The sequence below is a fragment of the Pseudomonas sp. D8002 genome, from assembly GCF_013385695.1.
Taxonomy (GTDB): Bacteria; Pseudomonadota; Gammaproteobacteria; order Pseudomonadales; family Pseudomonadaceae; genus Aquipseudomonas.
Genome location: NZ_JACAPM010000016.1, coordinates 10,269 through 51,276 on the forward strand (window position 1 = coordinate 10,269; position 41,008 = coordinate 51,276).

At 63.1% G+C, this 41,008-nt stretch carries 41 protein-coding genes and 1 pseudogene; 22 read left to right on the forward strand and 20 right to left on the reverse strand.

Translation table 11 applies throughout. From position 1 onward, the window contains the following. Positions 1-245: 245 nt before the first annotated feature. Positions 246-1,010 carry a tetratricopeptide repeat protein gene (locus HX807_RS09805; protein ID WP_134326973.1) on the reverse strand — a complete coding sequence of 255 codons (765 nt, stop codon included), beginning with the start codon at positions 1,008-1,010 and terminating at the stop codon, positions 246-248. Positions 1,011-1,058: 48 nt separating this feature from the next. Here HX807_RS09805 and HX807_RS09810 point away from each other — a divergent pair, with 48 nt between their 5' ends. From HX807_RS09810 to HX807_RS09870, 13 genes are all read left to right on the forward strand, one after another. Continuing rightward, on the forward strand, positions 1,059-1,625 hold the full coding sequence (locus tag HX807_RS09810) for a type III secretion protein (RefSeq protein WP_177049808.1): 567 nt from the start codon (positions 1,059-1,061) through the stop codon (positions 1,623-1,625). 31 nt (positions 1,626-1,656) lie between these two features. Continuing rightward, the gene (locus HX807_RS09815) at positions 1,657-1,887 is read left to right on the forward strand and encodes a hypothetical protein (RefSeq protein WP_003208330.1); all 231 of its coding nucleotides are present in this window, start codon (positions 1,657-1,659) and stop codon (positions 1,885-1,887) included. A 9-nt stretch (positions 1,888-1,896) separates the two neighbouring features. Continuing rightward, positions 1,897-2,334 (forward strand): hypothetical protein, encoded by a 438-nt coding sequence (locus HX807_RS09820; RefSeq protein ID WP_003208328.1) that lies wholly within the window; start codon positions 1,897-1,899, stop codon positions 2,332-2,334. Between the two features lie 4 nt (positions 2,335-2,338). Continuing rightward, positions 2,339-3,121, forward strand: coding sequence for a type III secretion system inner membrane ring lipoprotein SctJ (gene sctJ / locus HX807_RS09825; RefSeq protein ID WP_003208326.1), 783 nt, complete (start codon positions 2,339-2,341; stop codon positions 3,119-3,121). Further along, the gene (locus HX807_RS09830; RefSeq protein WP_003208324.1) at positions 3,118-3,735 is read left to right on the forward strand and encodes a hypothetical protein; all 618 of its coding nucleotides are present in this window, start codon (positions 3,118-3,120) and stop codon (positions 3,733-3,735) included. The genes sctJ and HX807_RS09830 overlap by 4 nt, the downstream gene beginning before the upstream one ends. After that, the gene (locus HX807_RS09835; RefSeq protein WP_008433162.1) at positions 3,728-4,306 is read left to right on the forward strand and encodes a FliH/SctL family protein; all 579 of its coding nucleotides are present in this window, start codon (positions 3,728-3,730) and stop codon (positions 4,304-4,306) included. The genes HX807_RS09830 and HX807_RS09835 overlap by 8 nt, the downstream gene beginning before the upstream one ends. Continuing rightward, positions 4,303-5,625, forward strand: a complete 1,323-nt coding sequence (locus HX807_RS09840) for a FliI/YscN family ATPase (RefSeq protein WP_003208321.1) — start codon at positions 4,303-4,305, stop codon at positions 5,623-5,625. The genes HX807_RS09835 and HX807_RS09840 overlap by 4 nt, the downstream gene beginning before the upstream one ends. Positions 5,626-5,817: 192 nt before the next feature. Continuing rightward, the gene (locus HX807_RS09845; protein ID WP_102606212.1) at positions 5,818-6,267 is read left to right on the forward strand and encodes a hypothetical protein; all 450 of its coding nucleotides are present in this window, start codon (positions 5,818-5,820) and stop codon (positions 6,265-6,267) included. Then, positions 6,264-7,265: a type III secretion system cytoplasmic ring protein SctQ gene (gene sctQ, locus HX807_RS09850; RefSeq protein WP_008433160.1), complete on the forward strand. Its 1,002-nt coding sequence runs from the start codon at positions 6,264-6,266 to the stop codon at positions 7,263-7,265. The genes HX807_RS09845 and sctQ overlap by 4 nt, the downstream gene beginning before the upstream one ends. Continuing rightward, positions 7,262-7,915, forward strand: a complete 654-nt coding sequence (gene sctR, locus HX807_RS09855) for a type III secretion system export apparatus subunit SctR (RefSeq protein WP_003208316.1) — start codon at positions 7,262-7,264, stop codon at positions 7,913-7,915. Before sctQ ends, sctR begins: the two co-directional genes overlap by 4 nt. Positions 7,916-7,925: 10 nt before the next feature. Next, positions 7,926-8,195, forward strand: a complete 270-nt coding sequence (gene sctS, locus HX807_RS09860; RefSeq protein WP_003208314.1) for a type III secretion system export apparatus subunit SctS — start codon at positions 7,926-7,928, stop codon at positions 8,193-8,195. Positions 8,196-8,201: 6 nt separating this feature from the next. Then, positions 8,202-9,014, forward strand: coding sequence for a type III secretion system export apparatus subunit SctT (gene sctT, locus HX807_RS09865; RefSeq protein WP_003208312.1), 813 nt, complete (start codon positions 8,202-8,204; stop codon positions 9,012-9,014). Positions 9,015-9,017: 3 nt separating this feature from the next. Next, positions 9,018-10,064: an EscU/YscU/HrcU family type III secretion system export apparatus switch protein gene (locus HX807_RS09870; RefSeq protein ID WP_003208311.1), complete on the forward strand. Its 1,047-nt coding sequence runs from the start codon at positions 9,018-9,020 to the stop codon at positions 10,062-10,064. 146 nt (positions 10,065-10,210) lie between these two features. Here HX807_RS09870 and HX807_RS09875 read toward each other — a convergent pair whose 3' ends face one another. The 17 genes from HX807_RS09875 to HX807_RS09955 all read right to left on the reverse strand — a co-directional run bounded on the left by HX807_RS09875 (position 10,211) and on the right by HX807_RS09955 (position 30,713). Next, a complete protein-coding gene (locus tag HX807_RS09875; protein ID WP_177049809.1) occupies positions 10,211-13,681 on the reverse strand; it encodes a hypothetical protein in 3,471 nt (1,156 codons plus the stop codon). A 106-nt stretch (positions 13,682-13,787) separates the two neighbouring features. After that, positions 13,788-14,519: a GntR family transcriptional regulator gene (locus HX807_RS09880; protein ID WP_102605946.1), complete on the reverse strand. Its 732-nt coding sequence runs from the start codon at positions 14,517-14,519 to the stop codon at positions 13,788-13,790. A gap of 82 nt (positions 14,520-14,601) precedes the next feature. After that, positions 14,602-15,975, reverse strand: a complete 1,374-nt coding sequence (locus HX807_RS09885; protein ID WP_177049810.1) for an LLM class flavin-dependent oxidoreductase — start codon at positions 15,973-15,975, stop codon at positions 14,602-14,604. Positions 15,976-16,000: 25 nt separating this feature from the next. Further along, positions 16,001-16,831: an amino acid ABC transporter permease gene (locus tag HX807_RS09890; protein WP_008433156.1), complete on the reverse strand. Its 831-nt coding sequence runs from the start codon at positions 16,829-16,831 to the stop codon at positions 16,001-16,003. Continuing rightward, entirely contained in the window at positions 16,828-17,646 is an 819-nt protein-coding gene (locus HX807_RS09895; RefSeq protein ID WP_008433155.1) for an ABC transporter substrate-binding protein, read from the reverse strand. Before HX807_RS09895 ends, HX807_RS09890 begins: the two co-directional genes overlap by 4 nt. 139 nt (positions 17,647-17,785) lie before the next feature. Continuing rightward, positions 17,786-18,367 carry a nicotinamide riboside transporter PnuC gene (gene pnuC / locus HX807_RS09900; RefSeq protein ID WP_008433153.1) on the reverse strand — a complete coding sequence of 194 codons (582 nt, stop codon included), beginning with the start codon at positions 18,365-18,367 and terminating at the stop codon, positions 17,786-17,788. A 15-nt stretch (positions 18,368-18,382) separates the two neighbouring features. After that, positions 18,383-19,219 carry a 5'-nucleotidase, lipoprotein e(P4) family gene (locus HX807_RS09905; RefSeq protein ID WP_003208300.1) on the reverse strand — a complete coding sequence of 279 codons (837 nt, stop codon included), beginning with the start codon at positions 19,217-19,219 and terminating at the stop codon, positions 18,383-18,385. Between the two features lie 12 nt (positions 19,220-19,231). Next, positions 19,232-21,379: a TonB-dependent siderophore receptor gene (locus HX807_RS09910; protein WP_177049811.1), complete on the reverse strand. Its 2,148-nt coding sequence runs from the start codon at positions 21,377-21,379 to the stop codon at positions 19,232-19,234. 126 nt (positions 21,380-21,505) lie between these two features. Then, a complete protein-coding gene (locus tag HX807_RS09915) occupies positions 21,506-22,378 on the reverse strand; it encodes a sulfurtransferase (RefSeq protein ID WP_102369483.1) in 873 nt (290 codons plus the stop codon). Next, complete coding sequence (locus HX807_RS09920) at positions 22,375-23,493, reverse strand: phosphotransferase (RefSeq protein ID WP_177049812.1); 1,119 nt, start codon at positions 23,491-23,493, stop codon at positions 22,375-22,377. The genes HX807_RS09915 and HX807_RS09920 overlap by 4 nt, the downstream gene beginning before the upstream one ends. Continuing rightward, entirely contained in the window at positions 23,490-24,410 is a 921-nt protein-coding gene (locus HX807_RS09925; RefSeq protein WP_102369481.1) for an ABC transporter substrate-binding protein, read from the reverse strand. The genes HX807_RS09920 and HX807_RS09925 overlap by 4 nt, the downstream gene beginning before the upstream one ends. Positions 24,411-24,557: 147 nt before the next feature. Further along, on the reverse strand, positions 24,558-24,950 hold the full coding sequence (locus tag HX807_RS09930) for a Rid family hydrolase (protein ID WP_003208292.1): 393 nt from the start codon (positions 24,948-24,950) through the stop codon (positions 24,558-24,560). Between the two features lie 8 nt (positions 24,951-24,958). Further along, entirely contained in the window at positions 24,959-26,308 is a 1,350-nt protein-coding gene (locus HX807_RS09935; protein WP_008433139.1) for an MFS transporter, read from the reverse strand. Between the two features lie 91 nt (positions 26,309-26,399). Further along, positions 26,400-27,113 carry an SDR family NAD(P)-dependent oxidoreductase gene (locus HX807_RS09940; protein WP_003208289.1) on the reverse strand — a complete coding sequence of 238 codons (714 nt, stop codon included), beginning with the start codon at positions 27,111-27,113 and terminating at the stop codon, positions 26,400-26,402. Positions 27,114-27,126: 13 nt separating this feature from the next. Continuing rightward, positions 27,127-28,410 (reverse strand): NAD(P)/FAD-dependent oxidoreductase, encoded by a 1,284-nt coding sequence (locus HX807_RS09945; RefSeq protein WP_177020999.1) that lies wholly within the window; start codon positions 28,408-28,410, stop codon positions 27,127-27,129. A 111-nt stretch (positions 28,411-28,521) separates the two neighbouring features. Beyond that, entirely contained in the window at positions 28,522-29,448 is a 927-nt protein-coding gene (locus HX807_RS09950) for a LysR family transcriptional regulator (RefSeq protein WP_003208286.1), read from the reverse strand. 59 nt (positions 29,449-29,507) lie between these two features. Next, complete coding sequence (locus HX807_RS09955; protein WP_177049813.1) at positions 29,508-30,713, reverse strand: DUF1835 domain-containing protein; 1,206 nt, start codon at positions 30,711-30,713, stop codon at positions 29,508-29,510. Positions 30,714-30,906: 193 nt separating this feature from the next. Between HX807_RS09955 and HX807_RS09960 the strand changes: the two genes are divergently transcribed. From HX807_RS09960 to fetB, 3 genes are all read left to right on the forward strand, one after another. Further along, positions 30,907-31,371 carry a metallophosphoesterase family protein gene (locus HX807_RS09960; protein ID WP_003208282.1) on the forward strand — a complete coding sequence of 155 codons (465 nt, stop codon included), beginning with the start codon at positions 30,907-30,909 and terminating at the stop codon, positions 31,369-31,371. Between the two features lie 248 nt (positions 31,372-31,619). Then, positions 31,620-32,297 (forward strand): ATP-binding cassette domain-containing protein, encoded by a 678-nt coding sequence (locus HX807_RS09965; protein ID WP_003208280.1) that lies wholly within the window; start codon positions 31,620-31,622, stop codon positions 32,295-32,297. After that, positions 32,294-33,088, forward strand: a complete 795-nt coding sequence (fetB, locus tag HX807_RS09970; protein ID WP_134326962.1) for an iron export ABC transporter permease subunit FetB — start codon at positions 32,294-32,296, stop codon at positions 33,086-33,088. The genes HX807_RS09965 and fetB overlap by 4 nt, the downstream gene beginning before the upstream one ends. Before the next feature lie 61 nt (positions 33,089-33,149). On the opposite strand, the gene HX807_RS09975 is transcribed toward fetB, so the two are convergent. Further along, the gene (locus tag HX807_RS09975; protein ID WP_177049815.1) at positions 33,150-34,196 is read right to left on the reverse strand and encodes an L-idonate 5-dehydrogenase; all 1,047 of its coding nucleotides are present in this window, start codon (positions 34,194-34,196) and stop codon (positions 33,150-33,152) included. 13 nt (positions 34,197-34,209) lie between these two features. Next, positions 34,210-34,983, reverse strand: a complete 774-nt coding sequence (locus HX807_RS09980; protein ID WP_008433127.1) for a glucose 1-dehydrogenase — start codon at positions 34,981-34,983, stop codon at positions 34,210-34,212. A 191-nt stretch (positions 34,984-35,174) separates the two neighbouring features. On the opposite strand from HX807_RS09980, the gene HX807_RS09985 reads away from it, so the two are divergent. The 6 genes and pseudogenes from HX807_RS09985 to HX807_RS10010 all read left to right on the forward strand — a co-directional run bounded on the left by HX807_RS09985 (position 35,175) and on the right by HX807_RS10010 (position 40,963). Then, entirely contained in the window at positions 35,175-36,047 is an 873-nt protein-coding gene (locus tag HX807_RS09985) for a LysR family transcriptional regulator (RefSeq protein WP_177049817.1), read from the forward strand. Positions 36,048-36,172: 125 nt separating this feature from the next. Further along, the gene (locus HX807_RS09990; protein ID WP_003208271.1) at positions 36,173-36,793 is read left to right on the forward strand and encodes a glutathione S-transferase family protein; all 621 of its coding nucleotides are present in this window, start codon (positions 36,173-36,175) and stop codon (positions 36,791-36,793) included. 167 nt (positions 36,794-36,960) lie between these two features. Further along, positions 36,961-37,622 (forward strand): annotated as a pseudogene (locus HX807_RS09995) (LysR family transcriptional regulator). Next, on the forward strand, positions 37,622-38,521 hold the full coding sequence (locus HX807_RS10000) for a LysR family transcriptional regulator (protein WP_177049819.1): 900 nt from the start codon (positions 37,622-37,624) through the stop codon (positions 38,519-38,521). The pseudogene HX807_RS09995 and the gene HX807_RS10000 overlap by 1 nt, the downstream one beginning before the upstream one ends. A gap of 2 nt (positions 38,522-38,523) precedes the next feature. Continuing rightward, positions 38,524-39,489 carry a pyridoxamine 5'-phosphate oxidase family protein gene (locus HX807_RS10005; RefSeq protein WP_177049820.1) on the forward strand — a complete coding sequence of 322 codons (966 nt, stop codon included), beginning with the start codon at positions 38,524-38,526 and terminating at the stop codon, positions 39,487-39,489. Between the two features lie 133 nt (positions 39,490-39,622). Beyond that, entirely contained in the window at positions 39,623-40,963 is a 1,341-nt protein-coding gene (locus HX807_RS10010; protein WP_177049822.1) for a sorbosone dehydrogenase family protein, read from the forward strand. The last annotated feature ends 45 nt before the right edge of the window (positions 40,964-41,008 follow it).

The following is a 41,008-nucleotide window of genomic DNA, read 5'->3' on the forward strand; positions in this document are numbered from 1 at the left end:
CAAAAGTAAGCAAAAGGTCTTTGCCCCACCACTCGGCACCTCGCTTAGGCTCGGTGTGCCCTCACTCCGGCTTTGGACCGTGGGCCGCCGCGATGGGCCATCCTTGGCCCAGCGCGGCTAACCCGGCGTCCTGCCGGGTTACCCACGCTCCAAAGCCTGCGTTCGGCCAGCGTGGTTTAACGGGGCCTGATAGATCAAAAGCAACGTCAAAAGCAGGGCAACAGCAAGATCAAAAGCAGTTGGATTTAGTGCGTATCCACCAGCCCCAATTCCCGCGCTTGCGCAATCGGATCGCTGATGGCTTTGATGCGGTTGGCCTCCGTGATCAGGCGTGCGCGCTCAGCCGCCGGTATATCGTCCAGCGGCAAGCTGGCCACTCGTTGTTCGTATCCCGCCAATACCAGCACCAGCAGCTCATTACGCTGATGCCGTGGCAACGCGCGGGGCGATTGGGTGACGGGGGCGATGGTGTCCAAGGCCTGCTGCGCCTGGCCGCCAAGGGCGTAGGCCAGGGCCAGGTTGCAGCGGCTGTCGAGGTCGTCGGGTTGCAGGCTCAGGCTTTTGGCGAACGCGGTTTGTGCCGCGACGGCCTGGCCGTTCAACACCTGGGCAATGCCCAGTCGGGTGTAGGCGACCGGCGACTGGCTGGCCTCGGCGGCCTGGCCCAGGGCGGTCACGGCGCGTTGGCTTTTGCCAAGGCGCAGTTGCGCGGTGCCCAGTCCCAGCAGGGCGTCGGCGTTGTGGGCTTGAAGGCCGAGGGCCTGTTGGAAGGCGCGCTCGGCACCGACCGCGTCGTTGCCGTCGAGCCGTGCCTGGCCGAGTTTGAGCCACAAGTCGATGCTTGCGCCCGGTTGCTGGGCCGCACGTTCGTACAGCGCCGCCGCGCTGGCGTAGTCGCCGCGTTTGTTCAGGTCGTCGGCCAGCTTCAGCGAGCGGTCGGAATCGCTCGGCGCAGTATTGGAACAGGCAGCCAGCAACAGGCTGCCGGCAAGCAAAAAGTGTTTGGTCATCGTCACAACTCGTTGGGCGAAGGCGGACGTCATGTAAGCATATTTTCCATGGCGCTCCTATGTCTGTCGGTGCTGTTGGGTGCCTCGATCGCCCACGCCGACGAAGAGCCCGAATGGTTCGCCAAACCCTACGCCTATGTGCTGGTGGACCAGGACGTGCGCGCCGCCCTCGAAGAGTTCGGCCACAACCTCGATATCCCGCTGGTGCTCTCCGACAAGGTCCGCGGCAAGGCCCGCAGCACCGTGCGTGCAGCCACCGCCGGGGAGTTTTTGCAGACGCTGTGCAGCACCAATGGCCTGACCTGGTATTTCGACGGCAACCTGCTGTACCTCAATGCCAGCGATGAAATCACCACCAGGCTGTTCAAGGCCAACGCCCTGAACCTGGATCAGTTGCAGGCCTATCTGAACAACCTCGATGTGTTCGGCCAGCAGTTGTCGATGCGTAACGGCCCCGAGGGCGATGAAGTCTTCGTCTCCGGGCCGCCGCCGTACCTGGCGCTGGTCCAGCAGCATGTGGATCACCTGCAGCCCAAGGCCGCCGCGCCTATTGTGGCGCGCGAGCACGGCGTGCGGGTGTTTCGCGGCGCCCAGGTGAGCACTGAAACCCCTTGATTCACCCCAACCCCAGTAAAGGAGCATGACCATGTCCGTAACCGCCGTAGACAGCAACCTCGCCCCCGGTGGCGCCAGCCCTGAAGCCAAGTTCAACGCCGCGGTGGACAACGCCAAGAGCGCCGATAAACCGGAGATGACCGACGCCGAATTCACCGATGCCCTGATCACTCAGGCAGTCACCATCGGCGGCCAATTCATCATCATGCCCAAGGCGCAGGAAATGCTGAATGACGCCATGTCCGATGACGACGAAGAGTAGGGCGTACCCATGACCATCAGTCTCGCTGCCAGCGCCACGGCCTTGCCGCCGTCCGCCGGCGCGGGGCCCGCCGGGGCCTCGCAGAATCTGTTCGAGCACATGGCCAATACGGCCAAGGGCATGCCCGAGGGCGCCAGCCCCCATCAGATCGGCTCGGGGCTGATGGAGCGCCTGAACAGTTTTATCGACCGCTCCCGGACCTTTTCCGAGCGGGCCGATTTGCTCACCAATAACCCCTCGGCGCCGCCGCAAGTGGCCGCTGCGGATATCCGCACCTCGGGTGCCTCGCCCACCGCAGAACCGGGCAAGAAAGTCGCCGAGCAGCAGGTCGACCAGATCGTCCATTCACTGGGCAAGATGTTCGACTACTCCATCGAAACCCAGATGGTGGTGCGCGGTGCGACGCAGATTTCCGGTTCCGCCAACACGCTGCTCAAGGGTCAATAACGCCATGCCAAGCCCGAATCGTGCCCTGCGCCTGCTGCTGATCGGCGTGCTCGCCAGCCTCTTGCAGGCCTGCGACATGGACCTCTACACCAACCTCAGCGAGCGCGACGCCAACGCCATGGTCGCGGTGCTGCTGCGCGACGGCATCCCGGCGACGCGCAAGGTGCAGGACAACGGCCAGTTGAAAGTGGTGGTCGACGAACAGCGCTTCGCCGAGGCCATGACCCTGCTGGACAACGCCGGCCTGCCGCAGCAGAGCTTTTCCAACATGGGCGAGGTGTTCAAGGGCAATGGCCTGGTGTCGTCGCCGGTGCAGGAGCGGGCGCAGATGATCTATGCCTTGAGCGAAGAACTGTCCCACTCGGTGTCGCAGATCGACGGCATCGTCTCGGCGCGGGTGCACGTGGTGCTGCCGGACAATGACCTGCTCAAGCGGGTGATTTCGCCGTCGTCGGCCTCGGTGCTGGTGCGCTACGACCCGGGCACCGACATCAACACGCTGATTCCGCAGATCAAGACCCTGGTGGCCAACGGCATTTCCGGCCTGAGCTATGACGGTGTGTCGGTGACCGCGATCAAGGCCGCGGTGTCCATCAGCCAGAACCCGGCGCAACCGCGACTCGCGCGTTTCATGGGCCTGTGGCTGTTGGAAGACAACCTCAACCAGGCGCGGTTGCTGTTCGGTGGCTTGCTGCTGCTCGCCCTCGGCGCGGGTGGTGTGTTGGCCCGCCAGCAATGGGCGCGGCGCCAGGCCCAGGCGTTGTATGTGCTCAAGGAGGGTGAATGAGCCTGGTTGAGCGTTGGCAGGGGCTGATCGCCCAGCCGTTGCAGTTTGTGCGCGAGCAAAGCCTTGGCGAGTGTTTTGGCGAAGGCCTGCCGGTCGAGGTGCTGCAAGCCCTGCATGGGCAGCCGCGTTTTCGCTCGCGGCTGGAGCAACTGCTGGCCAGCCATTATCAGCTGGCGCCGCTGGCGCATCTGGTCACGCCGCCCGCCGCTGATTTGCCGGTGCTGCTGCTGAGCCCGGCGCAATTTGCGCGTCTGCCCAGGCTGTGTGGTGCGATCTGGCATGGCTCGACCCTGAGCCGGGAGATCCGCCGCGAAGTGGTCAATGAATTGCGCGAGGGCCTTGGCCAGGAAGCCTTTGCCCTTGCCCTCGCGCACCGGCAGTTGGGCGGCGCGGCCGACCTGCTGCGCGAGCCCGCCGAGTTGATCGACGCCATCGACCGCGATGGCCTCACCTGTGTCGCTGCCTGGCTGCAAGCCCAGCCTGCCGAGTTGCAAGGCTGGCTGCCCCTGCGGTTTGTCGCACCCAAGGGCTACAGCGGGCGCTTGCCCCGCGACCTGGAGATCGTCCAGACCGTCGCCGCCCGGTTACTCGCCGAGGAGCTTGCCCATGAGTGAATTACCCAGCCGCCCAGCCGCGCGGATTTTGCGCGCCGATGAAGCGGCGTTATGGACCGATGGCTTTGCCTTTGTGCAAGCCGCCAGGGCGCACGCCGAGCAGATCAAGGCCGACAGCGACCAATGGCTGCACACCGCCCGCGCCGAGGGTTTTGAAAGTGCGCGCCGCGAAGGTGCCGAACAGGTTGCACAGTTGCTGCTGGAAACCCAGGCCCAAGTCCAGCATTACCTGGCCGGGCTTGAGGCGTCGCTGGCGGACCTGGCCCTGGGCATCGTGCGTGAAGTACTCGGCGAACTGGATGACACCGACCGCGTGGTGCGTTGTACACGCCAGGCCCTGAGCGCGTTTCGCCAGGGCCAGGCCTTGACGTTGTGGGTGCCGCCCGCCGAAGTGAATGCCCTGCGCCCACAGTTGCTCAAGGACGGCATCGCCGTGGAGGCCGATGCGCAACTGGGCGCCGGCCAGGCCCGCCTGAGCAGCCCGGCGGGTTCGGTTGAGCTGGGGCTGGAGGCGCAACTGCAAAGCCTGCGCCGCAGCCTGTTGCCCTTTGCCGAAGAGGGCGTGGCATGAACCTCGATCAACTGCTGCCGCGCCTGACCGAGCGGCTGTCCCAGGCCCGCTTGCGTCCGATGCAGGGCACGGTGCTGAGCATTCGCGGGGTGTTGCTGCGGGCCAGCGTGGCGGGCGCGAGCATCGGTGAGCTGTGCCACCTGCGCGACCCGGTCAGTGGTCGCAGCCTCAGCGCCGAAGTGATCGGTTTTGATGGCGACGAAGCGATCCTGTCGCCCATCGGTTCCATGGAAGGCCTGTCGACCCGCACGCAAATCACTGCCACCGGCGAAAGCCTGGGTGTGGCCGTGGGCGATGCGCAATTGGGGCGAGTGATCAGCCCCATGGGCGAGTTTCTCGACGGTGACGGTGTACCGCCAACCCTGAACCTGCAGACCTACCCCTTGCATGCCGAGCCACCGGCCCCGTTCTCCCGGCAATTGATCGTGCGCTCCATGGCGTTGGGCATCCGCTCCATCGACGGCTTGCTGACCCTCGCCCAGGGCCAGCGCATGGGCATCTTCGGCGAGCCCGGTGTGGGCAAATCCTCCTTGTTGGCGAGCATCATCCGCAACAGCGAGGCCGATGTGATTGTCATCGGTTTGATCGGCGAGCGGGGCAGGGAAGTGCGCGAACTGCTGGACGTGCAACTGGACGCCACGGCCCGCGCACGCACCGTTGCTGTCGTCGCCACCTCCGACCGCCCGGCCGCCGAGCGGGTGCGCGCGGCATTTGTCGCCACCACCCTGGCCGAGTACCACCGCGACCAGGGCCGCAATGTACTGCTGTTGATGGACAGCCTCACGCGGTTCGCCCGCGCCCAGCGCGAAATCGGCCTGGCCGTGGGTGAACCGCCGACCCGCCGCGGTTATCCGCCGTCGTTTTTTGCCACCTTGCCCAAGTTGCTCGAGCGCGCCGGCCCGGGCCCTGCCGGCAGCATCACCGCGCTGTACACCGTGCTCACCGAAGGCGACGCCGCCAGCGATCCGGTGGCGGAGGAAGCGCGTTCGATCCTCGACGGGCATATCGCCCTCAGCGCCGAACTGGCGCAGCGCAACTATTTCCCGGCGGTGGACGTGCTGCGCAGCCGCAGCCGCTTGATGGAGCAGGTCGCCGGTGACGAACACAAGCGCCTGGCGATGCGCATCCGTGAATTGATGGCGCGCTACGGCGAGATCGAAATGCTGATCCGCGTCGGCGAGTACTCCGCCGGCAGCGACCCGCTGGCCGACGAAGCGATCACCCGCCATGGGGCAATCGAAGCCTTCCTGCGCCAGAGCGCCGACGAACCCAGCAGCCCCGAACAGACCTTGATCCGCATGCGCCAGGTGCTGGCATGAGCCCGAAAGCGCAGCAAGCTCCAGTGTGGGAGCTGTCGAGCTTCAGCGAGGCTGCGATGGCGTCAGCACAGCCAACATCAATGTTGCCTGACCCACCGCTTTCGCAGCCTCGCCGGGGCTCGACAGCTCCCACATTCGATCTTCATGCACTCAGTGAGTGCGCTGTTGGTATGACGATGGAGAAAAGAACCGATGAAGACTGAACAACTGCGCACCCTGCAAACCCTGCGGGTGCTGCGCGAACAGCGGGCGGCGAGCCAGTTGGCGGCGCAACAGCAACGCTGCGCGCAAACCCGCGGCGCCTTGACCGACGCCAAGGAACAACTGCGCCTGCACCGTGAGGCCGTTGCCCATGAAGCCGGCGAGATTTACGCCTCCCTCACCGAAGGCCTGTCGGTGGCCAGTTGGCAGGCCGCCCAGGATCGCCTGCGGGGCTTGGCCGACGATGAGCAGGTGCTTGAAGGCGACGTCAGCCACGTGTCCAGTACCCTGCAAACCCAGGAGCGTGAGCGTGAGCTGTTTCGCCAGGAGCGCCTGAGCCGCCAGCGCCAGTCCGATGCCTGGCAAAGCCTGCTGGACGGGCGTGAAAGCAGCGAACGGGTGGCCGGCGAGCTGCGTGAAGAACAAGGACTCGGCACATGATCGTGGCCCTTGCCGACCCGTTGGCGCCCTGGCTTGAGCACTACGACCCGGCGCTGCTCACGCTGCATAACCAATTGCACCGCCGGCGGCATGCGTGGCAGGGCCGCTGCGCCGGGCAGGATCTGAGCGTCGCCTGGGCCGCCGATCCCCAGCCGCTGAAAACACCCCGGGATGTGTTGCTGTTGCTCGGCCAGTCACCGGTGCGCTTGCGACTCTCGGCTGCCGCCCTGGAACAAGTACTGGTGCCGCTGGCGTTGCAGTTCGACGCGCAAGTGCTGCCGGCATTACCGCGTTCGCTGCTGCTGGAACTGGCCGTGCTGGACCTGATCGAGCGCCTCGAACCGTTGCTCGGCCACCCCGTGCAACTGCTCGAAACCAGTGACGACCTGCGGCCTTATGCAGTGCATCTGGCGCTGACATTGACCTTCGGCAACAACCCGCCAATGGCCGCCCAACTGGACTTGAGTGAAAGCGCTGCAGTGCTGGTGGGCCAGTTGCTGGACCAGCACGGCCAGATCGACGCCGACCCGTTGCCGGCGTTGCGCCACACGCTGTCAGTAGTGGCCGGGCGGCAATGGTTGAGCCTCGGCGAGCTGCGCAGCCTGCAGCCCGGCGATGTGCTGATGCTCGAACCCGGCAGCGGCTGGCTGCTGGACCTTGAGGGCCGCCTGCAAGCCCGCTGCCAGCGCGACGGCTCGTCGCTGCAGGTGCAGGAACCTCTGAACACGCCCCTTTTGGACATGGAGAACACAATGACTGACGTCGATGCCGCCGCGGCCCTGGACGATTTGCCCCTCAAGCTGGTGTGCCAGGTCGGCAGCCTGGAACTGACCCTGGCGCAACTGCGGGAACTGGGGGCGGGCAGCCTGCTGCAACTGAATACGCCGACCGTGGATGGCGTCGACCTGATGGTCAACGGCCGTCGCGTCGGCCAGGGCCAACTGGTGAAAATCGGTGACGGCCTGGGCGTGCGCCTGCTGAGTTTCGCCACCCCATGACCGGTTATCAGCCGAACCTGATCGAGATCATCCTGGTGGTTGCCACCATCGGGTTGATCCCGTTGGCGGTGGTGACCCTCACCGGCTTCATGAAAATCTCGGTGGTGCTGTTCCTGATCCGCAACGCCCTGGGCGTGCAGCAGACGCCGCCGAACCTGGTGCTGTACGGCATCGCGCTGATTCTCTCGGTGTACGTCACCACGCCGTTGATTGGCGACATGTACCGCCAGGTAGAGGGCCGCGACCTGAATATCGAGCACGTCGAGCAACTCAAGGACCTCGGCGACGCCTTGCGCCCGCCGCTACAGGCGCACCTGGCACGGTTTGCCAACGAGTCCGAGCGCGGCTTTTTTGTGCAGGCCACCGAGACCATCTGGTCGCCGGAAGCCCGTGCCGACCTGCGGGATGACGACCTCGTGGTGCTGATCCCGGCGTTTGTCAGTTCGGAGCTGACCCGGGCCTTCGAGATCGGGTTCCTGTTGTACATCCCGTTCCTGGTGGTGGACTTGCTGGTGTCCAACGTGCTGATGGCGATGGGCATGTCGATGGTCTCGCCGAACCTGATTTCGATCCCGCTGAAAATCTTCCTGTTCGTGTCATTGAGCGGCTGGTCGCGCCTGATGCACGGTTTGATTCTGAGTTACGGCTGAGGCACGACCCATGGGCCAGGACGTTTTCCTGTCATTGATGAAACAGGCACTGATGACCGTGCTGATGCTCTCCGCGCCTGCGCTGGGGGTGGCGATCATCGTGGGTTTGAGCGTGGGCCTGTTCCAGGCGCTGACCCAGATCCAGGACCAGACCCTGCCCCAGGTGGTGAAGCTGGTGGCGGTATTGTTGACTATCGTGTTTCTCGGCCCGGTGCTGGCCGGGCAAGTGGCGGAACTCGGCAGCCAGGTGCTGGACAATTTTCCCTTGTGGACGCGCTGACCGCCCATGGATGCCAGCCTTACCGCACAGTTTCTCGAAGTCGCCTACCCGGTGATCAGCTCGGCCTCGCTGGCGGCCTGCCGGGCCATGGGCGTGGTGGTGATCACCCCGGCGTTCAACCGCCTCGGGCTCACCGGGATGATTCGCGGCTGCGTGGCCGTGGCGATTTCGATCCCGATGTTCATGCCGGTGTTCGACGCCATGACCTCGATGCCCAACCACGGCAGCCTGTTTATCGCCGGGTTGCTGATCAAGGAATTCCTGATCGGCATCCTGATCGGCCTGTTGTTCGGCATTCCGTTCTGGGCGGCGGAAGTGGCGGGGGAGTTGATCGACCTGCAGCGCGGTTCGACCATGGCGCAACTGGTGGACCCGTTGTCCACCGGGGAGTCGAGTGTGATGTCCACCTTGCTGACGGTGATGTTGATCACGCTGTTCTTCATGTCCGGCGGTTTTATCCTGATGGTCGACGGTTATTACCACAGCTACCAGCTGTGGCCGGTGACCGCGTTTACCCCGGTGTTTGCCAGCTCGGCGTTGCTGGCGGTGCTGTCGATTCTCGACCAGATCATGCGCGTCGGAGTGCTGATGGTGTCGCCGCTGATCATCTCGCTGCTGGTCACTGATTTGATGCTGGCGTACCTGTCGCGGATGGCGCCGAACCTGCATATTTTCGACCTGTCGTTACCGGTGAAAAACCTGTTTTTCTCGATCCTGATGGTGATCTATATCGGCTTCCTGATTCCGTTGATGCTGGACCAGTTGGCGGAATTTCGCGGCACGGTGGAGCTGCTGAAAACCCTCGCGGGCATGGAGTAGCGCATGGGCGATACCAGCGAAGAGAAGTCCCAGCCGGCCACGGATAAAAAACTCAAGGACGCGCGAAAGAAAGGCCAGGTCGCCAAGAGCCAGGACTTGGTCTCGGGCATGGTCATCCTGTTCTGCACCCTGTGCATTTCCATCCTCGCGCCCCGGGCCCAGGCCCAGGTCACGGCGCTGATCGACCTGACTGCGCAGATCTACATCGAACCCTTCGCCACGGTTTGGCCACGGGTGCTGGACCATGCCGAGCAACTGGTGATCGGCATTACCCTGCCGGTGATGGCGGTGACCACCGGGGTGGTGATCCTGACCAATATCATCACCATGCGTGGCTTTGTGTTTTCCGTGGAGCCGATCAAGCCGGAGTTCAAGCGTATCAACCCGGCGGAAGGCTTCAAGAAGCTGTTTGCCCTGCGCAACTTTGTGGAATTCATCAAGGGCCTGATCAAGGTGCATGTGCTGGCCGTGGCGTTCTACGTGGTGGGGCGGCATGCGTTGCAGGCGTTGATGGAGTCGTCGCGGTGTGGCGCGGGGTGTATCGAGTCGACGTTTTTCCTGGTGCTCAAGCCGCTGGTGTTTACCGTACTCGCGGCCTTCATCCTGGTGGGCGGGGTGGATGTGTTGATGCAACGCTGGCTGTTCGGCCGCGACATGAAAATGACCCGCAGCGAGACCAAGCGCGAGCGCAAGGACATTGACGGCGACCCGTTGATCAAGAGCGAACGGCGTCGGCAGCGCCAGGAGATGCAGGCGCTGGCCACCAAGCTGGGGTTGGGCCGGGCGTCGATGATGATCGGCACCACCGATGGCTGGGTGATAGGCGTGCGTTATGTGCGTGGTGAAACGCCGGTGCCGGTGGTGGTGTGCCGCGCTTCGCCGGAGGAAGCGTTGGGGATGTTGCAGGAGGCGTTTGACTTAGGGATACCGCAAGCGCCGGACAAGGGCTTGGCGGAAGCGATTGCGCGCAAGACGGTGCCGGGGGATCCGGTGCCGGATGCTTCGTTCCAGGCGGTGGCGGACTGGTTGGTGGCGGCGCGGTTGATCTGACGATCTTGAGCCGAACACCGATCAAAATGTGGGAGCGGGCTTGCTCGCGAAGGCGGTGTGTCAGTCACTGAAAATGTTGACTGACACACCGCCTTCGCGAGCAAGCCCGCTCCCACATGGGTTCTGCCGGGTGTCAGGGAGTTCAGTTATGGCTTGTCCACATCATGGTACTCACCCCCATACCCATCCCCCACCCGCCAGATAATGTCGTGGTTCTCATTGGTCCATTCCGACGGTTTCAGCGAGTACTTGTAGTCCTCTGAGTTACGGTTATTCCCGTCCCCGATAAAGTCCGGGTGGTCCCGCCGATGGTCGCCCCCGCGGATACTCGACCGCGCATCCCACTCTTCCTTGCGGAAATCAAAAATGCTCTGGTCCTGCGGTGCATCCCGCTGGCCCCAGTCGGACAGGTAGGTCTGCAACCACACGTACGCTTCATCCCCGTTGGGCTTGAGCAGCCCGTCCTGCTTGAAGTCCTGGATCTGGTCCCAGTTCTGCATCGAGATCTTGTGCAGCTTGTGGGACTGCACCGTGCTCAAGATCGCCCCGACAAACGACAACGCGCCGGAGATCAAGAAACCCACCGGTCCCAGGAACGGAATGATCCGCCCGGTCACCCCCAGCGTGCCCAGCACGCCGCCGGCCGCGCCCACCAGGCTGCTGACACCACCGGCCATCGACAGTGAGCCCGAGGCGATTTTCACCGGGTCTTTCTCGCGCACACCATCACGCAAGGTAAACGCCGCCTGCACCACACTGATCACGCCGCCTGCCACGTCGGTGGCCATGCCGATCACCTTGATCGCGCTGCTGGCGAACTTCGCGCCAAAACCGGCCCCGGCCACGCCGCCGCGGCTGGCAATGCCTTTTTCAATGCCTTCCTGGATCTTCGCCGCACCTTCGTCGCTCCAGCCGCCGCTGTTGAGGGCCTTGCCCACGTCCTTGCCGTCGTCCATGGCCTGGTCGACGATCTCGAAGTACTTTTTCTGCACCGCCTCGGCGTCCTTGGGCAGCGCGTGGTACCCCTCGCCAGGCTTGGCCCACAGGTCGGGCAGGGAACGGTCGAAGCCCATCAGCTTGTAGGCGTTGGTGCCGCGCAATTTGTCGTAGACCTTCAGGCCCAGCGTGGCGAAGTGCGAGCCGGTGCCGAGGAAGCCGAGGAAGTCGTTGGCGATGCCCAGGCGCTTCATCGGCGTATCCGCCAGCTTGCCGCCTTGCCCGGCGAGTTGGTAGACGATACGGCCCATGCCGATTGCGCCGCCCACAGAGCCGAGTACGCCGTTGTCCTTGAGGAAGTTGAGGTTCTTCACGAACGAACTGCGGTTCTCTTCGCTGAGGCCCGGCATGATCTCCTTGCTCACGGCCTTGTCGATGTCGCTGAAGCTGATCACGCCGTTTTTCTGCCAGGTGTCGCCGAGGGAAATCATCGCCTTGCCGAAATCGGCGGCGGCGTTTTTGTCCTTGAGCAGTTGGTCGACGAACTTCGAATACACACCCAGCGCCTGGCGCGGCAGGCCGTCGGCACTGCCCTTGAGCATCGACAGGATTGCCATGGTGTTGTCGGTGGTGGCCAGGGCGGTGTTGTCGTCGGAGATCTTGGTGGGATCGTCCATCAGCTTTTCAACGGCATCGGTGTAGCCGTCGATCTGCAGGTTTTGCAGGAAGTTGTCGGCCTTGGCCGGGTCGATATCGGCCAGGGCGGTGTAGGCGGTCTGGATTTCCTGGGTGGCCAGTTCGGTCTTGCCGCTGTCCTGCAGGGACTTGATGTACTGGGTGAAGTTCTCCGAGGAGGTGCTGTCGATCAGGCGCTGCCTGGTCTCATCGACCTTCGCCTGGCCGCCGTCGACCTTGCCCAGGGCTGCGTCGTGGTTGGCCTTGATGTCGTGCTGGATGGTCGAGTCGCCGAGCAGGTCGTTGATGGTCTGGTCGATGGCCTTGGTGTCGAAGATGTTGTCGCGTACGTCCCGCGAGGTCACGTCGATGGGCGTGGTGGCGATGCCCTGGTTGCCGAAGCCGTGCTCGGGAATGATCGACATGCCGTTGTCGGCCATGCTCCTGGCTTCCACCGCCCGCAGGAACTTGGCGCGCGGGTCGTCCTTGCCGATGCTGCCGTCCTTGACCCCGGCGCGGTAGCTGTCCACCAGGGTCTTCATCGACAGGTCCTGCACCGACAGCGGGTTGCCGCCTTCATCTTTTTCGGTGGTGGTGAGGTTGTCGACGGAGACGTCCTTGAGGGGCGGCAGGCCGTTGTCGGTGCGCAGCTTGTCGACGTCGGTGGTTTGCGCGGCGATGTCGCTGCGGTAGCTGGAAATCTGCTCGAACATCTGTGGATTGCTGTCTTCCGACACCACGATTTTCTCTTCGCTGCCCCCCGGCTTGTGCTGGGTGAAGGCGATCAGGCCCGGGCCATAATCACCGGCGCCGCCGACGCTCATGATGTCTTCGGTGGAGGCCAGGTAAGCGTCCGGGGCGGCGAGGGTGTAGCCGTCGCCCTTGGCCTTTTCGATGCCGGCCAGGGTTTGGCCCTTGCTGGTGTAGGCGGCGAAGGCTTCGGGGGTGATGTCCTTGGACACCACCAGCAGTTTGCCGTCGGCCTGGTTGACCACCAGGATGCCGTCCATGGGCGCGTCGACCTTGCTGATGTCGCCCAGCTTCAGGCTGGCCTCGTCCTTGCGCAGCAGTTCCTGGCCGGGCAGGGACTGGGCGTTCTTGATGTAGTCGAAGGCCTGCGAGCCTTCGCTGGCGTGCACGGCGTGGAGGAAGTTGTAGAAGGTGCCGCCCGCGTTGGGGTTGGGGTTGCCGAGGTCGGCGCCGGGCTGCGGCAGGTCGGCTTCGGACTTGCTGATCGCGTACTTGTGGCCCTGGTGTTCGAACAGGATCACTCCGGCGCTGCTGTCTTCGGACACCACTTTCAACTGGCTGAAATCGAGGTCGCCCGGCAGGCTGGTGACTTCTTCATAACCTTTGGATTTGCCGTCATTGAGGGCTTCCTTGGTCACCCCGGCCTGGGTGTAGGTGCTGAACGCCTGGGGCGTGAGCAATTCGGAAATGACCAGAGTCTTGCCGTTTTCAAGGCTGACCTTGAGGATGCCGTCTTCAGCCTTGCCCACGGATTTGATGTTGGCCAGGCGCACGCCGTCGCCGTCTTCGCGCAGCAGTTGCTGGTCGGGGTTCTTCAGGCTTTCGACGATGGCCTTGCCGGCCGGGGTGCCCTGGGTTTCGGCCAGGGTCTGGAGGAAGGTGTACAGCGGGGTACCTTCGTCGGGCCCGCCCTGGTTGACCGGGGCTACGGCATGGCCGAAGCGCAGGTTCTTCAATACGTCGAAGCCGTCCTGGGCGTTGGCCGCACCCTCGGCGCTGATCTTGTATTTGGCGCCGTCCTGTTCGAAGTAGATCACCCCGGCGTCCTTGTCTTCGGAAATGACCTTGAGCTTGTCGATGTCGAGTTTGGCCGGGAGGGCGGTGACTTCCTTGTAGTCCTCGGGCTTGACGGTTTTGTCGCCCGGCCCGGTGCTGGCAAGGATTTTGGCTTTGTTCAGGACGGCGTCGAAAACCCGCTCGGGAGCGTTGGGTTGATCGACGCGGGGCGACGCGGATTTTTCGGGGCGGGTGATCATCGGTTCAGTCCATGTGAGGGGCGCACGAGGACTCGATAGTAGGGGCTGCAAGCGAGTGAAAACGGGTTCGTTGGCAACAAGTCACAAGCTTTCACGGGTGTGAAATTCACGTCCCGGGGTAGCGCGTCTCCATCACGACGGACAATGCATCCGGACGCCAGAATTCCTGGTCGAACTCCACCGGCTGGTCATCCTCGCCGAAGTTCAAGCGTTCCAGATACACGCTGGTGGAACCGGTGGACAATTGCAGCAACTCCGCCTGCTCTTCATTCACCGTGCCAATGTGCATCTCCAGCTCACACCGCGACAGCACCCGGGAAAACCGCTCCCGCAGCAGTTGGGTCAGCGAGGTATTCAAGTCGGCGTCCAGCAGCCCAGGGCACCAGCTGGCCAGCAGCGCGTTGAACTCCAGCAACACCGGCCGCCGGTCGATCCAGCGCCGCCGTTGCAGGAAAAACACCGGCTCATCCGCCGACGCGAGGCCCATCCGCCTGGCCAGCCAATCGCCTGCCGGGCGCAACTGCGCGTGCAGGCATTCGGTGCGCGGCGTACGGCCTTGGGCACTTACGTAATCCATGAAGCCGCTGATGCGCGTCGGGTCATAGCGGATGCGCCGGGGGCTGACAAACCAGCCGCGACGGTTTTCCCGGTACACCAGGCCTTCGGCTTCCAGCTGCTGCAAGGCCTGGCGCAAGGTGACCCGGGTGCAGCCGAAGCGCTCGATCATCTCCCGTTCGGACGGGAATTTCTCATCCGCCTGCGGCACACCCGCCGCGATATCGTGGGCGATCTGTTCGCGAATGCGCTGGTAGTGCGGTGAAATCGGGTCGAAAGGCATCCTGGGGTTCCGTGTGCAGGCCTGGCGTGGGCGTGACTCTACCGTTCCTGTTGGCGCAGGTCACGCAGTGCCCACCAGCACCTTACTCAAAGCGGAACGAAGCCCCATGGGCCGAGGTTGGCAAGCGGTCACTGCCGTCGGCGCTGAGCCGCGAACGCAGGGTGCCGGTCTGCGGCGTGGTGCGATACAGCCCACGTTTTTGCAGGGCCGGGATCACCAGTTCGACAAAGTCATTCAGCGAGCCGGGGCTGATCAACGGGTTGAGCATGTAGCCGCTGGTGCCGGAGATTCTGGCGTGTTCCTCGATTTTTCCCGCCACCTGCTCCGGCGTGCCCACCAGGATCAGGTCGCTGCCCCGCGTCACGTTGGCGAAGCGTTGCTTGACCTCGCCGGCGGTCAGCGGTTTACCGCTGCCATCGGGTCTCATCACGTAGGAGGTCATGCCTTCGGTGTGAGTGGACAGTGCTTCGCTGTCTGCGTAGCGGCTGATATCGATACCGGTGTCGCCCGCGTAGCTCACCAACTGCGCCTGCAGGTGATAGTTGCTTTGCAGGGTCTCGTATTTCTTTTGTGCTTCGATGGCGGTGGGGGCCGTGATGATGCGCAACACGGTCAGGGATTTGACGTCTTGCTGCCTGCGCCCGCGGGCCTCGGCCTGGCGCCAGATATCTTCCAGCCCCTGGCGTATCTCCAGCGGGTTGGATTTGGCGATAAACACCAGCTCTGCATGTTTGGCCGCGAACTGCCGGCCACGGCCCGACCAACCCGCCTGGATCAGCAGCGGAGTGCGTTGCGGTGAGGGGGACGTGAGGTGCGGGCCGGCCACCCGGTAATGGTCGCCGGCATGCTGGATCGGTCGAACACGCGTGCCATCGGCATAGTTGCGTGCGAGTTTGTCGGCGAGCACCGCGTCATCGGCCCAGCTGCCTTCCCAGAGCTTGTACACCACGTCGAGAAACTCTTCGGCGCGTTCGTAGCGGTCGTCGTGCTTGATCATCTGCTCCAGGCCGAAGTTGCGTGCGGCGCTGGACAGGTAAGAGGTGACGATGTTCCAGCCGATACGCCCATCGGACAAATGGTCCAGGGTGCTGAAGCGCCGGGCGTGGGTGAATGGGTGTTCATAGGTGGTGCTGACCGTGACGCCAAAGGCGAGCTTTTCGGTCAGGGCCACCAGTGCGGGAATGATCGTCAGCGGGTCGTTGGCCGGCGCTTCCACCGCCCATTTCAACGCCGCCGCTTCGGACCCGCCAAACACATCGTAGAAGCCCAGCACATCGCCGAAGAACATCAGGTCGAGGTTGGCTTCATCTGCCGTGCGGGCCAGGTTCGACCAGTACTTGAGGGTGTTGATGCCCAGGCGTTCATCCGCCGGGTGGGTCCACAGGCTGGGCGCGCCGCCGCAGCCGACACTGGCTTGTTCGTACAGGCCGAATAACAACGGGGTTGGATCAGACATGGTGCTTCCTGCAGGTAAAAAGCGGTTATCGCCCGTGAAGGTAGGCCTTGCCGTAGTGCCGCTCCAGGCGTGCCTGTATCAGTTCCAGGCCAATGGAGAGCAGCCAGTAGATGACGGCAGCGGTGGTGAGCATTTCGATATAGCGGTATGAGGAGCGCCCGTAGGACTGCGCGAGGAACATCACTTCCCAGACGCCCATGACCGAGACCAGCGATGAGTCCTTGAGCATCGAAATGAACTGGCTGGTGGTCGGTGGAATGATGGTGCGCATCGCCTGGGGCAGCACGATCTGCCAGAACGTCACCGCCGGGCCCATACCCAGCGCCGCCGCTGCATTCCGCTGGCCCTGGGACACTCCGATGATGCCGGCGCGAAAGATCTCGCTCAGGTATGCCCCGTAGTTCAACGACAGTGCAATGATCCCGGCGCTGATGGCGCCCGGCACTACGCCCAACTGGGGCAGGCCGAGGTAGATCAGCAAAATCTGGATCAGCAGCGGCGTGCCGCGAAAGAACGAGGCGTAAAAACTGGCAATCCCGAACGCCACCGCGCTGTTCGACAAGCGCGCCATGGCCGTCGCAAACCCCAGGGCCAGGGACAGCCAGATCGAGCAGAAACACAGGAACAGCGTCAGCGCCGCACCCTGCAGAAAGCCGTTGGGCGACAGGTGCAGGCCCACCAGGTTTTGCCACTTGGCCGCGACGATCGCAAACTTCAGGTCGAAGCTCATGAACAGCCCGGCGAACAGGCACAGCATCACGCCCCAGGTCAGCCACAGGCGCACCTGGAAGGGCAACCACTGGTGTTTGACGGGCGGCGGTTTCACCACAGAGGTCGGGGTGGGGAAAACGCTCATTGGGTGATGTCTGCGCCAATCCATTTCTGGGAGATCTTCGTCAGCGTGCCGTCGCTTTTAAGGTCGGCCAGCACTTGGGTCAGCCTCGCGTCCCATTGGGGGTCGCCTTTTTCGGTGGCGACCACGTTGGGCTCGCTGTAAAGCTGTTTGCCGACGACCTTGAAGCGTGGGTCATGCTTGATTCGCTCATTGGCGGTCACCAGGTTGGTGAGCATTGCGTCCAAGCGTTTGCCGGTGCCGAGCGCCAAGTCCTGGAAGGCCACGATTTCATTGTCGTAAGGCACGGCTTGAATCTGGCTGAACGGGTATTCGATTGGCGTGTTGGCGCCTTCGATCACCAAGTCTTTGTTCAGGTAGGCCTCGTAGGTCGAGGCGCTGCCCACGCCGACTTTTTTCCCGGAAAGGTCACTGGCCGAGTGGATGGAAGATTCATCGGCGTTGACCACGATGACCGCCGGTGAGGCGTAATACTCGACAGGAAAATTGAACACTTGCCCACGGGCGGCACTTGGGGTCATGGAGCAGATGCACACGTCATAACGCCCTTGCCAGCGGCCTGCTGCGATTACTTCCCAAGAGGGTGTTTCCAACTTCAGGGTGACGCCAAGTTTGTCGGCCACGGCCTTGGCCACGTCGACGTCGAAGCCATCCAGCTGGTTTTGTTCATTGAGAAAAGAGAAGGGCGGATAGTTCTCCATCAGCACGCCAACCAACTGTTTGGATTGCGTGATGCGATCCAGCGTTGCCCCGGCGAACACCGCCGGGCTGGCCACTAACAGGGCCAGGCCCAAGGTCACGACAGTACGTAAATTCATAAATATACCCATGGGATTTTTTATATTTAAACGCGATAAGGGCTTTATGTTTAATGATTTTATGTACTGTAATGCGTTGTTTTAGTTATATGTTTTCCCAACTGTTGGCCTGGCAACAGTTGGGAAACAAACATCGTGTTCAAGCAACTGAAAGTTGCTGTTCCTGTTGGCGCAGGTCACGCTGCCACGACACCAACCCATACGCCGCCAGCACCACAAACCCGGCATACAGCGCAGCGGTCAGTTGCAGGTCCTTGTACACAAACAGGCCCACGTAGACCGTATCCAGCACGATCCACAGCCACCAGCTCACCACATACTTGCGCGCCGCCCACAGGCTGGCCACTAGGCTGAAAGCGGTGAGCAGCGAGTCCAGCCACGGCAGTGCGGCATCGGTGAAGTGGTGCATGGCGGCGCCCAGCAGCAGCGCGCCGATCACCCCGGCGAGCAGGTGCCGCCATGCTTCCTGGACCGGCAGCCGTTCCACCCGCACCTTGCCCGCGTCGATGCGCCCGGTGCTCCAGCGCCACCAGCCGTAGCCCTGCAACACAGCGAAGACCAGTTGCAGGAGCATGTCGGAATACAGCTTCACGTCGAAGAAGATCCAGCCGTACAGCAACACCGCGACCACGCTGACCGGCCAGCACCAGCGCACCCGTCGGGCGGTGAGCCACACCCCGGCAATATTGAAGATCACAGCGACTATTTCCAGCGGCGTCATACGGTCCCCTCAGGGTCAGTTTTGCAGGTGCAGCGCCTGTTGCTTGAGCTGGCGCTTGCGTTCAAAGGGCAGTTTTTCCTGGTCGCCATACGGCGCGCTGTACCAGTTGCCGTAAGTCGGGTTGGGCAGCACGAACCAGCGCTGGCCGAGCCAGCCCAGGTAGGGTTCGGCGGCCTTGCGCTGGGCGTCCAGGGTGTTGTGTTCGGCCTGCACGAAATCCCCCAGGGAATCACCCGCCAGGATCAGCACGCGGGCGTGTTGGGCGACCCATTGGCGTCGGCAGTTCTTGCCGTAGCCGGCGTGTTCGCAGCCGCCAATGGGCGTGCCGGCAGCCAGTACCTGCTGCTCGCTGTCCACCGGAAAGCCCCGCAGGCGCAGGTTGTTGACGGTGGCCTGGACCTGGCTTTGCTCGCGGTTGGTGATGTAGTACACCGTGATGCCTTTGTGTTTGGCGGCCTGCAGGAACGTCACGGCGCCCGGCAGCGCCTGGGCCTTGGCCTGGTCGACCCAGGTGTTCCAGCGGTCGTAGGAGTAGACCTGGTTGTTGACGACGTCCCGGGCATTCAGCGGGATGTTGTCGAGCACGGTCTCGTCGATGTCGACGATCACCGCTGGCGGCAGCCCGGCCAGATTGCGCGGTGGCAAGGGCAGGGCGTCCCAGTCCGGGGTCTTGAGGGCCACGTCCAGTTGGCGAGTGGCGTTGGCGAACACCTGGCGGTAGATCAGCTCGTGCTCGATGGAGGTCTGGGTCCACAGCACCGCATCCAGCTGGTCGTTGGCGGGCGGTTGCTGCTGGCAGCCGACGAGGGCGGTGGAGAGCAGGCACACACTGGCAAAAATCAGATTACGCATGAACAGTCAGCCTCAAAAATTGACGGTGGCGGATAACCGCGCGGTGCGTGGCGCGCCCAGGAACAGGTAGCCATCGCCCGCCGATTCACCCACATCGCGCCAGTAGCGTTTGTCGAACAGGTTGTCGACGGTCAGGCGCAGCACAGTATCGTAATCACCGACTTTGGTGCTGTAGCGTCCGCCGACATCGAACACCGCATAGTCGTCGACCTTCACGCTGGCCTCGCGGTTCGCGTACTTGCTGCCGCTGTATTGCACGCCGCCGAGCAGGGCCAGGCCCCTGATCCCGGGAATGCTGTAGTCGCCGTGCAGGCTGGCGCGCAGCTTGGGTACGTTGATCGCCTGGTGGCCGTCGTAGTCGTCGGTGCCGCTGCCGCTCACCCGGGCGCGAATCGCCGCCACGCTGGCGGACACTTGCAGGTTGTCGGTCACCCGACCATTGGCCGAAAGCTCCAGGCCGACGTTCTTCTGCTGGCCTTGCTGCACGAAGGTGATGCTGCCGTCATCGCTGGGCCGGTTGTATTGCAGGTCCTGGGTGATCTGGAACAGCGCGGCGGTCAGGCTCAGGCGCTGGAAGTCACGCTTGATCCCCACTTCCAGCTGGCGCGAGGTGGTCGGCGGCAAGACCTCATCGGCGTTGCTGCTGAACCATGCCGCGGTGCCGCCCAGGGACAGGCCCTTGCTGTAGCTGGCGTACAGGGTGGTGTCCGGGCGCGGCTTGTAGATCAGCGCCACCTGGGGCAGAAATACGCTGCGCTGGGTATGGCGGGTGGTGTCGCCGGCCTGGTCGTAGGTTTCTTCGTCGAGGCGCACCTGGCGCCCGCCGAGAATGGTTTGCCACTGCTCGTTGAAGCTGATGCGGTCGGTGGCGAACAGCCCGTATTGGCGGCTGTCCAGGCGCCGGTAGGTATGGCCCAGCGGCCCCTCGTAGGGGTCAAGCACCGGCGGCTTTTCGTAGATATTGCCCTCGCCGATGTATTCGTTGACCGATTCACGCCGGTCCACCAGGCGGCGGAAGGCAGTGGTGCCGAAGGTCAGGTCATGCTTGAGAAAACCGGTGTCGAACTGGCCGTTGAGGGCGGCCTGGGCTTCTTCGTTGCTGCGGGTGTCATCGGGGCTGCGGTAGTCCGAGATGTCGTAGTCACCCTCGGCGCTGAAGTGGTTGGGCACTGCGGTGTTGGCGCAACTGGCGGCGCCGTAGCAACCCCAGGCGAAGGTGCTGTAGTCGTCGATCACCACGCGGCTGCGGGAGGCGCTGAAGCTGGCTTTCCAGGCCTCGTTGAAGCGGTATTCGAACAGGCCGTCGAGGTTCAGCGACTTGATGCCCACCGGGTTCGACCAGCTCTGGTAGCCCAGCAGATCCCGTGGCGACACGTTGTGGGGCACGGTGGTGCCGCCGAGCAATTGGTATCCGGGCACCGAGCGTTGCTCGCGGTTCTGGTATTCGGCGTTCAGTTGCAGCAGGGCGTTGGGGCTGATGTTCCAGTCGAGGGCCAGGGAGGCAAAATCCCGCTGGCCGTCGGCGTGGTCGACGTAGGAACGGATGTCTTCGTGGGCCAGGTTGACCCGCACCCCCACCTGCTGCTCGGCACCGAGCCAGCCGCCGACGTCGGTGGCCAGGTAGCGCTCGCCGTGTTCGTTGGTGGAGACAGTCACCGAGCGCACGTTCTCCGGGCGCTTGCTTACGTAGTTGATCAAGCCGCCGGGTTCGGACACGCCGCTTTGCAGCCCGGACAAGCCCTTGAGCACTTCCACTTGCTGCTTGTTTTCCAGTGCGACGTTCTGTTCGCCGGTGATGGTGCGACCGTTGATCTTGTAGCTGCTGGCCGGGTTCAACGAGAAACCGCGCACCACGAAATTCTCGTAGTAACCCACCGGCGCATAGCTGTCGCCGACCGAGGCGTCGTTCTTCAATACTTCACTGAGCAGGCGGGCTTGCTGGTCTTTCAGGCGAGCCTCGGTGATCACCGCCACCGAGGCCGGGGTGTCCAGCAGCGGGGCGTTATCGAAGCCGGCGACAGCGGCCTTTTTCGCCTGGTAGTCGGTGGCCTGTTCACCGACTACGGTAATGGTGTCCAGGGTCGCGTCCTGGGCGTGGGCGGCCGTGGCGGCGAGGGTGATGCTCAGGGCGAGCAGGGTGTGACGGTACGGTGTTGCCATAAAAGGAGCGCTCCAAGGGCCTGCCCGCTGGCGCCTCGCGCTTTATTGGGCGCAAAGGGGCCCTGCGCTGCGCAACGGACGGGTTGCCAGTACGAAATTAAAAAGCCGGGGTCGCCGCAAAGGGCGTCAGGCCGGAGCTGCTCCGGTAGTCATTGGTAAGCGTGCGTCGGCGGCCCATTCCTGCAGCGAGCCGTCGTAGAGTGCGAGGTCCTGGCGACCCAGCAGGGTCAGGGCCAGGGCGTTGGCCGCCGCGGAAATTCCGCCGCCGCAGTACAGAATCAATGGACCGTCGCTGTGCAGCAGCGTGGGTCCGATAGCCACGGCCAGGGCGTCCTTGGGCAGGTAGCGACCCTGTGCATCAAACAGCGTGCGTGCCGGCAGGTTGTGGCTGCCGGGAATGTGCCCGCGCCGGGCGTAGCGGGTGGCTGCGGTGCCGTCGAACAAGGCGCTGCCCAACGCGCAGACGAGTACGCCGGGTGCTTGTCCTGCGGCCACCGCCTCAACGCCTGCGCGGTCGATCCACAGTGGTGCGTAGGTGCTGATTGGCCAGGGTTCGACGACGGGTGTGTTCGCAGGCTGCCCGCTGTGCTGCGGTAACCCCGCCCGTTGCCAGGCGTTGAAACCACCGTCCAGCACGCCGGCGTGAATGCCCAGCCCGCGCAGCATCCACCACAGGCGTGCGGCCCAGAAACCGTCGGCGCGGTCGTAGATCACCACGTTGCTGCCGACGCCTGCACCCAGATTCGCCAGTGCCTGAATCAGGGCTTGTGGTGTTGGCAGGGCGAAGCTGTAGCTCGCTTGAACGTCGGCCAGATCGGTCAGCAAGTCGGCATGCCGTGCGCCGGGGATATGTGCGTGCAGCCAACCGGCATGACCGCTGGCGACCCGGTAATCACCGTCAAAACGCGGGGACGGCAGGACGACGGTGGCGTCCAGTATCACCAGCCCGGGCTCCCCGAGGTGGGCATGCAGCCAATCGGTATCGACCAGGATACTCATACGGATTTTCGCCGCAGGTGGTTGAGCAATCGTTGCCCCTGGGCACCGGTAAACCACTGCAGATGGCCCAGCAGGTAGGCGTGATAGGCCACGTCGGCACTGCGGGTGGAACCCACTACGCCTTGGTAGTACGCGATTTCGGACAGGGCAAAATCCACATGCACCAACGGCAGCAGGGCGCTCAGGGTGTGCAGGTCCTGGGCGCTCAATGGCCGGCCCCGGTGATAGCCGGTGAGCAATGCGTCGACGCTGTCGAGGTCCGCTGCTGCCAGGCCACCGCTGTCCAGGTCCAGCCAGGGCACGGCGTTGCGTTCGATGGCGGTCGCCAGGTCGTAGAGGGCGAAGGTGCGGTCGGCGAGGCCGAAGTCCAGCACGCTGGCGACGTTGCCGTCTGCATGCCACAGCAGGTTCGAGGCGTGCCAGTCGTTATGGGTCCAGAGCGCCGGTTGTTGGTGCAGCAAGGGTTGCAGGGGCGCGTGCCAGGGCAACAGCAGCTCGGTCAGCCGTGCGTGCCAATCCTTGTCGGCGAGGTACTCGGTCAGCGCGGGGGTGTTGGCGATCGCGGCCATTGGCGCGGGTTGTTCGATCACCCGGGCGTTGGCCAGCAGCACTTCTGTTTGACGGCGGGGTGCGCTGTAGTGCTCGGCTGCCAGGTGCAATCGAGCCAGCGCCACACCCGCCGCCTGCGCATGTTGAGTGCTTTGGAAGGGCGACCACGACAGCGCATCGCGGTACAGGTCAAGGCCCTCGGCGACATGGTGAATCTCGTAGGTCCATTCACCTTGCGTCGTGGCCGTTGCACCGTGGCGGTTCGGCACCACTGCGGCAACCGGTGCGCCGTGGCGATGCAGGTGGGCGATCAGGCGGTGTTCTTCTTCCAGCCATGCGGCTTTGCGCACGTGCCGGTGATGCCGTTTGACGAACAGGGTGGCGCTGCCGGTATTGATCAGCCCGGCAGCGGAGAACGGTCGTGGGCTGTGCCAATGCAAACTGCGCAGTTGACCCAGTTGCGGGTACTCGTGCAGCAGCTGTTGGATATCTGCTTCGTGCAGCGCTGGCCAGTCGGCAGCTACCGGATCAAGCCCCTGGCCATGGGCGGTGCGTTGTGGATTCATGCCGTCGCCCCGGGCAGATAGGCGTTGCTGGTTGCCCCTTGCCACACCTGCGGATTGTCGAGCACCGCGTGCTCGTGCAGCCACTCGGCATAAGGTTTCAGTAGCGCCTGGCGTTGCTCGCCCCAACGACCGTCATGCAGCCAGGTCGGAGCGATTTTGTGCAGGGATGCGCTGAGCAATTCCGCCGGGAAATACGGTGTAGTGTGCTCATAGGCCGCCAGCGCGATGGCTGGCTCTTCGGCCACGGCGAGATAGCCACGGGCAGTGGCCGCGAGGAAATCACGCACCAACCCGGGCTGCTCGGCGAGGGTTTGTTCGTGGGCGCCCAACAGGTAGCTGTGATACGCCGGTGCGCCAATCTGATCCACCGGCAACACCACCCGGCGTTCTGCTTCGATGGGGCTGTGCATCAACGCTTCCCAGGCCCAGTAGCCGCCGAAACTGGCATCGGCGATGCCTTCGGCCAACTGTTCGGGCCGCAACTCACGTACGCCGCTGTCCACCAGGATCACGCCATCAGGGTCGCCACCGTCGTTGCTCACAAGGTGACGCACCATCGCCAAACCCCGTGGCGTGGGGTTGAGCGCCAGGCGCTTGCCCACCAGGTCTCGTGGGCGGCGGATGCCGGAGTCGGTCAGGGTTTGAATCGACTCAAGGCCCGCATGATTGATCGCCGCGATGCCTTGTAGGGCTTGCCCCTGGCCGCGCCGGACCAGCAGGCGGTTGCTGGGGAAAATGCCGAAGTCCGCCGCGCCGGTCAGCAGGTGTTCAAGGGTGTCGCCACGGTAGGGGTCGTGCACCACCAACTCCACATCCAGGCCCAGCTCGGCGTACCAGCCGCGTTCCCGCGCCAGGTACAAACCCGCCGAATTCGGCCAGGGATGAAAGTACTCCAGCATTACCTTTACCGACACCATCGCTTGCTTCTCCAGCCTGCAGTCTTTTGATGGGGGCGATTTATAAGGGAGCAATCTGGTATATACCAATATCGTTTATTGCTATGGATATAACCGGGACCAAAAAAAACCGCGGCCCAAGCCGCGGTTTTTTACTCATCGCCTGGGTCAATCGGCAACGATGGCGTACGTTTCGATTTCGACTTTCTGCCAGGGGCGCAGCATCGAATCCACCTGAATCAGGCTGCTGGCCGGGCGAATGGCGTCGAACACCTCGCTGTGTGCCTTGGCGACGGAGGCGGCATCGTTGATATCCCGCAGGTAGACCACGGTGCGCACTACGTCTTCAGGGCCCATGCCCGCCTCGGCCAACACCTTGTTGACGGTGACGAGAATGGCCTGGGCCTGTTCGTAAGCATTGCTGTGTTCGTAATCGGGTGAGGCGCAGGTGCCGGAGATGTGCAGGTGGTTGCCCACGCGAACGGCGCGGGAATAACCGAACACGTTTTCGTACTGACCGCCCGAGGAAATAGTTTGCCGCGCTGTGGTTTTACTGGTCATGGTGGTTCTCATGTTGGGAGGGGTTTACCGGTGGAGTCCTTGACGAACAGGATCGAAATCAGGCCGACCACGGCACCGCCGATCAGGTACCAGGCGGGAATCATCTGGTTGCCGGTGATCGATATCAGCCAGGTATTGATCAGCGGGGCCGTGCCTCCGAACAGCGAGACCGCGACGTTGTAGCTCAAGGCGAGGGCGCTGTAGCGCACGCGGGCCTTGAACAGCGAAGTCATGGTGGCCGGCATCGCTCCTTCAAAAAACAACTGGGCGAGGGTCAGGATCAGCAGGGCGGCCAGCAGCAACCCGACACTCTGGGTATGCAGCAGCATGAAGCAGGGGAACGCCATGACGATCAGCAGCACGCAGCCGGTAATGATCATCCGGTTCCGGCCCAGTCGGTCGGCCAGCAAGCCTGAAACCGGGATCAACACCAGCATGAACAGCGTCGCGGCCATCCCCAGGTTCCTGGCGAACGTATTGCTGTACCCGAGTACGTTTTCCAGATAACCCGGGATGTACCCGAGGATGATGTAGTAGGTCACGTTGAACACGGTGACCAGGCCCATGCATTGCAGGATTTTCGGCCATTCGTTGACCAGTAAGCTGAACAGGCTGGGTTCGGCGCCCGTCGCCTTTCGCAGTTTTTCGTTGGCCTGGATTTCCTTGAACACTGGTGTTTCTTCCAGGCCAAGGCGCAAGTAGAGGGCGATCAGGCCGAGCAGGCCGCCAATCGCAAAGGGCACGCGCCAGCCCCAGTCCTGCATGGCTTGTTCGCCCAGGCCCAGGGTAAACAGGCTGACCACTGCACCGCCCAGCAGGAACCCGGAGATATTGCCGAATTCCAGCCAACTGGTGAAAAAGCTGCGTCGCTCGTCCGGCGAATGCTCGGCGATGAACGTGCAGGAGCCGCCGTACTCGCCACCCGCCGACAGGCCCTGGAGCAGACGCATGAGAATCAACAGGACGGGCGCAAACAGGCCGATGCTCGCGTAACTCGGGATCAAGGCAATGGCGAAGGTTGCGACGGCCATCAGCGTGATGCTCAGCGACAGCGCCGTGCGCCGGCCAAACTTGTCGCCGATGGGACCGAACACCAGGCTGCCCAGTGGCCGAATCAGGAAGCCCGCCGCGAAGGTGGCGTAGATCGCCATCAACTGGGTGGTCGGGTTGTCGTTGTGGAAGAACGTCTTGCCGATGATGCCGGCGAGAGAGGAGTAGAGCGCAAAGTCGAACCATTCGACCATATTGCCCAGTGTCACGCCGACGACCGCTTTGGTCAGCCGTTTGCGTGAGGGTTCAGCCGATGCACGGTCGGCGGGAAACCCTTGATGAATCGAGGAAGCGTGAACTTCGCCCATGATATTGCCCTCTGGAATAATTGTAGTGAGGCAGCAGTCAATAGGGAGTGGCAGGCCCACGTCTGATGCGCGGGGCCTGCGGAGGCTGGGGTCATCGCATATACACGCCCCCGGCGATGCACAATGATTCGCCTGTTATGTAGGAGGGTTTGGCGCTCAGTTGCCAGACCCAGTCGGCGATTTCTTCGACCCGCGCGGCGCGTTTCAAGGGGATCGATTCGATGGCGGCCTCGATGCGCCCGCCGGCACGGGTGCCTTCGGTGTCCACCCAGCCCGGGGCCAGTGCGTTGACCACAATATTGTCGCCGGCCAGTTCGATGGCCAGGGAGCGGGTCATCGACACCACAGCAGCCTTGGAGGCGCTGTAGAGCAACTGGTTTTTCGACACGGTGAACGCATCCACCGAGGCGAAGAACACGATAGCGCCTCCGCCGGCGGCTTTCAGGTGACGGGTGCCGATACGTGCGATGTTCAGTGAGCCCAGCACGTTGATGTCGAATATCTTGCGGTACAGCGCTTCGCTGAAGCTATCCAGGGATGACGTGGGAAAGATCCCCGCCGCATTCACTACGGCTCGCAGCGGTGCCTTGCCGTCCAGGGCGGCATCGAGGGTACGGGCCAGTGTGGCCTCCTGGGTGATGTCGCCGACCACTGGCGAAAACAAGGGGCTCGCCGGCTGTGTGCTGGGTGTTACGTCCACAGCGACGACGTGCCAGCCTTCGGCCTGAAAGCGCTGTGCGACGGCCTGGCCCATGCCCGAGGACGTCCCGGTGACGATAACGCTGGAGTGCGGTGCAGTGTTCATAAGGGCTATCCGATCAGGCGTATTGAGGAAGAGGGGTGCCGGGTTGCAGAGCCAGTTCCAGCACATCCAGTTGGCGCTGGGTGTCCTGGTAGTTGCTCAGCCATTCGCGCTTGACGATATCGATGCGTGAGTCGGCCGGCTGCAACTGGGCAAACTTCGCCGCCAGGCCTTGCATGCCACGCTCGCGCAGGGTGAGAAAGCGCATCACTAGCCGGGTCTGCTCGCAATACACCGGCCATTGCGGGCCACGTGGGGCGCCCAGGCCGATGTAGAACAGGCCTTCCAGGTTGGTCGGCAAGGTCATCGCGGCGGTCCGCAGCGGAACACCGTCGCGCCATTGCAGCAGGCGTTCATCGAGGAACGGCAGGCGCGTGTTGAAACCGGTAGCCCAGACGATGGTGTCGTAATCGACCTGGCTGCCATCGGTGAACGTGACAGTCTTGCCCTGGATGTTCTCGATACCCGGTGCGACCTTGATTCGGCCGTGCTGGATCCAGTACAGCAGCAAGGTGTTGACCACCGGCGGTTGCGCATCCAGGTCGTAGGTATCCGGCGCCGGTAGCCCGGGGTAATTCTTGTGGGTGCCGACGCTGGCCATGATCAGCATGTTCATGAGCATGTTCTGCTGTTCTGGCGGCAATTGCCCCAGCAGCGGCAGCTCGCCCCGGGGCAGGCCGAACAGGGTCTTGGGCTGGAACAGCTGGCCGCGTCGGATCGCAATGGTGGTGTCCAGGCGAGCCTGGGCGGCATCCACTGCGAGGTCGCATCCGGAGTTGCCAAACCCCACCACCAGCACCTTGCCTTGCACCTGCTGCACGTTGCGGTATTCGCCGGAGTGAATCGACACGCCGGTGAACCCCTTGCTTACTTGCGGGATCTTGCAATCCCACAGGTGACCGTTGGCCACCAGCACGCCGCTGTAGTGTTTGTGGGTGCCGTCTGCCAGGGTCACCTGCCAGCCCGCTTCGCCGTTCTCGTCCAGGGGCTTCAGGCTGCGCACTTCGGTGTTGAAGGTGATCTTTTCGCGCAGGCCGAAGGTGTCGGTGTAGGCGTTCATGTACGCCTTGACCTGATCGCGGCTCGGGTACACCGGATAGTCAGCGGGCATCGGGAACCCGTCAAAGAAGGAACTGCTCTTGGGGGTGATCAGGTGCAAGGCATCGTAGTCGCTGTTCCAGTGACCGCCGATGTTCGCGGACTTTTCGAAGCAGTCCACCTCGAAACCGGCGTCGGTCATGGTCTTCAGCGCCGCCAGCCCTGCGGCCCCGGCACCAATGATGCAGTAGTGATTGGACATGCTGGCTCCCCATTCAAGCGCCTGTTGTGGCGTCGCTGGCTGGAGTATCCCGCTCGGCAAGAGGTGGATGAATGGGCTAAGTCATGTGTTTCCTATAGGTGATCCCTATGGCTAGAGCGTCTCCAGGTGCGCATACAGGTTCTGGATGCGGCTCAAGTGGCTGCGCATCAGGTTGATCAGCACCCGGGTGGGCGGCGAAATAGGCGTGTCGTGGCGATGGATAAAGCCGAATACCTCGAAGATCGCCGGGCTGATCGGCACCCAGCCCAAGCGATCATTGAAGCCCAGCTGATGCAGGATCGGGCGCGTGGCAATCACATCGCCGAGCCCGCGCGCAGCCAGCTCGAAGCCGGTGATCTGGTGCTCCACTTCGATGATCGGGTCCAGCACCTCGCCGCCCTTGGACGCCAATTGCCCCAACAACCGGCGAATCGGGTCGGCGGTGCGCCAGCGCGCCTCGGTGAGAATCAACGGTGCCACCGCCAGGTCGCTGATGGTTTTCGGGCCCTTGAGTCGCTCCGGGTCGGCACTGATATAGCCGACCTGGGCCGACCAGACCGGCTCGCTGACGGTCAGGTTCTGCTGCTTGATCGGCAGCATCACCAGCCCCGCTTCAATTTCGCCCTGGCTCACCAGCTCGGCGATTTCCGAGGAGTTGTAGCCGACGATCTTGATCCGCATATCCGGGTGCTGGGTGCGGAACTGCTCGATCAGGTCCGTGAGGAAATAGTGATGGGCGGTGCCGAAGGTGCCAAAACTGGCCACGCCACCGGACAGTTCACGCACAGCCTGCACCGCTTCATAGCCCTGGCGTGCTGACGTCACCATGCCTTGTGCAAACGGCTGCAGGCGGCGTCCGGCTTCGGTGAGCATCAGTCGGCGATTGGTGCGGATGAACACGTGGGTACCCAGGTGCTCCTCCAGCCGCAGGATCTGCTCGGACAATGAGGGTTGGGAAATATGCAGGCTTTCCGCCGCCTTGGAGAACGTACCGTGCTCGATGGCGGCGAGAAAGTAGTTGAGCTGTTGTAAGGTCATCGCGCTGAACCGTTACCTGTTTGGCTCAACATGACACAGATCAAAGCTGTCGCGAAGAATCAATCACGCCACACGGGCATGCCATGTTCGTCAATTGTCCAGTGCGGGTGGCGCGGTCGCAGGCAGACGCCACCTACCCAGCGTTCTTCCGTTGCATGATCCGGCCAGTAGGCTGCGCCGTTCAGAACCTGGCGACCCAGCGCAGTCAGCGCCAACACCCGCTGTGGCCATGGCAACTGAGCCCCGGACTCGATCAACAGCGGATTCTCGCCATCGATCAACGGCCGCATCAGCGCATGGAACATCATGTCCCCCAGGTACGGCAGCGGTTCGCGCTTGCCCATCAACTCGGCAAACACCCGGCCAAACGGCACAGGCCCGGCCTCATCCACGTAGTGCAGGGACAGGCGCTCGGTCAGTGACAAACCGTCCCGCACACCCGGTAACTCCTGCAACTGCCGACGCAACGCCGGGGCCAGCAAGGGCAGGGCTGTATGGTTGCTCTGGGCCAGTTCCGCCAGCTTGACCGGCGAACTGTCGCAGTACGCCAGCCAGGCCTGCCGCGCCAGCTTCAGCATGTCCTCATCGACCCGCCGACGCTGCGGCCACAACCACGGCAATACTTCAGGCGCCAGTTGGCCGATGCCGATAAAACGCTGCACGCCGGGAATACGATCGACTTCGATCAACTCCAGTTTTTCAGGCAGATGCTCAAGCCCAGCCAGCGCGCGAATCAGGAACAACTGATCGTACGCATCCGCCTCACACCACAACACGCTGTGGCCGGCGCTGCCCAGTTGTTCAAGATGGTGATATTCGTCCGCATGCCGGCGCGCCACTTCGGCCTCATCCATGGCAAACACCTGGCTGATATAGCGGCTGCGAACGGCCTGGTATTGCTCGGCAGGCAGGTCCTGCACCGGGCCCATGCACAATGGGTCAATCAGCATCCGGAAGCGGCCCTTGAACCCCGCCACGCCCAGGCTGTGGGCGATATCGTTGCCGCAGCGCCAGTGAGTGGTGCGGGCTTCATCGCTGGCGTCGAAACCTGGATGGCGGGCGGCAAAATCCACCGCATCGACGTGGGCCTTGAGCTTGGGCCAGCTGGGAAAACCGAGTTCCTTGGCGATCGACCATTGGGCATCGGATAAGGTCGGGGTTGCGGCGGCATCGGCGCTTTTCAGGCGCTGCAAAAGTTCCTTGGCGCGCTTGCGTTGCTGCTCAAGGTTGATACGGCCGTTAGTGGACGAGAATGATTGCGACATACGATCTCCTTGTACAAACCTTGTCCGCTTTAAGGTTGGGAGTCGTAGAAATGTGATATTCAGTCAAGGTCTTGGGCGCAGCCCTTTCCGCGGATGGTGGCGTAGATGGCGCCAGGCGGGAAATATAGGCAGTGCAATGATTGATTGCAAGCCGCCCGGTGGATCGCGCCGGGGTTTTGCACAGGAGACGTTCATGAAAGTTGGTGTGATTTCCGATACCCACGGCTTGCTCCGTGCCGAGGCCCTGGCGGCCCTGGAAGGGTGCGAGCAGATTGTTCACGCCGGGGACATCGGTAGCCCGGAGATCCTTGAGTTGCTGGCCTCGATTGCGCCATTGCATGTGGTGCGCGGCAATAACGACCTCGACGCCGCGTGGGCAGAGCATTTGGCTGACCGGCTGGATTTTGACTTGAACGGCTGGCGGGCGTTGCTGGTGCATGACATTGCCGATGTGCCGAAGGAGCTTGATCCAGGCATCCGGCTGGTGATCACTGGCCACTCTCACAAACCATTGATCGAGTGGCACGGCGAGCGGCTGTTTCTCAACCCTGGCAGTGCAGGGCGGCGACGTTTCAAGTTGCCGGTGACCCTGGCGTTGCTTGAGGTGCGCGAGAAATCCATCAAGCCGCGCCTGGTGTCGCTGGAGCCCAAGCGCTGAAGAACGCTGAGGCGAGGGGGCTTGTTGTGGTGAGGGAGCTGCTGTGGTGAGGGAGCTTGCTGTGGCGAGGGAGCTTGCTCCCGCTGGGCTGCGCAGCAGCCCCAAGAAATTAACGGTGTTTTTTCAGGTGTATCGCAGTGGCTTTATTGGGGCCGCTTCGCAGCCCAGCGGGAGCAAGCTCCCTCGCCACGGGGGACGTGCCCTGTCTTACCATTGCGTCTGAATCAGGAACAAGGATCATCAACGCCATGAGCGTATTAGTCGAAACCCGGGCGCTCACGCGGATGGACGAGCGCCGCCAGCTGCAACTGCTGCAGCCCACGAACTTCCAGCTGCACCGCGCCGACCGCCTATCCATCACCGGTTCATCCGGCTCCGGCAAAAGTGTATTCCTTCGGGCACTCGCCTTGCTCGACGCGCCGACCTCAGGGGATATCCTCTGGAACGGGCAGCCCATCGCCAACGCGCAAGTCCCGCAGTATCGCAGTCGCATCAGCTACCTCTCCCAACGCCCGGCGCTGATCGAAGGCACGGTGGAAGACAACTTGCGTTTCCCCTACAGCCTCAAGGCCTTGCATCACCTGAGTTTCGACCCGCAGGCGGTCAAGGCGCTGCTGGCCCACGCGGGCAAGGAGTCGGGCTTTCTGGCAAAAAATGCCGGGGATTTATCCGGTGGTGAGTCCCAGGTGGTGTCACTGATCCGTACCCTGCAACTCAATCCCGATGTGCTGTTGCTGGACGAACCTACCGCCGCTCTCGACCCGGCATCGTCCGGGGAGGTCGAGGCGTTGATCAGTGCCTGGGCCGAAGCGGATAGCGCTCACGCCTATATCTGGGTGTCCCACGACCTTGAGCAGGCGCAACGCATGAGCACCACCCATTTGCATATGGACGCCGGCGTGCTGACGGGGGCCGTGCAGCCATGAATTATCACGACCTCACGGCAATGGACATGGCCATCGCCGCCTCGCTGATCCTGATCAACGGTGCGCTGTCGCTGTTGTTGCGGCTGGGGCTGGAGCGTCAGCTGTTCTGGGCGGCTGTGCGCACGGTGGTGCAGTTGTTGGCGATCGGTTACCTGCTGGGCTGGGTCTTTGAATTTGCCTACTGGTATGTGGTGCTGCCGCTGATGTGCCTGATGACTCTGATCGCCGGGCTCTCGGCTGCCGGGCGTGGGAAGCGGACCTATGCGGGGCAGCGGGCCGACAGTATTGTGTCGGTGTGGGGCAGTTCCTGGTTGGTGACGGCTGTTGGCCTGTTCGCGATTATCCGGATTCACCCGTGGTACGAGCCGCAGTATGCGATTCCGATCCTTGGGATGATTCTGGGTAATACGCTTACCGGGGTGTCCCTGGGGATTGAGCGTATGACTCAGGAGCTGACCTCCGGCCGCAATACTATCGAGATGATTCTGGCCCTCGGTGGTTCACGCTGGGAGGCGGCGCAGGATGCGATTCGCCAGGCTGTGCGGGCCGGGATGATTCCGACGCTGAACCAGATGACGGTGGTGGGGATTGTGAGCTTGCCGGGGATGATGACTGGCCAGGTGCTGGCCGGGGAAAGTCCGGTGGACGCGGTGCGTTATCAGATTGTGATTATGTTTTTGATCGCTGCGTCGTCGGCGTTGGGCACGGTAGGTGCGGTGTTGCTGACCTACCGTCGACTGTTTTCAGCCAGCCATCGTTTCCTGCGGTTCAGGCTCGAAGAGCGGGTGTAGCGCAGGCGCTATCGGATCCCCAAAATGCACCGCAACCCTGTGGGAGCTGTCGAGATCCGGTTCAATCACCCACACCAAAATCCAGCAACACCTTCATCGCCTGGCTCTTGTCCGCCGCCAGTTCAAACGCCTGCACCGCCTCGCTGAACGGCACGGTGTGGGAGATCACCGGACGCACATCAATCACCTGGCGATTGAGCAAATCCACCGCCTGGGCAAACTCCGAATGGAAGCGGAAGGTGCCCCGCAAGTCGATCTCCCTGCTCACCAGCATATTCAACGGCAGCGAGACCTCGCCACCCAGACCGACCGTCACCAGCACGCTGCGCGGGGCCATGCACTCCAGGCCGTTGCGCAGGGCCTGGGCGCTGCCGGAGACTTCGAACATCACGTCGAAGTAGCCTTTTTCGGCGGTATACCGCTTCAACGCGTCGGTGTCTTCCGCCAGGTTATGAGTACGGCTGGCGCCCATTTTTTCGGCGCAGGCCAAGGGCCCGGCGGACAGGTCCACCGCAACAATTACCCCCGCGCCCGCTGCCCGCAGGCTGCCGATCAACAGGTTGCCGATGGGCCCGCACCCGGTGACCAATACCCGTTTGCCGAACACCACCCCGGCACGCTGGATGGCATGCAAACCCACAGACAACGGTTCAGCCATTGCACCCTCGGCAAGGCTCACATGATCGGCCAGCAGATGCGCCTGGTGCGTTTCGATCACCAGGCTTTGTTGAAACGCACCCTGCACGTGAGGGAAGGGCATCGCGCTGCCGTAGAAACGCATGTTCAGGCAATGGTTCGGCAGCCCTTGATGGCAATAATGGCAACCCCCGCAAGGCCGCGACGGCGAGACCGACAAGCGTTGGCCAATCTTGAACGGCCCGTCTTCACGGCCCACCGCCTCGATCACCGCCGACACTTCGTGGCCCAGCACCATCGGCTCGCGCAACCGCACGGTGCCGAAGCCGCCGTGCTGGTAGTAATGCAGGTCCGAGCCGCAAATTCCGCCCCGGGCAATGCGCACCCGCAGTTGGTCGGGCGTCAGTGCCTGGGGTTCGGTTTGCGGTTCTACCCGCAGGTCTTTCGAGGCATGGCAGACAATCGCGTGCATGAAATTCTCCAGGTTACAGCGAGGCGGTGATGCCACCGTCCACGTACAGGATATGACCGTTGACGAAACTTGCCGCGGCGCTGGCAAGGAATACCGCAGCGCCCGCCAGTTCGGCGACGTCACCCCAGCGCCGGCTCGGTGTGCGCTGCACCAGCCAGTCGCTGAATTCGGGGTTGGCCACCAGATTGGCGTTCAGTTCGGTCTTGAAATAGCCGGGGCCGATGCCATTCACCGTCAGCCCGTGGGGGCCCCAGTCGATGGCCATGCCTTTTGTGAGCATTTTCAGCGCGCCTTTGCTGGCGGCATACGGGGCGATGCCCGGGCGCCCCAGTTCGCTTTGCACCGAGCAGATATTGATGATGCGCCCCCGCTTGCGCGGGATCATCGCCCGGGCCACGGCCTGGCCGACCAGGAAGGCGCTGTCCAGGTTGGTGCTCATCAACTCGCGCCAGTGGGTTTCGCTGTAGTCCTCCAGCGGCCCACGACGTTGCATGCCCGCGTTGTTGACGAGGATGTCCAGCGGGCCCAGGCGCTCTTCGATCTCCGCCACGGCGGCCAACACCGCCGCGCCGTCGGTGACATCGAACGCCTGGGTGTGCACCTCCAGGCCTTCCGCCGCCAGCAACGCGGCACTGTCACGCAAGGTGCTGCGGTTGCGCCCGTTGAGCACTACCCGTGCGCCAGCCTGGGCCAGGCCACGGGCGATGGCCAGGCCGATGCCGGCGCTGGAGCCGGTGATCAAGGCCAGGCGGCCGTCGAGGCGGAAACTGTCTAAAACACGCTGCATGGGGCGATCTCCGAAGACTGAGACAGGTGATCAACACTATCAATCCGAGTGCGGGGCGCCGCTCTCATTGTTATACGTCAAACACTGTCATATCGTGCATCACGGGCCTTACTTCAGCGCAGCCCGGGCCCGGCGTCCAATTTTCATTTGTGATGGGGTGATCAATAATCGTGATAACCGGAGCCAACCTGATGGAACTCAAGCACCTGCGCGCCTTTGTCGTGCTCGCCCAGGAACTGCATTTCGACCGGGCGGCCGCGCAGTTGTCGATCGTGCAACCGGCGCTGAGCATGCAGATCAAACTGCTCGAAAGCGGCCTGGGCGTGCGCCTGCTCGACCGCAACCGGCACTCGGTCACACTGACGGAAGCCGGGCGGGTGTTTCTGCCGGAAGCCCTCGCCACCCTGCACCAGGCTGCCCGCGCCGCCGATGCCGCCCGGGCTTCGAACCGCGGGGAGATCGGCCGGGTGCGCCTGGGATTTGTCTCGTCGGTATTGCCGCAATTGCTGCCGGGGTTGATTCGTGCGGTGCACCAGCGCTACCCGCGAATTGAACTGGAGCTCAAGGACATGCCCGGCCCGGATCAGGCGGCTGCGTTGAAAAACGGCCAGCTGGATTTCGGCCTGATGCGTTTGCCGGCGGCCTATCCCGGCGTGCAGACCCTTGAGGTGCTGCAGGAAAGCTTCGTGGTCGCCTTGCCCGGCGAGCATCCGTTGGCAACCCAGGAAACCATTCAGCCGACGGACTTGCTCAAGGTGCCGGTGTTCATCCTGGCCCGGCGTTATGCACCGGGTTTCTACGATGAATTCGTGCAGGCGATGGGCGTGCCGCTGGAGATCGCCTCCGAACTCGGCGAGTTCACCACCATGCTGGCGCTGGTCTCGGCCGGGCTGGGTGTGGGTGTGTTGCCGCTGCAGGCGGCCCGGGCGCTGCCGGCCAATTGCGTGTCCAGGCACCTGGCGTTGGGGGCGTTCCGGGCCAGGACCGGCCTGGCGTGGACCGAGCTCGACAGCCCGGTGAAAACCACCCTGTTCAACCTGATCGACGGGTTGTTTGGCGATTGATTGTTTCATCCGGTGAAATGCTGGATTGTAAAAACTGGCTATTCTGCTGCGTGCCGTAGCGGTGGAACATAAGCGTTATCGACCCGATCACCGGGTCGAGTCCCTGGCACATCGCGGAGCCCGTCATGATCAAACTGTACCGTTACCCCTTGTCTGGCCATTCCCACCGGGTTGAGTTGATGCTGTCGCTGCTGGGCGTGCCCGCTGAGCGGGTGCACGTCGATCTGAAGCAAGGCGCGCACAAAACCCCTGAGTTCCTGGCCACCCTCAACAGCTTCGGCCAGGTGCCGGTGATCGATGATAACGGCGTGGTGCTGGCAGACTCCAACGCGATCCTGGTGTACCTCGCCGGCCAATATGGCACCGCCCAGTGGCTGCCGACCGAGCCTTTGGCCCAGGCCCGTGTGCAGCGTTGGCTCTCGGCTGCGGCAGGGCCGCTGCACACCGGGCCGGCTGCGGCGCGATTGATCACTGTGTTCGGTGCCGCGCTGGATGCCGAGGCGACCATCAGCCGCTCCCACGCATTCCTCAAAGTGGTAGAGCACCAGTTGGAGCAGAGCCGTTTTCTCACCGGTGACCTGCCGACGATTGCCGATATCGCGCACTACACCTACATCGCCCATGCGCCGGAGGGGAATGTCGCGCTGGACGACTATCCGCAGGTTCGCGCCTGGCTGGGCAGTATCGAAGCGCTGCCGGGTTTTATCGGTATGCAACGCACGGCTGTGGGCTTGGCCAAGGCTTGAAGATTTTTGTGGCGAGGGAGCTTGCTCCCGCTGGACCGGGTTGGCGCGCCAGTGCGCAGCGCTCCCAGGATTTTGGGGCCGCTACGCTGCCCAGCGGGAGCAAGCTCCCTCGCCACAACCGCTCCCAAGCCACTGGTTTGGTGGACCACATTCGATTAAGGGGACCCATGGACCGTTTCCAGGAAATGCAGATTTTCCTCGCCGTCGCCGAAGAACAGGGCTTTGCCGCGGCGGCCCGGCGCCTGAACATCTCGCCCCCCAGCGTGACCCGCGCGATTGCCGCGATGGAGGCGCGTATTGGCACCCAGTTGCTTTCGCGCACCACCCGCAGCCTGCACCTGAGCGAGGCCGGCCAGCGTTACCTCGACGATTGCCGGCGTATCCTCGCGGAGTGCGTCGCGTAGTGTGCGCGGCGCCGGCTTACCTTGAGCGGCACCGGCCACTGCACCCCGGGCAACTGCGTGAGGCGAAGATTGTCACGTCGTCTTCCAGCCAGTTGGTCAGCGAATGGCAGTTCAGGGAAGGCGGCCAGCCGTTGAGCGTGGCCGTTGAGCCGCGCCTGGTAGTCACCGCCAACAACGCGGCGATCAACCTCGCGCGCCTGGGCTGGGGCGTCACACGGGTGTTGTCTTATCAGGTGGCCAGCGATGTGCGTGCAGGCGCACTGGAGATCATCCTGCAAGACTTCGAACCGCCGGCCTTGCCGATCCATGTGGTATTCCAGAACAACGCCCGGGTACCGGCGAAGGTCAACACGTTCGTGGATTTTCTGGTCAGCCGGCTGGGGCAGGATGCTGCGCTCAACCCATCGATGCAGCGGCCGGCCTGATGGACCGCTATCGCGACATGCAGATCTTCCAGGCGCTGTCCCGGCAGCCGAGCCTGGCCGCGGCAGCCCGCTGCCTGGGCATCTCGGGACCCACTGTGATCCGCGCGATTGACCGGCTGGAGGTGCGCTTGCGCGTGCCATTGGTACAGCGCAGCACCCGGGGCATTCGCCTCACCGAAGCCGGGGCGACGTTCATGGCCGACTGTTCGCGGATCCTTGACGGCGTGAGCGCCGCCGAAGCATCTGCCCAGGGTGCGCACGCGCAGGCCGAGGGAAACCTGCGGGTGTTTTTTCCGTTGCTGTTCAGCCGTTATGTGATGGCGCCGCTGTTGGCCGGCTACCTGGAGCGCTATCCCGGAGTCCGCCTGTTTGCCCATTACCACGATCATTATCCGAACCTGAATGAAGACGGCCTGGACGTGGCAGTCCTGGTGGGGGAACTGCCCGGTTCATCCCTGATTGCCCGGCCCGTGGGCCATGTGCGCAACATCGTCTGCGCCAGCCCCGGCTATCTGCAAAGCCATGGCGAACCGATGCAACCGGAGGTGCTCAAGGAGCATCGGCTGGTCGCCAGCCAGGCGTATTCGAATTGGGTGCAGTGGGATTTCCAGGGCGCCAGCATCAAGGCCCGGGCGCGTCTCGGTTGCTCCACGGTGCAGGGCGCGATCAATGCGGCGGTGCAGGGCGCAGGGTTGATCCGGTGCTTGAGCTACCCGGTGCACGAGCACCTGGCGAGCGGGCAACTGTGTCGAGTATTGCAGGCCCATGAACCGCCGCCGCTGCCGGTGCATGTGGTCTACCGCGAAGGGCGCAACGCTTCGATGCGGGTGCGCAGTTTTGTCGATTTCAGCGTGGCGGCATTGCGTGAACATCCGGCGTTTCATTCACCGAGGGCTTGATCATGAATCACCAGGACGCGTCCCCCGTTTCGCCATGGCATGCCGGCGAGCGGCAGTTGCAGCAAAGTGCCGGCGTGGCCGAGCGCATGGAGGTGATCGGCGCAAAGGTGATACGGGATCACTTGCCGGAGCAGCATCGAGCGTTTTATGAGTTGTTGCCCTATCTGGTCGTGGGGGCCGTGGATGAGCAGGGGCTGCCCTGGGCCACGCTGCTGGAGGGCACGCCGGGGTTTGCGTATTCGCCGGACCCCTACAGCTTGCGTATCGACAGCCTGCCTGCGGAGAGTGACCCCGCCGGGAGCGGGCTGAAACAAGGCGCGTCGGTCGGGCTGTTGGGCATTGACCTGAATACGCGGCGGCGTAATCGCATGAACGGGGTTATCGGGGCTGCCGGCGTCGACGGATTTACCGTGGCGGTGGTGCACACGTTTGGAAATTGCCCGAAGTACATCCAGTTGCGTGCGGTGGATCCGGGTGCCCGGGGGCAGCGCGCTGCGGGAGGTATTGTGCGGCGCGCGAACTCGCTCGATGACGCTGACCGGGCGCTGATTCGCAGCGCTGATACGTTTTTCGTCGCCAGCTATGTGGACCTGGAAGGAGATGCGGCCAAGCGTTCGGTGGACGTTTCACACCGAGGCGGCAACAGTGGGTTTGTGCGCGTGGAGGGAGAGGTGCTGACGATTCCCGATTTTACCGGCAACTCGTTTTTCAACACCTTGGGCAATGTGCAGGTCAACCCGGTTGCGGGCTTGCTGTTTGTGGATTTTGCTACGGGTGATCTGTTGCAGGTGGTCGGGCGGGCCGAGGTGATTCTTGAAGGAGATGAACTGGCCACGTTCGAGGGGGCTGAGCGGTTGTGGAAGGTGACAGTGGAACACGTGGTCCGACGGGATGCGGCGCTGGCGCTGCGTTGGCAGTTCGAGGGGTTTTCTCCCTACAGCCTGGCGTTGGGGCCGTGGAAAGCCTGAGAGTGCTGCCGAGCCACTCGTGCGACTGAGTTAAAACTCAATTGCGCGGTAGGCGGTGTTTGGTGTCGGGGAATGACGCGATACTCCGTCGGGTTTTTGCCTGCCCGATAAAGGGCTGTCCCGAGGTTTCCCAATGAATGCACCAAGCCGCCTTGCGCTGCTGATCACCGCCACGGCTGCCCTCAGCGCCTGTGGTGATTCCTCCAAACTGCCGTTTCAGGCCGGTGTGGGGCCAAGCCCGCAACTGCCCGAACCCACTGCATCACTGATCCCGACACTCAAGGTTTCCAAGGCTGTCGGCTGGCCCGGTAATGCCCAGCCAACGGCGCCCGATGGGTTCACGGTAACGGCGTTGGCCGCGGACCTTGACCATCCGCGCTGGGTGTACACCTTGCCCAATGGCGACGTGCTGGTAGCCGAGAGTAACCATCCGCCCATGCCTGAAGGTGCCACGGACGGCGGCACGGGTTTGCTCGCCTGGGCGCGTCGTACCGCGATGGGGTTTGTGATGGGGCGGGTCGGTGCCGATACGCCGAGCGCCGACCGGATCACGCTGCTGCGGGACGCCGACGGTGATGGGCGTGCCGAGGTGAAGAGTGTGTTTCTCGGTGGGCTGGCGTCGCCGTTTGGCATTGCGTTGGTGGGGGATGAGTTGTATATCGGCAATGCCGATGCGGTGGTCAAGGTGCCTTATGTTCGGGGCCAGACTCACATCGATGCCGTGCCGGTGAAGGTCACTGATCTGCCGGCCGGGATCAATCATCACTGGACCAAAAACGTCCTGGCCAATCCTGAGGGTACCAAGCTTTATGTGACCGTCGGGTCCAACAGCAATGTGGGTGAGAATGGGCTTGACGCCGAGGAAGGGCGTGCTGCGATCTGGGAGTTGGATCTTGCCAGTGGGCAGAAGCGTCTGTTCGCCAGTGGGTTGCGCAATCCCAATGGGCTGGCGTGGAAACCCGGCTCTACGCAGTTGTGGACGGTGGTCAACGAGCGCGACGAGATCGGCAGCGATCTGGTGCCGGATTACCTGACGTCGGTGCGGGACGGCGCGTTCTACGGTTGGCCGTGGAGTTATTACGGGGCTCACGTTGACAGCCGGGTGCAGCCGCCGCGTCCGGACAAGGTCGCCCAGGCGATTGCACCGGACTACGCGCTGGGGACTCACGTTGCGCCGTTGGGCCTGACTTTTTCCGATGCGCGGGGGATGCCAGCGGTGTTTGCCGATGGGGTGTTTGTGGGGGAGCATGGATCCTGGAACCGTAATCCGCAGGCGGGGTACAAGGTGGTGTTTATTCCGTTCCGGGACGGAAAGCCGTCGGGTGTGCCTGTTGATTTCCTGACTGGGTTTTTAAATGGTGATGGAGAGGCTCAGGGGCGTCCGGTGGGTGTAGCGTTGGACGGGCAGGGCGCGTTGCTGGTGGCGGATGATGTGGGGAACAAGGTGTGGCGGGTGGCACGGGTAAGGCCTTAGGGTTTTGCTCTTACAGCGGCTCACGGTCCACTGTAGGAGCTGGCT

Coding starts and splice junctions, on each gene's coding strand:
- HX807_RS09895 (WP_008433155.1), bottom strand. CDS start 17,646: ATGAATTTACGTACTGTCGTGACCTTGGGCCTGGCCCTGTTAGTGGCC.
- HX807_RS09805 (WP_134326973.1), bottom strand. CDS start 1,010: ATGACCAAACACTTTTTGCTTGCCGGCAGCCTGTTGCTGGCTGCCTGT.
- sctS (WP_003208314.1), top strand. CDS start 7,926: ATGGGCCAGGACGTTTTCCTGTCATTGATGAAACAGGCACTGATGACC.
- HX807_RS09960 (WP_003208282.1), top strand. CDS start 30,907: ATGAAAGTTGGTGTGATTTCCGATACCCACGGCTTGCTCCGTGCCGAG.
- HX807_RS09890 (WP_008433156.1), bottom strand. CDS start 16,831: ATGAGCGTTTTCCCCACCCCGACCTCTGTGGTGAAACCGCCGCCCGTC.
- HX807_RS09905 (WP_003208300.1), bottom strand. CDS start 19,219: ATGCGTAATCTGATTTTTGCCAGTGTGTGCCTGCTCTCCACCGCCCTC.
- HX807_RS09945 (WP_177020999.1), bottom strand. CDS start 28,410: ATGTCCAATCACTACTGCATCATTGGTGCCGGGGCCGCAGGGCTGGCG.
- fetB (WP_134326962.1), top strand. CDS start 32,294: ATGAATTATCACGACCTCACGGCAATGGACATGGCCATCGCCGCCTCG.
- sctT (WP_003208312.1), top strand. CDS start 8,202: ATGGATGCCAGCCTTACCGCACAGTTTCTCGAAGTCGCCTACCCGGTG.
- HX807_RS09940 (WP_003208289.1), bottom strand. CDS start 27,113: ATGAACACTGCACCGCACTCCAGCGTTATCGTCACCGGGACGTCCTCG.
- HX807_RS09910 (WP_177049811.1), bottom strand. CDS start 21,379: ATGGCAACACCGTACCGTCACACCCTGCTCGCCCTGAGCATCACCCTC.
- sctQ (WP_008433160.1), top strand. CDS start 6,264: ATGATCGTGGCCCTTGCCGACCCGTTGGCGCCCTGGCTTGAGCACTAC.
- HX807_RS09810 (WP_177049808.1), top strand. CDS start 1,059: ATGGCGCTCCTATGTCTGTCGGTGCTGTTGGGTGCCTCGATCGCCCAC.
- HX807_RS09925 (WP_102369481.1), bottom strand. CDS start 24,410: ATGGTGTCGGTAAAGGTAATGCTGGAGTACTTTCATCCCTGGCCGAAT.
- HX807_RS09950 (WP_003208286.1), bottom strand. CDS start 29,448: ATGACCTTACAACAGCTCAACTACTTTCTCGCCGCCATCGAGCACGGT.
- sctJ (WP_003208326.1), top strand. CDS start 2,339: ATGCCAAGCCCGAATCGTGCCCTGCGCCTGCTGCTGATCGGCGTGCTC.
- pnuC (WP_008433153.1), bottom strand. CDS start 18,367: ATGACGCCGCTGGAAATAGTCGCTGTGATCTTCAATATTGCCGGGGTG.
- HX807_RS09830 (WP_003208324.1), top strand. CDS start 3,118: ATGAGCCTGGTTGAGCGTTGGCAGGGGCTGATCGCCCAGCCGTTGCAG.
- HX807_RS09835 (WP_008433162.1), top strand. CDS start 3,728: ATGAGTGAATTACCCAGCCGCCCAGCCGCGCGGATTTTGCGCGCCGAT.
- sctR (WP_003208316.1), top strand. CDS start 7,262: ATGACCGGTTATCAGCCGAACCTGATCGAGATCATCCTGGTGGTTGCC.
- HX807_RS09845 (WP_102606212.1), top strand. CDS start 5,818: ATGAAGACTGAACAACTGCGCACCCTGCAAACCCTGCGGGTGCTGCGC.
- HX807_RS09870 (WP_003208311.1), top strand. CDS start 9,018: ATGGGCGATACCAGCGAAGAGAAGTCCCAGCCGGCCACGGATAAAAAA.
- HX807_RS10005 (WP_177049820.1), top strand. CDS start 38,524: ATGAATCACCAGGACGCGTCCCCCGTTTCGCCATGGCATGCCGGCGAG.
- HX807_RS09885 (WP_177049810.1), bottom strand. CDS start 15,975: ATGTCTGATCCAACCCCGTTGTTATTCGGCCTGTACGAACAAGCCAGT.
- HX807_RS09815 (WP_003208330.1), top strand. CDS start 1,657: ATGTCCGTAACCGCCGTAGACAGCAACCTCGCCCCCGGTGGCGCCAGC.
- HX807_RS09920 (WP_177049812.1), bottom strand. CDS start 23,493: ATGAATCCACAACGCACCGCCCATGGCCAGGGGCTTGATCCGGTAGCT.
- HX807_RS09935 (WP_008433139.1), bottom strand. CDS start 26,308: ATGGGCGAAGTTCACGCTTCCTCGATTCATCAAGGGTTTCCCGCCGAC.
- HX807_RS09990 (WP_003208271.1), top strand. CDS start 36,173: ATGATCAAACTGTACCGTTACCCCTTGTCTGGCCATTCCCACCGGGTT.
- HX807_RS09975 (WP_177049815.1), bottom strand. CDS start 34,196: ATGCACGCGATTGTCTGCCATGCCTCGAAAGACCTGCGGGTAGAACCG.
- HX807_RS09955 (WP_177049813.1), bottom strand. CDS start 30,713: ATGTCGCAATCATTCTCGTCCACTAACGGCCGTATCAACCTTGAGCAG.
- HX807_RS09930 (WP_003208292.1), bottom strand. CDS start 24,950: ATGACCAGTAAAACCACAGCGCGGCAAACTATTTCCTCGGGCGGTCAG.
- HX807_RS09875 (WP_177049809.1), bottom strand. CDS start 13,681: ATGATCACCCGCCCCGAAAAATCCGCGTCGCCCCGCGTCGATCAACCC.
- HX807_RS09965 (WP_003208280.1), top strand. CDS start 31,620: ATGAGCGTATTAGTCGAAACCCGGGCGCTCACGCGGATGGACGAGCGC.
- HX807_RS10000 (WP_177049819.1), top strand. CDS start 37,622: ATGGACCGCTATCGCGACATGCAGATCTTCCAGGCGCTGTCCCGGCAG.
- HX807_RS09840 (WP_003208321.1), top strand. CDS start 4,303: ATGAACCTCGATCAACTGCTGCCGCGCCTGACCGAGCGGCTGTCCCAG.
- HX807_RS09820 (WP_003208328.1), top strand. CDS start 1,897: ATGACCATCAGTCTCGCTGCCAGCGCCACGGCCTTGCCGCCGTCCGCC.
- HX807_RS09980 (WP_008433127.1), bottom strand. CDS start 34,983: ATGCAGCGTGTTTTAGACAGTTTCCGCCTCGACGGCCGCCTGGCCTTG.
- HX807_RS10010 (WP_177049822.1), top strand. CDS start 39,623: ATGAATGCACCAAGCCGCCTTGCGCTGCTGATCACCGCCACGGCTGCC.
- HX807_RS09985 (WP_177049817.1), top strand. CDS start 35,175: ATGGAACTCAAGCACCTGCGCGCCTTTGTCGTGCTCGCCCAGGAACTG.
- HX807_RS09915 (WP_102369483.1), bottom strand. CDS start 22,378: ATGAGTATCCTGGTCGATACCGATTGGCTGCATGCCCACCTCGGGGAG.
- HX807_RS09880 (WP_102605946.1), bottom strand. CDS start 14,519: ATGCCTTTCGACCCGATTTCACCGCACTACCAGCGCATTCGCGAACAG.